Source organism: Variovorax paradoxus, from assembly GCF_000834655.1.
In the GTDB taxonomy this organism is placed as follows: Bacteria; Pseudomonadota; Gammaproteobacteria; order Burkholderiales; family Burkholderiaceae_C; genus Variovorax; species Variovorax paradoxus_F.
Genome location: NZ_JXQQ01000017.1, coordinates 1 through 55603, shown reverse-complemented (window position 1 = coordinate 55603; position 55603 = coordinate 1). Strand labels below are relative to the sequence as shown.

General features: G+C 67.2%; 49 protein-coding genes. 18 read left to right on the top strand and 31 right to left on the bottom strand.

Features of this window, described 5'->3' with window-relative positions; genetic code table 11:
* Positions 1-13 precede the first annotated feature (13 nt).
* The 3 genes from ruvC to RT97_RS08565 all read right to left on the bottom strand — a co-directional run bounded on the left by ruvC (position 14) and on the right by RT97_RS08565 (position 2584).
* Positions 14-562 (bottom strand): crossover junction endodeoxyribonuclease RuvC, encoded by a 549-nt coding sequence (gene ruvC / locus RT97_RS08575; RefSeq protein WP_042578363.1) that lies wholly within the window; start codon positions 560-562, stop codon positions 14-16.
* 164 nt (positions 563-726) lie between these two features.
* Positions 727-1716 carry a phosphatidate cytidylyltransferase gene (locus RT97_RS08570; RefSeq protein ID WP_042578362.1) on the bottom strand — a complete coding sequence of 330 codons (990 nt, stop codon included), beginning with the start codon at positions 1714-1716 and terminating at the stop codon, positions 727-729.
* Positions 1717-1720: 4 nt separating this feature from the next.
* Positions 1721-2584, bottom strand: a complete 864-nt coding sequence (locus RT97_RS08565) for a lysophospholipid acyltransferase family protein (RefSeq protein WP_042578361.1) — start codon at positions 2582-2584, stop codon at positions 1721-1723.
* 9 nt (positions 2585-2593) lie between these two features.
* Between RT97_RS08565 and RT97_RS08560 the strand changes: the two genes are divergently transcribed.
* Positions 2594-3037 (top strand): DUF2809 domain-containing protein, encoded by a 444-nt coding sequence (locus RT97_RS08560; RefSeq protein ID WP_042578396.1) that lies wholly within the window; start codon positions 2594-2596, stop codon positions 3035-3037.
* Here the strand turns inward: RT97_RS08560 and RT97_RS08555 are convergent.
* From RT97_RS08555 to RT97_RS08535, 5 genes are all read right to left on the bottom strand, one after another.
* Positions 2982-3725 (bottom strand): transglycosylase domain-containing protein, encoded by a 744-nt coding sequence (locus RT97_RS08555; RefSeq protein ID WP_042578360.1) that lies wholly within the window; start codon positions 3723-3725, stop codon positions 2982-2984. The genes RT97_RS08560 and RT97_RS08555 overlap by 56 nt on opposite strands.
* A gap of 4 nt (positions 3726-3729) precedes the next feature.
* On the bottom strand, positions 3730-4587 hold the full coding sequence (aroE, locus tag RT97_RS08550) for a shikimate dehydrogenase (protein ID WP_042578359.1): 858 nt from the start codon (positions 4585-4587) through the stop codon (positions 3730-3732).
* Between the two features lie 23 nt (positions 4588-4610).
* A complete protein-coding gene (locus tag RT97_RS08545; RefSeq protein ID WP_042578358.1) occupies positions 4611-5462 on the bottom strand; it encodes an energy transducer TonB in 852 nt (283 codons plus the stop codon).
* Positions 5463-5511: 49 nt separating this feature from the next.
* The gene (locus RT97_RS08540; protein WP_042578357.1) at positions 5512-7572 is read right to left on the bottom strand and encodes a ribonuclease catalytic domain-containing protein; all 2061 of its coding nucleotides are present in this window, start codon (positions 7570-7572) and stop codon (positions 5512-5514) included.
* Between the two features lie 124 nt (positions 7573-7696).
* Positions 7697-8290: a YqiA/YcfP family alpha/beta fold hydrolase gene (locus tag RT97_RS08535; protein WP_042578356.1), complete on the bottom strand. Its 594-nt coding sequence runs from the start codon at positions 8288-8290 to the stop codon at positions 7697-7699.
* Positions 8291-8656: 366 nt separating this feature from the next.
* On the opposite strand from RT97_RS08535, the gene RT97_RS08530 reads away from it, so the two are divergent.
* The 6 genes from RT97_RS08530 (at position 8657) to RT97_RS08505 (ending at position 15954) form a co-directional block, all read left to right on the top strand.
* Positions 8657-9400: a response regulator transcription factor gene (locus tag RT97_RS08530; RefSeq protein WP_042578355.1), complete on the top strand. Its 744-nt coding sequence runs from the start codon at positions 8657-8659 to the stop codon at positions 9398-9400.
* A 6-nt stretch (positions 9401-9406) separates the two neighbouring features.
* A complete protein-coding gene (locus RT97_RS08525) occupies positions 9407-11263 on the top strand; it encodes a sensor histidine kinase (RefSeq protein ID WP_042578354.1) in 1857 nt (618 codons plus the stop codon).
* Between the two features lie 32 nt (positions 11264-11295).
* On the top strand, positions 11296-12450 hold the full coding sequence (gene rodA / locus RT97_RS08520; protein ID WP_042578353.1) for a rod shape-determining protein RodA: 1155 nt from the start codon (positions 11296-11298) through the stop codon (positions 12448-12450).
* 113 nt (positions 12451-12563) lie between these two features.
* Entirely contained in the window at positions 12564-14024 is a 1461-nt protein-coding gene (tldD, locus tag RT97_RS08515) for a metalloprotease TldD (RefSeq protein ID WP_041942779.1), read from the top strand.
* Between the two features lie 46 nt (positions 14025-14070).
* Complete coding sequence (locus tag RT97_RS08510; RefSeq protein WP_042578352.1) at positions 14071-14607, top strand: hypothetical protein; 537 nt, start codon at positions 14071-14073, stop codon at positions 14605-14607.
* Positions 14608-14835: 228 nt separating this feature from the next.
* Positions 14836-15954, top strand: a complete 1119-nt coding sequence (locus tag RT97_RS08505) for a 3-deoxy-7-phosphoheptulonate synthase (RefSeq protein WP_042578351.1) — start codon at positions 14836-14838, stop codon at positions 15952-15954.
* A gap of 16 nt (positions 15955-15970) precedes the next feature.
* Here RT97_RS08505 and RT97_RS08500 read toward each other — a convergent pair whose 3' ends face one another.
* Positions 15971-16480 carry a cupin domain-containing protein gene (locus RT97_RS08500; protein ID WP_042578350.1) on the bottom strand — a complete coding sequence of 170 codons (510 nt, stop codon included), beginning with the start codon at positions 16478-16480 and terminating at the stop codon, positions 15971-15973.
* Positions 16477-17880 (bottom strand): UDP-N-acetylmuramate:L-alanyl-gamma-D-glutamyl-meso-diaminopimelate ligase, encoded by a 1404-nt coding sequence (mpl, locus tag RT97_RS08495; RefSeq protein ID WP_042578349.1) that lies wholly within the window; start codon positions 17878-17880, stop codon positions 16477-16479. The genes RT97_RS08500 and mpl overlap by 4 nt, the downstream gene beginning before the upstream one ends.
* Positions 17881-17991: 111 nt before the next feature.
* On the opposite strand from mpl, the gene RT97_RS08490 reads away from it, so the two are divergent.
* The 7 genes from RT97_RS08490 (at position 17992) to RT97_RS08460 (ending at position 24451) form a co-directional block, all read left to right on the top strand.
* Positions 17992-18588 carry a hypothetical protein gene (locus RT97_RS08490; RefSeq protein ID WP_042578348.1) on the top strand — a complete coding sequence of 199 codons (597 nt, stop codon included), beginning with the start codon at positions 17992-17994 and terminating at the stop codon, positions 18586-18588.
* Positions 18589-19143, top strand: coding sequence for a TlpA family protein disulfide reductase (locus tag RT97_RS08485; RefSeq protein WP_042578347.1), 555 nt, complete (start codon positions 18589-18591; stop codon positions 19141-19143). It begins immediately after the preceding gene.
* Positions 19144-19243: 100 nt separating this feature from the next.
* Positions 19244-19705: an acetyl-CoA carboxylase biotin carboxyl carrier protein gene (gene accB, locus RT97_RS08480; RefSeq protein ID WP_042578346.1), complete on the top strand. Its 462-nt coding sequence runs from the start codon at positions 19244-19246 to the stop codon at positions 19703-19705.
* Between the two features lie 2 nt (positions 19706-19707).
* A complete protein-coding gene (accC, locus tag RT97_RS08475) occupies positions 19708-21057 on the top strand; it encodes an acetyl-CoA carboxylase biotin carboxylase subunit (protein ID WP_042578345.1) in 1350 nt (449 codons plus the stop codon).
* Between the two features lie 16 nt (positions 21058-21073).
* A complete protein-coding gene (gene prmA, locus RT97_RS08470) occupies positions 21074-21964 on the top strand; it encodes a 50S ribosomal protein L11 methyltransferase (protein ID WP_042578344.1) in 891 nt (296 codons plus the stop codon).
* A gap of 82 nt (positions 21965-22046) precedes the next feature.
* The gene (locus RT97_RS08465; protein WP_042578343.1) at positions 22047-23486 is read left to right on the top strand and encodes a zinc-ribbon and DUF3426 domain-containing protein; all 1440 of its coding nucleotides are present in this window, start codon (positions 22047-22049) and stop codon (positions 23484-23486) included.
* A gap of 62 nt (positions 23487-23548) precedes the next feature.
* Positions 23549-24451 carry a carbohydrate kinase family protein gene (locus RT97_RS08460; RefSeq protein ID WP_042578342.1) on the top strand — a complete coding sequence of 301 codons (903 nt, stop codon included), beginning with the start codon at positions 23549-23551 and terminating at the stop codon, positions 24449-24451.
* A gap of 81 nt (positions 24452-24532) precedes the next feature.
* Here the strand turns inward: RT97_RS08460 and RT97_RS08455 are convergent, their stop codons facing one another.
* From RT97_RS08455 to RT97_RS08420, 8 genes are all read right to left on the bottom strand, one after another.
* Positions 24533-25063: a histone H1-like DNA-binding protein gene (locus RT97_RS08455; RefSeq protein ID WP_042578341.1), complete on the bottom strand. Its 531-nt coding sequence runs from the start codon at positions 25061-25063 to the stop codon at positions 24533-24535.
* A 196-nt stretch (positions 25064-25259) separates the two neighbouring features.
* A complete protein-coding gene (locus RT97_RS08450; protein WP_042578340.1) occupies positions 25260-26498 on the bottom strand; it encodes a ribonucleotide-diphosphate reductase subunit beta in 1239 nt (412 codons plus the stop codon).
* A gap of 212 nt (positions 26499-26710) precedes the next feature.
* On the bottom strand, positions 26711-29626 hold the full coding sequence (locus RT97_RS08445; RefSeq protein WP_042578339.1) for a ribonucleoside-diphosphate reductase subunit alpha: 2916 nt from the start codon (positions 29624-29626) through the stop codon (positions 26711-26713).
* Positions 29627-29976: 350 nt separating this feature from the next.
* On the bottom strand, positions 29977-30600 hold the full coding sequence (ampD, locus tag RT97_RS08440) for a 1,6-anhydro-N-acetylmuramyl-L-alanine amidase AmpD (protein ID WP_042578338.1): 624 nt from the start codon (positions 30598-30600) through the stop codon (positions 29977-29979).
* A complete protein-coding gene (locus tag RT97_RS08435; protein WP_042578337.1) occupies positions 30587-32158 on the bottom strand; it encodes a sigma-54-dependent transcriptional regulator in 1572 nt (523 codons plus the stop codon). Before RT97_RS08435 ends, ampD begins: the two co-directional genes overlap by 14 nt.
* Before the next feature lie 4 nt (positions 32159-32162).
* Positions 32163-33860: a two-component system sensor histidine kinase NtrB gene (locus RT97_RS08430; protein WP_042578336.1), complete on the bottom strand. Its 1698-nt coding sequence runs from the start codon at positions 33858-33860 to the stop codon at positions 32163-32165.
* Positions 33861-33876: 16 nt separating this feature from the next.
* Complete coding sequence (locus tag RT97_RS08425; protein WP_042578335.1) at positions 33877-34149, bottom strand: PP0621 family protein; 273 nt, start codon at positions 34147-34149, stop codon at positions 33877-33879.
* A complete protein-coding gene (locus tag RT97_RS08420; RefSeq protein ID WP_042578334.1) occupies positions 34146-34961 on the bottom strand; it encodes a cytochrome C assembly family protein in 816 nt (271 codons plus the stop codon). The genes RT97_RS08425 and RT97_RS08420 overlap by 4 nt, the downstream gene beginning before the upstream one ends.
* Before the next feature lie 185 nt (positions 34962-35146).
* Between RT97_RS08420 and ffh the strand changes: the two genes are divergently transcribed.
* Complete coding sequence (ffh, locus tag RT97_RS08415) at positions 35147-36544, top strand: signal recognition particle protein (RefSeq protein WP_042578395.1); 1398 nt, start codon at positions 35147-35149, stop codon at positions 36542-36544.
* Between the two features lie 66 nt (positions 36545-36610).
* Here ffh and RT97_RS08410 read toward each other — a convergent pair whose 3' ends face one another.
* The 7 genes from RT97_RS08410 to RT97_RS08380 all read right to left on the bottom strand — a co-directional run bounded on the left by RT97_RS08410 (position 36611) and on the right by RT97_RS08380 (position 44843).
* Complete coding sequence (locus tag RT97_RS08410) at positions 36611-36907, bottom strand: AAA family ATPase (RefSeq protein ID WP_042578333.1); 297 nt, start codon at positions 36905-36907, stop codon at positions 36611-36613.
* Positions 36908-36967: 60 nt separating this feature from the next.
* Positions 36968-38992, bottom strand: coding sequence for a glucans biosynthesis glucosyltransferase MdoH (gene mdoH / locus RT97_RS08405; RefSeq protein ID WP_042578332.1), 2025 nt, complete (start codon positions 38990-38992; stop codon positions 36968-36970).
* A gap of 402 nt (positions 38993-39394) precedes the next feature.
* The gene (locus RT97_RS08400) at positions 39395-40783 is read right to left on the bottom strand and encodes a sigma 54-interacting transcriptional regulator (protein WP_042578331.1); all 1389 of its coding nucleotides are present in this window, start codon (positions 40781-40783) and stop codon (positions 39395-39397) included.
* Positions 40780-41448: a hypothetical protein gene (locus RT97_RS08395; protein ID WP_042578330.1), complete on the bottom strand. Its 669-nt coding sequence runs from the start codon at positions 41446-41448 to the stop codon at positions 40780-40782. Before RT97_RS08395 ends, RT97_RS08400 begins: the two co-directional genes overlap by 4 nt.
* A 61-nt stretch (positions 41449-41509) precedes the next feature.
* Positions 41510-42937 carry a sensor histidine kinase gene (locus RT97_RS08390; protein WP_042578329.1) on the bottom strand — a complete coding sequence of 476 codons (1428 nt, stop codon included), beginning with the start codon at positions 42935-42937 and terminating at the stop codon, positions 41510-41512.
* Positions 42937-44304 carry a tRNA (N6-isopentenyl adenosine(37)-C2)-methylthiotransferase MiaB gene (miaB, locus tag RT97_RS08385; RefSeq protein WP_042578328.1) on the bottom strand — a complete coding sequence of 456 codons (1368 nt, stop codon included), beginning with the start codon at positions 44302-44304 and terminating at the stop codon, positions 42937-42939. The genes RT97_RS08390 and miaB overlap by 1 nt, the downstream gene beginning before the upstream one ends.
* A gap of 83 nt (positions 44305-44387) precedes the next feature.
* Entirely contained in the window at positions 44388-44843 is a 456-nt protein-coding gene (locus tag RT97_RS08380) for a hypothetical protein (RefSeq protein WP_042578327.1), read from the bottom strand.
* Positions 44844-45098: 255 nt separating this feature from the next.
* Between RT97_RS08380 and RT97_RS08375 the strand changes: the two genes are divergently transcribed.
* Complete coding sequence (locus RT97_RS08375) at positions 45099-46274, top strand: efflux RND transporter periplasmic adaptor subunit (protein ID WP_042578394.1); 1176 nt, start codon at positions 45099-45101, stop codon at positions 46272-46274.
* Between the two features lie 61 nt (positions 46275-46335).
* Positions 46336-49500: an efflux RND transporter permease subunit gene (locus RT97_RS08370; RefSeq protein WP_042578326.1), complete on the top strand. Its 3165-nt coding sequence runs from the start codon at positions 46336-46338 to the stop codon at positions 49498-49500.
* Positions 49501-49743: 243 nt separating this feature from the next.
* On the opposite strand, the gene RT97_RS08365 is transcribed toward RT97_RS08370, so the two are convergent.
* Genes RT97_RS08365 through RT97_RS08340 form a run of 6 tightly spaced genes read right to left on the bottom strand, consistent with a single transcriptional unit; the run spans position 49744 to position 54028 of the window.
* The gene (locus RT97_RS08365) at positions 49744-50430 is read right to left on the bottom strand and encodes a Crp/Fnr family transcriptional regulator (RefSeq protein ID WP_042578325.1); all 687 of its coding nucleotides are present in this window, start codon (positions 50428-50430) and stop codon (positions 49744-49746) included.
* 53 nt (positions 50431-50483) lie between these two features.
* Complete coding sequence (locus tag RT97_RS08360; protein WP_042578324.1) at positions 50484-51128, bottom strand: histidine phosphatase family protein; 645 nt, start codon at positions 51126-51128, stop codon at positions 50484-50486.
* 43 nt (positions 51129-51171) lie between these two features.
* Positions 51172-51810 carry a DUF4136 domain-containing protein gene (locus tag RT97_RS08355; RefSeq protein ID WP_042578323.1) on the bottom strand — a complete coding sequence of 213 codons (639 nt, stop codon included), beginning with the start codon at positions 51808-51810 and terminating at the stop codon, positions 51172-51174.
* A gap of 46 nt (positions 51811-51856) precedes the next feature.
* On the bottom strand, positions 51857-52798 hold the full coding sequence (gene ttcA / locus RT97_RS08350; RefSeq protein ID WP_042578322.1) for a tRNA 2-thiocytidine(32) synthetase TtcA: 942 nt from the start codon (positions 52796-52798) through the stop codon (positions 51857-51859).
* Between the two features lie 52 nt (positions 52799-52850).
* Positions 52851-53243 carry a dihydroneopterin aldolase gene (locus tag RT97_RS08345; RefSeq protein WP_042578393.1) on the bottom strand — a complete coding sequence of 131 codons (393 nt, stop codon included), beginning with the start codon at positions 53241-53243 and terminating at the stop codon, positions 52851-52853.
* Positions 53244-53251: 8 nt separating this feature from the next.
* Positions 53252-54028, bottom strand: coding sequence for an SDR family oxidoreductase (locus tag RT97_RS08340; protein ID WP_042578321.1), 777 nt, complete (start codon positions 54026-54028; stop codon positions 53252-53254).
* Between the two features lie 35 nt (positions 54029-54063).
* Here RT97_RS08340 and RT97_RS08335 point away from each other — a divergent pair, with 35 nt between their 5' ends.
* Entirely contained in the window at positions 54064-55176 is a 1113-nt protein-coding gene (locus tag RT97_RS08335; protein ID WP_042578320.1) for a class I SAM-dependent methyltransferase, read from the top strand.
* Positions 55177-55603: the final 427 nt, after the last annotated feature.

Sequence of the window (55603 nt, the reverse complement as noted above, 5' to 3'; positions counted from 1 at the left end):
CTCGTCGTCCCGGTCAGCGCGAACGCCCTTGCCGGTAGGTGCCGGCATGCGTCTTCGACAACTCCGCCGCCTGGGCCAGCCGTGCCATCGACCGCCCCACCTGCGCATGCGTGATTGCGATGCCCAGTGCGTCGGCCGCATCGGCGCCGGGTAGGCCTGGCAGGTCGAGCAGGCGCTTGACCATCTCCTGCACCTGCGCCTTGGCCGCCTGGCCGTGGCCCGCCACCGCCTTCTTCATCTGCAGCGCGGTGTATTCGGCGACCGTGAGGTTGCTGTTCACCAGCGAGGTCACGCAAGCGCCGCGCGCCTGTCCCAGCAGCAGCGTCGACTGCGGGTTGACGTTGACGAAGATGATTTCCACCGCCGACGCATCGGGCTGGTAGCGCGCGGCGATTTCCGCGATGCCGTCGAACAGCACCTTCAGGCGCGCCGGCAGGTTCCCGCTGCCCAGGTGCCGCGTGCTGATGGTGCCGCTGGCCACGTAGCGCAGTGCATGGCCGTCCGCGTCCACCACGCCGAAGCCGGTGGTCAGGAGGCCAGGGTCGATGCCGAGGATGCGCATGTCAGTTGCTCCACGGCTTCGCGCGCGGCTTGTGGCGCATGAAACCGGCGCTGCCAAGGCAAGGGACACCGCGGAACGGGCTTGGCCCGGCCGCTGGTGCCGCCCCCTGGAAGGGGGTTGGCGCAGCGACACGAAGTGCGCGAAGACTGGGGGTGAGTTTCATCCTAGGCGTTGAAGTACCAGCGGATCGAGTGAAAAAAGATCGGCGCCGCGAAGCACAGCGCATCGACGCGGTCCAGGAGGCCGTTCGCGCCGGTCACGCCCACGCCCTTCTTGCCCCAGTTCGGAATGCCACGGTCGCGCTTGAGCGCCTTCATCACCAGGTGCCCCATCGAGCCCGCGATGCAGGCGATGACCGACACCGCCAGCGCCTGGCCGAACTTGAACGGCGTGATGAACGAGAACAGCGCGCCCACCAGGCTCGCCACCACGATGCCGATGCCCCAGCTGGTCCAGTTGAAGCTGCGGCTCACGTTGGGCGCGAACGGCGCGCGCTGCGTGCGGCGCGAGATGACGTGCTGCACCAGCACCGAGGTCTGCACCACGAACACCAGGAAGAACACGAGGAACGCGCTCTTGCCCTCGTAGCCGGGGAAGCTCAGGAGCAGCAGCGCAGGCACATGGCTCATGCCGTAGACGCAGACCATGATGCCCCACTGCAGCTTGGCGTTGCGTTCGAGGAAGTGGCTCGGGTCGTTGGCCAGCGCGCTCGCCACCGGGATCGCGAGGAACACGTAGACCGGGATGAACACGGTGAAGAGATCGAAGCGCGCGGTCGCCACGAGCCAGAACTGGATCGGCAGCACCACGAAGAACGCGAGGATCAGGCTGCGGTGGTCGCCGCGCCGCGTGGGCGAGAGCGTAATGAACTCGCGCAGCGCGAAGAACGAGATCAGCGCGAAGAGCACCGTCGCCACCGTTTCGCCGAGCGCCCAGCCGATCCAGAAGACCACCACCATGAACCAGGTGGTGCCCAGCAGCGCGCGAAAGTGCGCGAGCTCGGCCTGCCAGGTGGCGTCGTGCACCGGGTTGCGCTTTTCCCTGAAGCTCAGGAAGAAGGCCGTGGTGCTGATGACGACCAGCACGCCGAAGATGATGAGAAAGAGCGCCGCGACCTGCTGGGTCGGGGTGAGGCTGCGCAGGAACTGGTTCATGTCGTCAGACGTCGCGCAATGCGATCACCGCGGCGCGCGCGCGATCGAGGAAGGGGCGGCGCTCTTCGCCGTCCTCGACGCGAAGCGGCGCGCCGAAGGTGACGGAGCAAAGAATGGGCACCGGCACGATCTCGCCCTTGGGCATGACGCGCTGCACGTTGTCGATCCAGGCCGGCACGAGCACCACGTCGGGGAACATCGTCGCGAGCGTGTAGAGGCCGGACTTGAACTTCTGCGGCTCGCCCGTGTGGCCGCGCGTGCCCTCGGGAAAGATGATGATCGAGTCGCCGCTTCGGAGCGCCTCGACGAGTGGCGCGAGCGGGTCGGACACGGGTGCCGCGGGTTCGGCCGGTGGTGCCGGTTCCGCAACGGATGGCGGCGGCGCGATAGGTGCGGGCGGCGGTGGTGGCGGTGGCGGAAGGTCGAGTTCTCCCTGCAGTTCGTTCACGGCTTCGGCGATGGGCGGCGTGGCCGGCAGCAGCGGTTCCATCGACGGCTCGATGCGTTCGGCGGGCGATGCCACGGCCGCAGGTTGGGGCGCCGGCTCGGCCTGCACCGACTCGGGTGCAACTGCTGCAGCAGGCGCCGCGGCCGCACGCTCCACGTACACCGCATTGAACACCTCCGTCGTGATCCAGCGCTTGACCGGCGTGTTGGCCCAGTAGTCGCGCGCAGCGATCGGCCGCGTGATGCTGCGCAGTTCCTCGGGCAGGGCCGCCCAGATCATCACGAGGTCGGCGTGGCTCTGGTGGTTGGCGAAATAGATGCGCTGCTCGGCTTTCGGTGGGCAGCCGTACCAGCGCGCCTGCGCGCCCGTGAGCAACCGGACGATTCCCAACAACAACCAACCTGTGAGCTTTGCCAGCATATGGGCGCGATGATACGGGCCATGCGATGGCGTTTCGATCCTCTTTCACTCGTGTGGGCGGTGGCCCTGTTCATTGTTCTTGCGCTGCTGGCCACCGTCGGCGCGCGATGGGGATGGCTGCGGAGTTTCTTCGGCGATGTGCTGGCGGTGGTGTGGGTCTACTTCGTCTTCAAAACCTTCATCGCCGCGCGCGTCCTGCCGCTCGCACTGGCCGCGCTCGGCGTGGGCTGTGCGGTGGAACTGGGCCAGTTCCTCGCGTCGGCCTGGCATCTGCACATTCCGAACCGGGCCCTGCGCATCGTGCTCGGCAGCACCGCCGATTGGTGGGACGTGGTGGCCTACACGATCGGCTTCGCGGCCGTGCTGGCCCTCGAAGCGCTGCGTGCGAAGTTCGGGATCAGGGCAGCTCGGCCGACGCCATCCGCGCCACGACCGTCGACGCCCGTCCGCTGAGGTACGGCGAGCCGGGCCGGCGCTCGAAGAACTTCGGGCTCGGCAGCATCACCGCGAGCCGTGCGGCCTCGTTGGCGCCCAGGCGCGAGGCGGGCTTCTTGAAGTAATACTGCGACGCGGCCTCGGCGCCGAACACGCCTTCGCCCCATTCGACGTTGTTCAGGTAGATCTCCAGGATGCGGCGCTTGTCGAGAAACACCTCGAGCAGCGTCGCGAGCACCAGCTCCTGGCCTTTGCGCAGCATCGTGCGCTCGCCCGAGAGCAGCAGGTTCTTCGCCAGCTGCTGTGTGATGGTGGAGCCGCCGCGCAGGCGCACGGGCTGCATCGGCTTGCCGCGTGCCGCGGCGCGGGCGGCGCGCTTGGCTGCGAGCTCCTCGGCCTTCGCGTTGCGCTGGCGCGCGCGTTCGATGGCCTCCCACTCCACGCCGTTGTGATCGACGAAGCCGGCGTCTTCGCTCGCGATCACCGCGCGCTTGAGCGTGTCGTTGATCTGCGCATACGGCACCCACTCCTGGCGCCAGCCGCCCTCGCTGCCCTTCTGGCGCGCGACCTGCCAGGCCGCGGAGCGCTGGAACGCGGTGCTCTGCGGATCGATCACCGCCATGGCCGCGATGCGCACCACGAAAAACAACTCGAGCGCGATGCCCGCTACCGCAAGGCAGGCGATGAGGCGCAGCACGGCCTTCATGGGTTCAGTGGCCGGCGGCGAGCGACGCGCGCAGCTCGGCCAGCACCTGTGCCGACGGCGGGCGCTCGCCGCGCCAGATCTCGAACGATTCGGCCGCCTGCTCGACGAGCATGCCGAGCCCGTCTCGCGGCACCGCGCCATGCGCCTCGGCCCATGCCATGAAGCCCGCGGCCGCGGGGCCGTACATCATGTCGACCGCGAGCGCGCCGGGGCGCAGCACGTTGGCGCTCACCGGCACCGCGTCGCCGACGAGGCTGGAGGCGGTGGCGTTGACCACCACGTCGAAGGCGCCCGGCACTTCGTCGAGCGCCCAGGCTTCGAGCGTGGCGCCGTGGCCGAGCGCGAGCGCCGCATGGCGCTGGACCACCGCGATCGCCTTGTCGACGGTGCGGTTGGCCACCACGATGCGCGAGGCGCCTGCGTCGAGCAGCGGGCCCAGCACGCCGGCGGCGGCACCGCCGGCGCCGATCAGCAGCAGCGCCTTGCCCGCGAGCGGCACGCCCGCGTTGCGGACGATGTCGTTGACCAGGCCGATGCCGTCGGTGTTGTCCGCGTGGATGCTGCCGTCGGCCTCGAAGCGCAGCGTGTTGACCGCCTGCGCAAGCGTGGCGCGCGCGCTCGTGTGCTCGGCCAACGCGGCGGCCTCGAACTTGAAGGGCACGGTGATGTTGCAGCCGCGCGCGCTGTCGCCGCGTTCGGCGGCTTCCCGGCGGAAAGCGGCAATGCCTTCGGCGAAGGCGCCCAGCGGAATCAGCCGGCGGCCATAGTCCATCTGCTGGCCGCAGAGTTCGGCAAAGCGGGCATGGATGCGCGGCGAGCGGCTGTGCTCGACGGGGTTGCCCATGACGCAGTACAGATCCATGGCGGCGGTCTCGCTGTTCTTCTTTACTGGGAGATTTCCATCGTGCCGTCGCGCGCGAAGCGGAACGTGCCCTGGATCACCATCTGGTCGGCCTGTTCCTGGCGCATCGCGCTCGTGAACTTGCCGAAGTTGCCGGTGCTGACGACGATGGCCTGTGCCCGGCGGTCGAGCGCGATGTTGCCCGAGCTCTGGTCGACCACGGTGGCCAGCACGTTGCCGTCGAAGTTGACGGTCATCGTCATCTTGAGCTCGCCGTACAGCTTCTTGCCAGCCAGCTCGGGGAAGTTTTCCGCGGCGCGCGCCTCGACGCGGCGCAGCATGGTGTCGACGTACACCGCGAAGGCGGCTTCGCGCGTGGACGGGCTGATGTAGCGCTTCTTGGGGCGCGAGTTTTCCTCGTTCACGCGGCGCTCGATCTGGGCCAGCAACTCGACCATCTGGCGGCGCTTTTCTTCCTGCGCGGCAGCTTCGGTCGGGTCGCCCGCGGTACGCGGATCGCGCACCGGCATGGCGGCGATGTCGCGCCGAAGCTGCGTGATCATCTGCATCTGCTCGGCCTGCAGGGCGTCGACCTGCTTGCGCGCGTCCTCGAACGAATCGCCCACGGCGGTGAAGCTCGACGGCGGCAGCGGGCTGGTCGCGCGCCCCTTGTCGAGGTCGCCGCCGCCCGCGAGCGAGGTCTGCGCCATCAGCTTGGCATTCGCGTCGGGGCGCTCCTTGGTCTTGCTGTTGACCAGGATCACCTCCAGCGGCGTGTCGGTGAACGCGCGGTTGAACGACTCGGGATCGACGAAGCGCACCGCCAGCAGCGCGGCATGCGCAATGACCGACACGCCCAGGGCAATCTGCAGCGTGCTGAGGTCCTTGAAGTTCATTCTCGAAACTCCTCCAGGGGCTGCATTTCTCCGGACGTTCCGCCGAAGTTCATGCAGGTGTGTTTTCCGGCGCGGCCTCGCTGTCGCTCAGATCGACGGCAATGGCGATCGGGCCGGCGACTTCTTCTTCATCCTCGCCGCTCTCGTCCTCGGCCGAGGCATCGGTCTTCGGCGCATCGAGGCGTTCGAGCACGGTGCCGCTCACATCGAGCGCGATCTCGTCGATCTCGCCGAGCTTCACGCGCAGGCGCGCACCGCGCTCCTGCTGGCCGGCGACCGGAAACACCAGCGGCAGCGCATCGGCACGCACCAGCGCGCCGTTGGGGATGTCCTTGATGACCGTCGCTTCGAGCTCGGTGATGCCGTTCTGCTGCAGGTACTTGAGCGTCCAGAAGCGTTCCATGCCGCCCTGGTAGCCGTTGTACGTGGCATAGGCGGCGTCGAAGCCCGAGAGGATCGAGAACAGGTCGGCGTCCTTCGGCTTGAAGGGCGCAGCCAGCGCGGCGGTCTTGCCGTGGCGGGCGGCCGCGATGATCTGCCACTGGTTCACCAGGTCGGTGTAGCGGCGCAGCGGCGAGGTGCTCCACGCGTAGCTCTTCACGCCCAGGCCTGCATGCGGCAACGCGCGCGTGCCCATGCGCACCTTGATGCCGGGTGCCAGGCTCGCCTGGCTGCGGTAGAGCCCGGGCACGCCGAGCTCGCCCAGCCAGCCGCCCCAGCTGCTGTTGGCCAGGATCATCGCTTCCGAGACGATCAGGTCGAGCGGTGCGCCGCGCTGGCGCGTCGTGATCTGCACCTGCTCGTTGCCGGTGGGCTCGTTGCCGTCGTTGCCGACGAGGCGGAAGTTGTAGTCGGGCCGGTTGAAGTTCTCGGGCTTGCCGCGCACCACCTCGCGCTGCGCCTTCAATTGCTTGGCGAGGCGGAACAGGAAGGAGAGCGGGGCGCGAAGTTTCGCGGCGGCCTCGGGCGTGTTTTCGCTCGTGACCGCGGCGTCTTCAAGCCAGGGTTGCGTGACGACGCTGTCGAGCTGGTCGTGGCGCAGGTTGGCGACGATCGGCACGCGTTCGAGCCTGGTCTCGGTGCCTTGCAACTCCAGCGTGGCTTCGTCGAAGCGTGCATAGAGCGACACAGCCGGGCGGTCGGCGCCTTCGAGCAGCGTGTAGGTGTCGACCACGTCGTCGGGCAGCATCGTGATCTTGTAGCCCGGCATGTAGACCGTCGACATGCGTGCGCGCGCGACGTTGTCGATGGCGCTGCCGGGCGTGAGCGCCAGGGCAGGCGCCGCAATGTGGATGCCGACCGTGACGGTGCCGCTGCCAAGACCTTGCACCGACAACGCATCGTCGATTTCGGTGGTCTGCGAATCGTCGATCGAGAAGGCCTCGACGCCGGTGGCGACGGGCAGCTCGTCCACGATGGCCGGCGCCGCGAGCGCGGGAAAGCCGGTGCCCTTGGGGAAGTTCTCGAACAGGAAGCGGCGCCAGTGGAACTGGTAGGGCGAGTCGATCGCGCCGGCACGCTCCAACAGGTCGAGCGGCGGGCGCTGCGTGGCGCGCGCGGCGTCGACCACGGCCTTGTATTCGGGGGCGTTCTTGTCGGGCTTGAACAGGATCTTGTAGAGCTGCTCGCGGATCGGCGGCGGGCACACGCCCTCGGCCAGTTGTCCGGCCCACTCGACGATCTGCGCCTGGATGACTTTCTTCTTCTCGATGGCGGCGAGCGCCTGCTGCACGATCTCGGCCGGCGCCTTCTTGAAGCGCCCCTTGCCCGCGCGGCGGAAGTAGTGCGGCGCCTCGAAGAGCGCGAACAGCGCGGCGGCCTGCTGCGCCAGCGAGGGCTTGTCGCTGAAATAGTCGGCAGCCAGGTCGGCGAAGCCGAATTCGCCTTCGGCCGCGAATTCCCAGGCCAGATCGAGGTCCATCGCGGCGGCGAGCGTGCGCGCCTCGGCGATCAACTCGGCCGGGGACGGTTTCTCGAAACGCAGAACGATGTTGGCGCCCTTGACCTTGACGCGCTTGCCGGTCTCGAGCTCGACCTGCGCCGAGGCTTCGGCCTCCGACAGGACGCGGCCACCGAGGTACTTGCCGGCTTCTTCAAACAATACAAACATCCGGCGATTGTCCCACGCGAGGAATGGGCTCTCCCCCAGGCTTGCCCACTTCGTGTGGCCGCCAACCCCTTCCAGGGGCAACACCTGCGGCACGGCAGAGCCGGTTGCGTGGTGCTCCTGGAGTTCAGACAGGGTTGATGAACGCCATCACGTCATCGAGGTGCGCGGACTCGAAATCCGACAGCGCATGGTCGCCGCCTTCCAGCAGCTTGACGTTGCTGTCCGGGTAGCGGGCCGACATCTCGTGCCAGTCGAGCGCTTCGTCGCCCTTGGCGATGATGGCGAAGACGCGCTCGGGCCGCGTGAGCGAGCCGACTTCCATGGCGCGCAGTTCGTGGATGTATTCGGGCCGGAAATAGAAATGCTCGGCCGGGTCGTGCCAGACGGTCTGGTCGCCGATGTAGCGCGTGAGGTCGCGCGCCGGATGCACGGCCGGGTTGAGCAGCACCGCGCGGCAGCGCGTCATGCCGGCGACGTAGGTGGCATAGAAGCCGCCCAGCGACGAGCCGATCACCGCCATCGACTTGCGCGGCCATTGCGCAATGCCTTTCATCACCATGTCGATGGCGTCGTGCGGCGAAGGCGGCAACTGCGGGCACCACCACTGCAGGTTCGGATGTGCGTGTGCCACGCGCTGCGCCACGAGCCGCGCCTTCGTCGAACGGGGCGAGGAACGGAAGCCGTGCAGGTACAGCAGATGGGTGGTTTGCGGGTCCATGGGGGGAAGGGAGGGAAGGTGCGAACGCCGCACCTCGCTGGCGGAAGCGCGGTGATTTTGCATGAGGTCCGTGCCCGCAAAACGGCTCGCGGCATTCAAAAACCCTGCCGCGATGGGTTCTTCGGGAAGGCGATGACTCATAACGACTTACACCGCGTGAACACCTCGCCGGCCCCGGCCCTGCGTCGGCCGTCTGGCTGGAATCCGAAAGTATTCATGGGCTGCTCCTCGTTGCCGCCGTCGCGCGCGCGGCGGTGAACCAGCTGCAAACAAAATTGAAAACGCCCGATTCTCGGGAGGCGATTCCTGCCGCACATCCCATGAAAGGGGTATGCATGTACGCCATTCGGCGGGCCCTCGAGGCTTATGCTCGTGCCCATGAACACAGAGGCACTGGATGACGGGACGCTGCGCCGATGGGGCGTGCTCGTGGTCGAGGACGACAGTCGCGCGCGCGCTTTCTTCGAGGCGAGCGTGCAGCGCAGCCCGCGTCTTTTCTGGCTCGGCAGTGCGGGCACTGTGCAAGAGGCGCTGGGCTGGCTCGCGCGCACGACGACGATTCCCGATGTCCTGCTGGTGGACCTCGGCATGCCCGACGGCACGGGCCTGGACGTGATCCGCGACGCCGTTGCGCGCTTTCCGGGCTGCGAGCCGCTGGTGGTGTCGGTCTTCGGCGACGAGGAGAACGTGCTCGCCAGCATCGAGGCCGGCGCCGTGGGCTACATCCACAAGGACGCCGCGCCCGAGGACATCGCGCAGACCATCGTGGAAATGAAGGCCGGCGCATCGCCGATCTCGCCCATGATCGCGCGCCGCGTGCTGGCCAAGTACCGCAGCCTGCAATCGGCCAGCATCCCCGGCCCGGGCCTGGCCGCACCCGAGGCGGCCTTCGAAGACAGCGAGCGCGGCCTGCTCTCGGCGCGCGAGCACGAGGTGCTGACGCTGATCGCGCGCGGTTTCTCGTATGCGGAAATCGCGCGGCTCAAGGGCCTGAGCGTGCACACGGTGCAGACGCACATCAAGAACCTCTACGGCAAGCTCGCGGTGCATTCCAAGAGCGAGGCGGTCTTCGAGGCCACGCGCCTGGGCCTGCTGCCTCACCCGGGCTGAGGACGGATGCTGGCGAGGCTGGCATCGCTGCTCTCGCTGTGGCTGGCCATGCTGGCGGCGGGCGCTGCGGGCACGGGGGCTGCGGCGGCAGAGACGCTCCAGGCCGCCGATGGCTCGATCGAACTGCGCCGGGGCACGATCACGACGTCGGTCGACGGCATCACGCGCACCGGGCCGGTCGAACTCTCCTACCACTGGGACCGCCAGCACCGGGGCCAGCCCGGCCTTGCGAGCTTCGACCTGCCGCTCACCCTTGCAGCTGCGCCGGAAACGCCCTGGGGCATCTTCATTCCCCGCGTCGGCAATGTCTTCGAGGTGCAGCTGAACGGGGCGCTGCTGCAGGTCTACGGCGACATGAGCGTGGGCAACGAGGCCGACTACGCCAAGGCGCCGATCTACGTGCCCGTGCCCGGTCGCCTGCTGCAAGCCGGCGAGAACCACCTGCAGATCCGCTTGCGCGCCGACAGCGCCCGGCGCGCCGGGCTCTCGCGCGTGGTCGTCGGCCCCGCGACGCCGGTGCGCACCGAATTCTTCGAGAGCGCCTATGCGTGGCGCTTTACCGGCTCGGTGCTGCTCACGGCCTTCAGCCTGATCGTCGGCAGCATCGCGCTGGCCCTCTGGCTCACGCAGGTCGACACCGGCGCCGTGGGCCGCCACCGGCGTGACGGCATCTATCTGTGGGCGGCGCTCGCCGAGTTCTGCTGGGCAGTCCGGGTGGCCGACGGCGTGATTGCCGAGCCGCCGCTGCCCTGGGTTCCTTGGGGCGTGCTAATGGCCGCCTGCTACGCGGGCTGGGCGGCCTCGGCCATGATGTTCTGCTACCACCTCGCGGGCTGGGCCCGCAATCCCCGGCTGCAGTGGCTGCGCTGGCCGCTCGCCGCCGTCGTCGCCGGAACGGTGGTGGCGAGCACGCTGGCGCTGCAGCGCGAGCAACCGGTGTGGCTCACCGGCTGGCTCGCCATCGAGATCGTGATCATCGGCGTCTTCGTGAGCGGCTTCGTGGTGTCCACGGTGCGCCATCCGAGCACCGAGCGGATGCTGGTGGCCCTCGCGGCGCTCGTGACGGTGGCCTTCGGCGTGCGCGACTGGCTGGTGATCCGCCTGAGCGACGCCTACGGCGAGACCACCTGGGTGCGCTATTCGTCGATCTTCTTCGGCATCGCGCTGCTGCTGATCGTGCTGCGGCGCTTTCACGCCGTGAGCACGCAGGCGCGCGGATGGGTCGCGGCGCTGGCCGACCGGGTGGCGCAGCGCGAGCGCGAACTGGCGTCGACCTATGCCGAGCTCGAACAGGTGGCGCGCGACCAGGCCCGCACCCACGAGCGCGAGCGCATCCTGCGCGACATGCACGACGGCGTGGGTTCGCACATCAGCTCGGCGATCCGGCAGCTGCAGTCGGGCCAGACCAGCTCCGAGGAACTGCTGCGCACGCTGCGCGACTCGCTCGACCAGCTCAAGCTCTCGATCGACTCGATCCACCTGCCGCCGGGCGACGTCGGCGCGCTGCTGGCAGCGCTGCGCTACCGGCTGGAACCCCGGCTGGCGGCGGCGGGCATCGAATTCGAATGGGCCGTGGACGAGGTCGCGCCGGTGCAACTGCTCGACGCGCATGCCATGCGGCAACTGCAGTTCCTGCTGTTCGAGGCCATCTCCAACGTGCTGCAGCATGCGCAGGCGAGCGTGCTGCGGATCGAGGCTGACATGCAGGGCGACACGGTGCGGCTCCGGGTCATCGACAACGGCCGGGGCTTCGACGCCTCGCAGGTGCCCAGGGCCCTGTGGGAGCGCGCCGGGGCCATCGGCGCGCGGCTGTCGGTCGAAAGCCGACCGGGGCGCACGGTCGTTCAACTGGCTTTTGGCTGAAACGGGTTTCGGGGCGCGGATAATCCGCCCCCATGTCCGCCGTGTTCAATCAGCCCTCCCTGGCGCGCCGAATCGCGCCCATCTTCCAGGGCTTCGACGGCTTTCTGGCCTTCGCCGTGCTGCTCCTGGCCTTCGCCGGGTTGCTGACCATGTATTCCTCCGGGTACGACCACGGCTCGCGCTTCGTCGACCATGGCCGCAACATGCTCCTGGCCGGCTTCATCATGTTCGTGGTGGCGCAGGTGCCGCCGCAGCGGCTGATGATGTTCGCGGTGCCGCTCTACGCGGCCGGGGTGGCGCTGCTGATCGCGGTGGCGCTCTTCGGCATCACCAAGAAGGGCGCCCAGCGCTGGATCAACATCGGCGTGGTGATCCAGCCCAGCGAAATTCTCAAGATCGCCATGCCGCTGATGCTGGCCTGGTGGTTCCAGCGGCGCGAAGGCCAGTTGCGGCCGCTCGATTTCGTGGTGGCCACGGTGCTGCTGGCGGTGCCGGTCGGGCTCATCATGAAGCAGCCTGACCTGGGCACCTCCCTGCTGGTGCTGGCCGCGGGCATGGCGGTGATCTTCTTTGCCGGCCTCCCCTGGAAGCTGATCGTGCCGCCGGTGGTGATCGGCGCCATCGCCGTGACGCTGATCGTGAGCTTCGAGTCGAGGTTGTGCACCGACGGCGTCGACTGGCGGGTGCTGCACGACTACCAGAAGCAGCGCGTGTGCACGCTGCTCGACCCGAGCAAGGACCCGTTGGGCAAGGGTTTCCACATCATCCAGGGGATGATCGCCATCGGCTCGGGCGGCGTCGGCGGCAAGGGCTTCATGCAGGGCACCCAGACGCACCTCGAATTCATTCCCGAGCGCACCACCGACTTCATCTTCGCCGCCTATTCCGAGGAATTCGGGCTGGTGGGCAACCTGGCGCTGATCTCGGCCTTCATCCTGCTGATCTTCCGCGGGCTGGCCATCGCGACCAGCGCGGCGACCCTGTTCTCGCGGCTCCTGGCAGGGGCGGTCACGATGATTTTCTTCACCTATGCCTTCGTCAACATGGGCATGGTGAGCGGGATCCTGCCGGTGGTGGGGGTGCCGCTGCCCTTCATCAGCTACGGCGGGACGGCGATGGTGACGCTGGGGCTGGGCCTGGGCATCCTGATGTCGATCGCCCGGGCCCGGAAGCTCGCGCAGAACTGAGTCCGGAAACACCGGGGAGCCGGCTCTGCCGGGCCTCGGGTGTTGCCCCCGGCCGGGGGAAGGCGAAAGCGACGCGAAGTGCGCGCCAGCCTGGGGGCGAGCAATAATCGACCATGATCTCCCGCGAACCCACCATCGAGCGCCTCGCCACAGCCCAACAACTCCTGCTCACGCCATTCGGCCTGGACGAATCGCACCTGAGCAAGGCCCTGGCCGAGATCACCTCTCACAAGGTGGACGACGCCGACCTCTATTTCCAGTACACGCGCAGCGAAGGCTGGAGCCTCGAAGAGGGCATCGTCAAGACCGGCAGCTTCAGCATCGACCAAGGCGTCGGCGTGCGCGCGGTCAGCGGCGAGAAAACCGCCTTCGCCTATTCGGACGATATTTCCGAGGCGTCGCTCCTCGATGCGGCCCGCACCGTCCGCTCGATCTCCTCCGCCGGCCGCACCGGCCGCGTGAAGACGCCGACCCGCAAGATCGCCTCGAGCCGCTCGCTCTACAACGGCGTCGATCCCATTTCCACGCTCGACAGCACGGCCAAGGTCAAGCTGCTCGAAAAGACCGAGAAGCTGGCGCGTTCGCGCGACCCGCGCGTGGCCCAGGTCATGGCGGGCCTGGCGAGCGAATACGACGTGGTGCTCGTGGCGCGCGCAGACGGCACGCTGGCCGCCGACGTGCGTCCGCTGGTGCGCCTGTCGGTCACCGTGATCGCCGAACAGAACGGCCGGCGCGAAGTCGGCTCCGGCGGCGGCGGCGGGCGCTTTGGCCTGGCCTATTTCGACGACGAGAAGATCGCCGAATACGTCGACCAGGCCGTGAAGGCCGCGCTGACCAACCTGGACGCCCGGCCGGCACCGGCCGGCGAGATGACAGTGGTGCTCGGCTCCGGCTGGCCCGGCATCCTGCTGCACGAGGCGATCGGCCACGGGCTGGAAGGCGACTTCAACCGCAAGGGTTCGAGCGCGTTCTCGGGCCGCATCGGCCAGCGCGTGGCGGCCAAGGGCGTCACGGTGCTCGACGACGGCACGATCGCCGACCGCCGCGGCTCGCTCAACGTCGACGATGAGGGCAACGCCAGCCAGCGCAACGTGCTGATCGAGGACGGCATCCTCAAGGGCTACATCCAGGACTCGATGAATGCCCGCCTCATGAAGGTCAAGCCCACCGGCAACGGCCGCCGCGAGAGCTATGCCCACGTGCCGATGCCGCGCATGACCAACACCTACATGCTGGGCGGCGACAAGGACCCGCAAGAAATCGTGGCCAGCATCAAGAAGGGCCTCTACGCCACCAACTTCGGCGGCGGGCAGGTCGACATCACGAGCGGCAAGTTCGTGTTCTCGGCCAGCGAGGCCTTCTGGGTCGAGAACGGCAAGATCCAGTACCCGGTCAAGGGCGCGACCATCGTGGGCAACGGCCCCGACGCGCTCACCCGCGTGACCATGATCGGCAACGACATGGCGCTCGATTCGGGCGTGGGCACCTGCGGCAAGGAAGGCCAGAGCGTGCCCGTGGGCGTCGGCCAGCCGACCCTTCGGATCGATGGGTTGACCGTGGGCGGAACGGCCTGAAGGCTTGTTAAGCTGCGCTCCTTCACAAACAAGGAAGGAGCATTCGATGAGGAACAACAAGATCAATTCGTCTGCGGCCCTGTGGGCTGCGGCTGCCGTGGTCGTGCTTGCGAGCGCCGGTTGCGCATCGCGCGGCGGAGCCGGCGCCAGCCAGCCTGCGGCGGCACCGGCCCCCGCACCCGCGGCTTCGGCGCGCAGCGGTTCCGGCGCCGGCATGGACGGCCGGGGCAACGTGACCGATTCCTCCAAGGTCGAAGCCGGCAGCGGCCGCACGGTCAAGGGCCTGAACGGCTACGAAGGCGAAATCACCGGCAACCCCGCGCGCAACAGCAAGTTCACCCGCCTGCAGATCGGCATGAGCGCCAAGCAAGTCACCGACATCGCCGGCGCGCCGACCGACCAGGGTGCCTACGTGACGGGCAAGGCCTTCATTCCGTTCTATTTCGGCAGCGATCGCCATCGTTTCGAGATGACCTACAAGGGCCAGGGGCGGCTGATCTTCGCGGGCGGCGGCATGGGTGAATACACCAGCGGCAACCTGATCTGGATCATTCACAACCCCAACGAATCGGGCTACCGGTAAACCACGCCCCGGACCCGGCCGCTTGACCGGGTCTTTATTTTCCGTGCTACATTCCGCCCCTATGTCCGCCCTCCGCGCTTACTTTTTTGCCTACTTTTGGTTCCCGGTTTTCGGCGGACGAGAGGCGAGCGCGTAAAGCAAACGAACACCCTCCAAAACCGCCGGCGCCCCAAGCCCCGGCGGTTTTTTTATGCCCTGACGATATTCACTCCAACAAGGAACAGCACCATGAGCACGAACACTGCCCCGGCCAGCGACAGCTGGTATGCGAGCGTCGAAAAAACCAGCAAGACCGACGACGAACGCATCAAGGACATCAACGTGCTGCCCCCTCCTGAACATCTGATCCGCTTCTTCCCGATCCGCGGCACGCCGGTCGAAACGCTCATCGAGGGCACCCGCCGCAGCATCCACAACATCATGGCCGGCAAGGACGACCGGCTGCTGGTGATCATGGGCCCCTGCTCGATCCACGACCCCGCCGCGGCGCTCGAATACGCCCGCCGCCTGAAGGTCGAGCGCGAAAAATACGCCGGCACCCTCGAGATCGTGATGCGCGTGTACTTCGAGAAGCCGCGCACCACTGTCGGCTGGAAGGGCCTGATCAACGACCCGTACCTGGACGAGAGCTTCCGCATCGACGAGGGCCTGCGCATCGCGCGCCAGTTGCTGATCGACATCAACCGCATCGGCCTGCCGGCGGGCAGCGAGTTCCTGGATGTGATCTCGCCCCAGTACATCGGCGACCTGATCGCCTGGGGCGCCATCGGCGCGCGCACCACCGAAAGCCAGGTGCACCGCGAGCTGGCCTCGGGCCTGTCGGCCCCCATCGGCTTCAAGAACGGCACCGACGGCAACATCCGCATCGCCACCGACGCCATCCAGGCAGCGGCGCGCGGCCATCACTTCCTCTCGGTGCACAAGAACGGCCAGGTCGCGATCGTGCAGACCAACGGCAACCGCGACTGCCACGTGATCCTGCGCGGCGGCAAGGCGCCGAACTACGACGCCGCCAGCGTCGAAGCCGCCTGCAAGGACCTCGAAGCCGCGAAGCTCCCGCCCACGCTGATGGTCGACTGCAGCCACGCCAACAGTTCCAAGCAGCACCAGAAGCAGATCGATGTGGCCAAGGACATCGCGGGTCAGATCGCCAGCGGCTCGAACCGCGTGTTCGGCGTGATGGTCGAGAGCCACCTGCAGGCGGGCGCCCAGAAGTTCACGCCGGGCAAGGATCAGATCTCGGGCCTCGAATACGGCAAGAGCATCACCGATGCATGCATCGGCTGGGACGATTCGGTGCAGGTGCTCGAGACGCTGTCGCAGGCCGTCAAGGCCCGCCGCGGTTGAAGGAAAGGCCGGGCGGCTAGAGCATCCCGGCCAGGTCGGGCCAGTGGTGCCGCATCGACGCCGCCTCGTCGCTGTCCGGCGGCACCATCGAGAAGTCGGCGAAGTCGAAGCCCGGGCCGACCATGCAGGCGACCAGGGTGTAGTCGCCTGAAGAATGGCCCTGGATCGGCCGGGCCGCCTGCCATTGGCCGGCCGGCACCACGTGCTGGGGGCGCGTGCCGTGCACGTCGACGGGACCCAGCCGCACATGGGCCGGCGCCGTGCGCATCGCGGCATCGCAGGTCCAGAGCGCCAGCGGCACGCCTTCAAGGTGTACCCAGACTTCGTCGGACAACACCCGGTGCCAGCGCGAATGCTGGTGCGCCTCCAGCAGGAAATAGATGCTGGTGAGCGCGCTGCGCGGCGCGCGGCCATCGGCCGGCATGACACTGGCCGACGAACGGAACACCTCGCTGTACCAGCCGCCCTCGGGGTGGGGCTGCAGCTTCAGGTTGTCGATCAGTTCCCGGGCGCGCATGGCGGTCATGATGCCGTCGCGGCGCGCAGGGCCGCAATCAATTTGTCGTGCACGCCGCCGAAGCCGCCGTTGCTCATGCAGACGATGTGATCGCCCGGCCGCGCGGCCGCGACGATCTGCGCGACCAGCGGCTCGACGGCTGCGGCGACCTGCGCGCGGTTGCCCATCGGCGCGAGGGCTGCCGCGGCATCCCAGTCGAGTCCGGCCGTGTGGCAGAACGAAAGATCGGCCGCCTCCAGGCTCCACGGCAACTGCGCGGCCATGACGCCCAGCTTCATCGTGTTGCTGCGCGGCTCGAAGGCGGCGAGGATGCGCTCGCTCTTCCTGCCGGCGTCGTCCAGCTTCTTGCGCAGGCCATCGAGCGTGGTGCGGATGGCGGTGGGGTGGTGCGCGAAGTCGTCGTAGACCGTGATCGCGCCGCCGTTGCGTTCGACCGTGCCGCGCAACTCCATGCGCCGGCGCACGTTGCGAAAGCTGCCGAGCGCGCGCGCCGCATCGGCCGGCGCCACGCCCACGTGGTCGGCGGCGGCGATGGCGGCCAGCGCATTCATCTGGTTGTGCAGGCCGGAGAGCTCCCACTCGACCCGGCCCACGACCTCGCCCTGCCGCAGCACATCGAAGGCGTCGTGCGACCCGCGGGCCTGCCATTCACCGCCCGTGCCGAAACGCGCGAGCCCGCTCCAGCAACCCTGGGCCAGCACGCGCTGCAGGCTCTTTTCGGTGGCATTGACCACCAGCCGCCCGGTGCCGGGCACGGTGCGCACGAGGTGATGGAACTGGCGCTCGATGCCGGCCAGGTCGTCGAAGATGTCCGCGTGGTCGAACTCCAGGTTGTTGAGCACGGCGGTGCGCGGCCGGTAGTGAACGAACTTGCTGCGCTTGTCGAAGAAGGCGGTGTCGTACTCGTCGGCTTCGATGACGAAGGCCGCGCCGTCGCCCAATCGGGCCGACACGCCGAAATCCAGCGGCACGCCGCCCACCAGGAAGCCCGGCGCCTTGCCGCCCTTTTCGAGCGCCCAGGCCAGCATCGATGTGGTGGTCGTCTTGCCGTGCGTGCCGGCCACGGCCAACACATGGCGGCCCAGCAGCACGTGCTCGGCCAGCCATTGCGGGCCGCTGGTGTAGGGCTTGCCGGCGTCGAGGATGGCTTCCATCAGCGGGAACTTGGGGTTGCCGTCGGGCAGTCGCGCCCGCGAAACCACGTTGCCGACCACGAACATGTCGGGCGCGAGGGCGAGCTGGTCGGCGCCGAAGCCTTCGATCAGGTCGATGCCGAGGGAGCGCAGCTGGTCGCTCATCGGGGGGTACACGCCGGCATCGCAGCCCGTGACCCGGTGGCCCGCTTCGCGCGCCAGGGCGGCCACTCCGCCCATGAACGTGCCGCAGATACCCAGAATATGAATGTGCATCGGGCGATTCTAGGGAGGCGGAAAGCGGGGCTTCGCAGGCGAGTCCGCGCTTCGCCCCGAGCTTCATGTTGATTTCGTGTGCGTGACGCCTACTGCGGGCAAAATGCCCCGATGGACACGTCCAAGCGTGAAATCGCCGCCACCGCAGCCCGCCTTGTCGTCGAGGAAGGGCTGGAATACGGTCCCGCCAAACGACGGGCCGTGCGTGACCTGGGCCTGTCGGCGCGCACTTCGCTGCCGAACAACGACGAAGTCGAGGCCGAGGTGCGCGACTACATCGCGCTTTTCTGCGCCGACACCCAGCCGCAGGAACTGCATGCCTTGCGGTTGTTGGCGCTGGAATGGATGGAGCGCATGGCAGCTTTCCGCCCGCATATCGGCGGCGCCGTGTGGCACGGGACCGCCACCCGGCTGTCGGACATTTACATACAGATGTTCTGCGATGATTCCAAGTCCGCCGAGATCGCCCTGATCGACCACCACGTGGATTACGAACCGCGCATGGTCACCGGTTTTCATGGCGAACAGGTCGAGGCCTTGAGCGTGCATGCGCCGAGCCGGGCCCTCGGCGAGGAAATCGGCGTGCACTTGCTGGTCTACGACCTGGACGACCTGCGCGGGGCCCTGAAGCCCGACGCCCAGGGCCGCACGCCGCGCGGCGACCTGCCTGCATTGCGCCGACTGATTGAAAGAGAAAAGGACAAGTGAATGACTTCTTCGCCGACACGACGCGGCATGCTCTATGGCGGCGTGGCGGCGGTGGCCGCCGCTGCCGGAGTGGGTGGCGCCTGGTGGCGGGAACGCAGCGCCGGCAGCAATGCGGGGGGTGGCGAGCAGCTGGACGCGGCCTTCTGGGCCCAGAAATTCGAACGGCCGGAGGGTGGTGAGCTTGCACTTTCGAGCTTGCGCGGCAAGCCGCTGCTGCTGAACTTCTGGGCTACCTGGTGCCCGCCCTGCGTCGAAGAAATGCCGATGATCGACGCCTTCTTCCGTCAAAACGGCGGCAATGGATGGCAAGTGGTGGGATTGGCCATCGATCAGCCCAGCGCGGTGCGCAAGTTCCTCCAGCGTACCCCGGTTACGTACCCCACCGGTCTGGCCGGCCTGCAAGGCACCGAACTGGTCAAGAACCTCGGCAATACCGGCGGTGGCTTGCCGTTCACATTGGTCCTCAACGGTAACGGTTCGGTTGCAGCTCGTAAAATGGGCAAGCTCGAATCCGCCGATCTGGAGACATGGCGGCGTGAACTTGTTCATGGTTAGAATCGGCCGCCCAAGCTGGCGTTAGCCACCAAACGCTGAAAATCGCCGATTTTCAGCTCAGTTATATCCGAATGACCGGCAAAGCCGGCACTGGAGTCCCATGGATCTGCGCAAACTCAAGACACTGATCGATCTGGTGTCCGAATCGAATATTTCCGAATTGGAAATCACCGAAACCGAAGGCAAGGTTCGCATCGTCAAGGGCGGCGGCGCCGCCCCGGTGCAGTATGTGCAAACCCTGGCAGCGCCCCCCGCTGCCGCCCCGGCTGCAGGTGCGCCTGCAGCCCCGGCCGCCACAAGCGCCCCCGCGGCCGAAGCCGCTCCGGCCGGCCACGCAGTCAAGTCGCCCATGGTGGGCACGTTCTACCGTTCGTCCAGCCCGGGTGCACCTGCCTTTGTCGAAGTCGGCAGCAAGGTGAACGAGGGCGACACGATCTGCATCATCGAGGCGATGAAGATCCTCAACGAAATCGAAGCTGACAAGTCCGGCACGATCACCCAGATCCTCGGCGAAAACGGGCAAGCGGTCGAATACGGCCAGCCGTTGTTCATCATCGAGTGACCATGTTCAAGAAGATCCTGGTTGCAAACCGGGGGGAGATTGCCCTCCGGATTCAGCGCGCCTGCAGCGAGATGGGCATCAAGGCCGTCATGGTCTATTCCGAAGCCGATCGCGACGCCAAGTACGTCAAGCTGGCGCAGGAAGCCGTGTGCATCGGGCCCGCCCCGTCGGCGCTGAGCTATCTCAACATGCCGGCGATCATTTCGGCGGCCGAAGTGACGGACGCCGAAGCCATCCACCCCGGCTACGGATTCCTGAGCGAAAACGCCAACTTCGCCGAGCGCGTGGAGCAGAGCGGTTTCCAGTTCATCGGCCCGACGCCCGAGAACATCCGCACGATGGGCGACAAGGTCTCGGCCAAGCAGGCCATGATCAAGGCCGGCGTGCCTTGCGTGCCCGGCTCCGAGGGCGAGCTCTCGGACGACGCCGCCACCAACAAGCGCATCGCCCGTGCGATCGGCTACCCGGTCATCATCAAGGCGGCAGGCGGTGGCGGTGGCCGCGGCATGCGCGTGGTGCACACCGAGGCGGCGCTGGTCAACGCGATCCAGATGACCAAGGCGGAGGCCGGTGCGGCCTTCAGCAATCCGGCCGTGTACATGGAGAAGTTTCTCCAGAACCCGCGCCACATCGAGATCCAGATCCTCGCCGACAAGCACAAGAACGCGGTCTACCTGGGCGAGCGCGACTGCTCCATGCAGCGGCGCCACCAGAAAGTGATCGAGGAATCGCCGGCCCCCGGCATTCCGCGCAAGCTGATCGAGAAGATCGGCGAGCGCTGCGCTGCCGCCTGCAAGAAGATCGGCTACCGCGGCGCCGGCACCTTCGAGTTCCTCTATGAGAACGGCGAGTTCTACTTCATCGAGATGAACACGCGCGTGCAGGTGGAGCATCCGGTGACCGAGTTCACGACCGGCATCGACATCGTGAAGACGCAGATCATGGTGGCCGCCGGCGAGAAGCTGCCGTTCACCCAGCGCCAGATCGAGATGCGCGGCCACGCCATCGAGGTGCGCATCAACGCCGAAGACGCCTGGAAGTTCACGCCGTCGCCGGGTCGGATCACGATGTGGCACCCGCCGGGCGGCCCCGGTGTGCGCGTCGATTCGCATGCCTACACCAACTACTTCGTGCCCCCGAACTACGACTCGATGATCGGCAAGATCATCGTGTACGGCGACACGCGCGAACAGGCCATGGCGCGCATGCGCACGGCGCTGAACGAGACCGTGATCGAAGGCATCCAGACCAACATCCCGCTGCACCGCGAGCTGATGGTCGACGCCAAGTTCATGAGCGGCGGCACGAACATCCACTACCTCGAAGAGTGGCTGGCAGCGCACAAGCGCTGATCCACGGGACGACGCCATGTTCGAACTTCGCCTGATGGCCCCGGAAGACCGGGTCGAAATGCTCAGCGACGCGCTCGACGCACTCGATGCGCTGAGCGTCTCGGTCGAGGATGCCGACGCGCAGACCGATGCCGAGCAGGCGCTGTTCGGCGAGCCTGGCATGCCGCCTCCCAAGGAGGGCTGGCAGCGCTCGCGCGTGATCGCGCTGTTTTCCGACGAGGCGCTCGCGAACGAAGCCGCATCGCTGCTCGCGCTGCAGGACTTCTTCGACGGCTGCGCGGTGCTCGGCGTCGCGCCGGTGCCCGAGCAGGACTGGGTGCGCCTTACGCAATCGCAGTTCGCGCCGGTGGAGATCACGCCGGAGTTCTGGATCGTGCCGACCTGGCACGAGCCGCCCGCCGAGGCCAGGCAAGTGATCCGGCTCGACCCGGGCCTGGCCTTCGGCACCGGCACGCATCCGACCACGCGCATGTGCCTGCGCTGGATCGCAAGGCAGGGCGAGGGCGCTTTCGGCAAGCAGCGCGTGCTCGACTACGGCTGCGGCTCCGGCATCCTGGCGATCGGCGCGGCGAAGTTCGGCGCACTCGACATCGATGCCGTCGATATCGACGAGGCCGCTGTCTCTTCGACCCGTCTCAATGCCGAAGCCAACGGCGTCCGCCTCAACGCGGGCCTGCCGGATGTGGCCAAGGGCGCCTACGACACCGTGCTCGCCAACATCCTGGCCACGCCGCTCAAGTTGCTCGCACCGCTGCTGCGCAGCCACGTGGCGCCGGGCGGATCACTGGTGATGGCCGGCATCCTCGAGCGCCAGGCCGACGAGCTGAAAGAGGCCTACGCGCCATATGCAGCCCTCGAGGTCAGCGACAGCGAGGACGGCTGGATCCTCATGACGGCACGCTGCTGAGCAGCGCGGCCTTGTTTTCGCGCTGCCGCGCACCGTTCGCGCCATTCGTACGGCGGGGGCCCAACCCTACAATCGCCCGGTCATGAGCCTTGTCACGCGTTGCCCCGCCTGCACCACCACCTTCAAGGTGGTGCGCGATCAGCTTCGCATCTCCGACGGTTGGGTGCGTTGCGGTCGCTGCAGCAACGTGTTCGACGCGACGCTCGATCTGCACGAATCGTCCGATGGGGCGCCCGCCGGGACGCCCGCACCGTCGCCAACGGCGGCGTATTCACCCGCGCTGGTCGAACCGTCCTCCGAGAGCCGGGTTGACGCGCCGTCTGCGCCGCCCGCGGCGTCGAAGCCGTCCCAGTCCTCCGAAGATGCGGACTTCTTCGATGACGAGCCTGAAGAGCGCGACCAGCCCGAGGCAGCGCATCCGCCGCCAGCATCGGAAGAGCCCGGGGCTGTGGACATCGCAGCAGCGCCGCCGCCTGAGCCGACGCCACCGCAATCCCCACCGCCGCCACCCGCGCCATCTCCGCCGGCCCCGGCGCTCGAGTTGCCCGCGCACGGCATCATCGCGGACGAGCCGTGGTCCGACCTGGATGTCAGCGAGCCTGCGTGGCGGCCGCCCGCGAGCTCCCTGCCGCCGTTCCCGAACATCGATCTGAATCTCGCGGCGCCGCCTCCATCGCCGCCTCCGCCAGCACCCCCGTTGCCGGTGCCGCGTGCCAAGGGGCATGGGCTGGTCGAGCCGACCCTCGATGACGACGCCGAGGAGAACGAGGACAAGCAAGACAGCGAGAAGAACCACGACCAGGTGCAGATGCAGAAGGCGCTGCGCCGGGCGCGCATCAAGTCGGCCAAGATCGCGAGCGCCAACAAGTCGCGCGAGGCCAGGGCCGCCGCCAAGGCCGCGTCGTCCTCGATGGTCCGGGAGGCGAGCGAGCCGGAGAGCGCCGCATCGCTGCCGCCGATGTTCGCCGAGCGCGAGGAAGAGCACGCTTTCTCCGACGACGAGGAACACGATGCCCACGCTCCCGGCTTCTGGCAGCGCAAGGGCGTTCGGCGCTTGCTGGTGCTGCTGGCGGTGCTGGCTGTTCTTCTGCTCATCGTGCAGATCGTTCGCCACGAGCGCGACGGCATCGTCGCGCGCCAGCCGGGCCTGCGGCCTGCGCTGGCTGCGCTGTGCCAGCACACCGGTTGCGAACTCTCGGCGCTGCGCCAGATCGGCGACATCATGATCGAGGGCGCCGCCTTCGCGCGCGAGAAGAGCGGCGGCAACGACTACCGCCTCAGCTTCACCTTGCGCAACGGCGCCACCGTGCCGCTCGCGATGCCGGCTGTGGAGCTGTCGCTGCTCGACACGCAGGAGCGCGCGGTGGTGCGGCGCGTGCTGACGCCCGCGGACTACGGCGCGCCGTCGGTGCTCGCGCCGCGCGCCGATCGAGCGGCTTCGTTGCCGCTGACGCTGTCGCCGAACGAAGCCGCTGCGCTGCCGCCCATCGCGGGCTACCGCGTGGAAGCCTTCTATCCCTAGCGGGACGCCTGTGCGCAAGCGTCCTTCTTCCATTCATCTTCATTCAACGAAACGGCCCACCCATGGCAGCAGTGATTTGCGGTTCCCTCGCGTTCGACACCATCATGACTTTCGAGGGACGGTTCGCCGATCAGATCCTTCCGGACCAGCTGCACATCCTGAACGTGTCGTTCCTGGTGCCGGGCCTTCGCCGTGACTTCGGCGGCTGCGCCGGCAACATCGCCTACAGCCTCAACGCGCTCGGTGGCACGGCACTCCCGATGGCCACGCTCGGCAGCGACGGCGCCGACTACCTGGAGCGCATGCGCTCGCTGGGCATCGACACCGAATTCGTGCGCCAGCTCGACGACACCTTCACCGCGCAGGCGATGATCATGAACGACGTCGACAACAACCAGATCACCGCGTTCCACCCCGGTGCGATGCAGCAGGCGCACATCACCACGGTGGCCGCGCGTGACGACTTCAAGGTCGGCATCATCGCGCCCGATGGTCGCGAGGCGATGCTGCAGCACGCGGAGCAATTCGCGGCCGCCGGCATTCCGTTCGTGTTCGATCCGGGCCAGGGCCTGCCGATGTTCGACGGCGACGCACTCAAGCACTTCGTCGATCTCGCAAGCTGGGTCGTGGTCAACGACTACGAAGGAAAGATGCTGTCGCAGCGCACCGGCTGGAGCCTTGCCGAGATCTCCACACGCGTTCGCGGCCTGGTGGTCACGCTGGCGGCTGAGGGCTGCGAAGTCTGGATCGACGGCGAGCGCGAACACGTGCCGGGCGTGACGCCCACTGCCGTGGTCGAGCCCACGGGGTGTGGCGATGCATGGCGCGGCGCGCTGTTGTTCGGTCTGGAAAAGGAATGGCCGCTCGCGAAATGCGCGGCGTTGGGCAACCGCGTCGGCGCGCTCAAGATCGCGCAGCGCGGACCGCAGAACTACCAGGTCGACCGCAAGGCACTGGGCTTGTAGGAAGCCGCTTTTCCGAGCGCCCATAAAAAAACCCGACACCGTGAGGTGCCGGGTTTTTTGCCGTCAAGGCGCTGAGATTACTCAGGGCTTGCTGGCCGTAGGAAACGGCCAGGCTGCCTGGGGATTCAGCGTCGTTTGCGCGGCAGGGGCAGGCGCTACAGCGGCCTTGGCGGGTGCCTTGGCAGCCTTCTTCGCAGCAGGCTTCTTGGCAGCAGCGGCAGGCTTGGCAGCGGGCTTTTTCGCGGCTTTCTTGGCCGCAGCCTTTTTCGCAGGAGCCTTCTTGGCGGCGGCCTTCTTTGCAGGGGCCTTCTTGGCAGCTGCCTTCTTGGCAGGAGCCTTCTTCGCCGCGGCCTTCTTCGCCGGCGCCTTCTTGGCAGCGGCCTTCTTCGCCGGAGCCTTCTTCGCAGCAGCCTTCTTGGCCGGTGCTGCCTTCTTCGCTGCTACCTTCTTGGCAGGAGCCTTCTTGGCGGCGACCTTCTTGGCAGCAACCTTCTTGGCCGGTGCCTTCTTCGCTGCTACCTTCTTTGCCGGAGCCTTCTTGGCCGCGACCTTCTTTGCCGGAGCCTTCTTTGCAGCGGCTTTCTTAGCCGGCGCTTTCTTTGCAGTTGCCATTTCTATTTCTCCTTGATCAAGTTGAAAAAATCAACCTATTGAAGCACTCCACGCACGTTGGGAGCGTGAAGCGATTCATGGCGTTGGAATCTGAGCCCCAGCACCATGAACACCTGAGCCCTCGTCCATGCCGCGCTCTTCGGCGCGATCGGTGGCAAGGGCAATTCTTGAATTCATTAATTCTTATCGGAAAGATTCAATCCCAGGAGAGCGCACCACCCGACTGGTACTCGATCACGCGGGTTTCGAAAAAGTTGCGCTCTTTCTTCAGGTCAATCATTTCGCTCATCCAGGGGAACGGGTTTTCTTCGTTCGGGAAGAGCGTTTCGAGGCCGATCTGCTGTGCGCGCCGGTTGGCGATGTACCGCAGGTAGCCCTTGAACATGGAGGCGTTCATGCCGAGCACGCCACGCGGCATGGTGTCTTCGGCGTATTTGTATTCGAGCTCGACGGCCTTCATGAAGAGGTCCTTGATCTCGGCCTTGAACTCGGGGGTCCAGAGGCCGGGATTCTCGAGCTTGAGCTGGTTGATCAGGTCGATGCCGAAATTGCAGTGCATCGACTCGTCGCGCAGGATGTACTGGTACTGCTCGGCAGCGCCGGTCATCTTGTTCTGGCGGCCGAGCGCAAGGATCTGCGTGAAGCCGACGTAGAAGAAGAGGCCTTCCATCAGGCAGGCGAACACGATGAGCGACTTGAGCAGCGTCTGGTCGGTCTCGTGCGTGCCGGTCTTGAAGTGCGGATCGCTGATGGCCTCGATGAACGGGAGCAGGAACTGGTCCTTCTCGCGGATCGACTGCACTTCGTTGTAAGCGTTGAAGATCTCGCTCTCGTCCAGGCCGAGCGACTCGACGATGTACTGGTACGCGTGCGTGTGGATCGCTTCCTCGAAGGCCTGACGCAGCAGAAACTGGCGGCATTCGGGGGCCGTGATGTGGCGGTAAGTGCCCAGCACGATGTTGTTGGCGGCCAGCGAGTCGGCGGTCACGAAGAAGCCGAGGTTGCGCTTGACGATGCGGCGTTCGTCCTCGGTCAGGCCGTTCGGGTCTTTCCACAACGCGATGTCGCGCGTCATGTTCACTTCCTGCGGCATCCAGTGGTTGGCGCAGGTGGCGAGGTATTTTTCCCACGCCCACTTGTACTTGAACGGCACCAGCTGATTGACGTCGGTCTGGCCGTTGATGATTCGCTTGTCGGAAGCCTTGACGCGTTGCGCCACGACGGGAACCGAAGCGGGAGCAACCTGACGCAGCGGTGCGGCGGCGCCGTCATCGAGCGTGCGCGAGGCAGACGATGCGGGTTGTGCAATCGACGAAGTCGGAGCGTCCACCGAACGGCCTGCGGGCAAGCCGCTGGTCGATGCGTTGTGGTGCTGCAATCCTTGTTGCATATCCTTTGGTAAGGAGGGCTTGACTTCTTCGTCCCAGGTCAACATAGAAAAATCCAATGCTCAAATTATCGGAGTAACGATGTGAGTTGCAAAGTGCTCGTTCACATCGCGCTCCATTTATGTGGTTGTTATGTTGCTCGCATGCATCGCGCGATGTCAGTCAATGCCTTCATTGCTTGAACGTCGCGCGACTTTCGCATGCACCTCACTGACTCAACTGACTCAACTGACTTACCGTCGTCGCGAGCATCGGCGCGTCACTGGCACGCTTCGCAGGTCGGATCGTCGACACCGCAGAAGGCGATGTCGGTGGCGGGCATCGCGCTCATCTGTGCCTTCGCTGCAGCAGCGGCGGCTTCGAGTGCGCTCATGCCCGAGGGTGCTTCGTTGCCCGACGACACCGCGTTGAGACGACCCGATTGCACCGTCGATTTTTCTGCGTGCGTCGCGCTCTGCGTGCGCAGGTAGTAGGTCGTCTTCAGGCCGCGCAGCCATGCGAGCTTGTAGGTGTCGTCGAGCTTCTTGCCCGATGCGCCGGCCATGTAGATGTTGAGCGATTGCGCCTGGTCGATCCACTTCTGGCGACGCGAGGCGGCTTCGACGAGCCACGTGGTTTCCACTTCGAACGCGGTGGCGTAGAGCGCCTTCACGTCCTGCGGCACGCGGTCGATCGGACGCAGCGAGCCGTCGAAGTGCTTCAGGTCCATCACCATCACGTCGTCCCACAGGCCCAGGCGCTTCAGGTCGCGCACCAGGTAGTGGTTGATCACGGTGAATTCGCCCGACAGGTTCGACTTGACCGAGAGGTTGCCGAAGCACGGCTCGATCGATGCGTCCACGCCGATGATGTTCGAGATGGTCGCGGTCGGTGCGATGGCCACGCAGTTCGAATTGCGCATGCCGTCGGCCTTGATCTTCTGGCGCAGCGCGTCCCAGTCGAGCGTGGCCGAGCGGTCCACTTCGACGTAGCCGCCGCGTGCCTGCTCCAGCAGGTCGAGCGTGTCGATCGGAAGGATGCCCTTGTCCCACAGCGAGCCCTTGTAGCTCGAGTACTTGCCGCGTTCCTTGGCCAGCTCGGTCGATGCCCAGTAGGCGTGGTAGCAGATGGCTTCCATCGACTCGTCGGCGAATTGCACGGCTTCCTGCGAGGCGTAGGGAATGCGCAGCTCGTACAGCGCGTCCTGGAAGCCCATGAGGCCCAGACCCACCGGACGGTGGCGCAGGTTAGAGTCGCGCGCCTTCTTCACGGCGTAGTAGTTGATGTCGATCACGTTGTCGAGCATGCGCATCGCGGTCGAGATCGTCCGCTTGAGCTTTTCCTGGTCGACCTTGCCGTCCTTCAGATGCTGCAGCAGGTTCACCGAACCCAGGTTGCAGACGGCTGTTTCGGTGTCGCTGGTGTTCAGCGTGATTTCGGTGCAGAGGTTCGACGAGTGCACGACACCTGCGTGCTGCTGCGGCGAGCGCACGTTGCAGGCGTCCTTGAACGTGATCCAGGGATGGCCGGTCTCGAACAGCATCGTGAGCATCTTGCGCCACAGGTCCGACGCCTGGACGGTGCGGCTGGGCTTGATCTCGCCCCGCGCGGCCTTCTCTTCGTAGGCGACGTAGGCGCGCTCGAAGTCGGCGCCGAACAGGTCGTGCAGGTCAGGCACGTTGGAGGGCGAGAACAGCGTCCAGGTGCCCTTTTCCATCACGCGGCGCATGAAGAGATCGGGGATCCAGTTGGCCGTGTTCATGTCGTGCGTGCGGCGGCGGTCGTCGCCGGTGTTCTTGCGCAGTTCCAGGAACTCCTCGATATCGAGGTGCCACGATTCGAGGTACGTGCAGACCGCGCCCTTGCGCTTGCCGCCCTGGTTCACCGCCACGGCGGTGTCGTTCACCACCTTCAGGAACGGCACCACGCCCTGCGATTCGCCGTTCGTGCCCTTGATGTGGCTGCCGAGCGCGCGCACGCGGGTCCAGTCGTTGCCCAGGCCGCCCGCGAACTTCGAGAGCAGCGCGTTTTCCTTGATCGACTCGTAGATGCCGTCCAGGTCGTCGGGCACGGTGGTCAGGTAGCAGCTGGACAGCTGCGAGCGCAGCGTGCCGGCGTTGAAGAGCGTCGGCGTGCTCGACATGAAGTCGAACGACGACAGCACTTCGTAGAACTCGATGGCGCGCGCTTCGCGGTCGATTTCGCCGAGCGACAGGCCCATGGCCACGCGCATGAAGAATGCCTGCGGCAGTTCGATGCGGGTCTTGCGCACGTGCAGGAAGTAGCGGTCGTACAGCGTCTGCAGGCCCAGGTAGTCGAACTGGTTGTCGCGTTCGGCCTTCAGCGCCGCGCCCAGGCGGGGCAGGTCGTACTGCAGCAGCTTCTCGTCGAGCAGGTCGTTCTCCACGCCCTTCTTGATGAACTGCGGGAAGTAGTCGGCATAGGCGGTGGCACGGTCCACCGGCATCACTTCGCGGCCGATGATTTCCTTGAAGATCGTGTGCAGCAGGAGGCGCGCGGTGGCGAAGGTGTAGTCGGGGTCTTTCTCGATCAGCGTGCGGGCCGCCAGGATCGAGGCCTTGTAGACCTCGTCGAGCGGCACGCCGTCGTACAGGTTGCGCATCGTCTCGGCGACGATCGGCTGGGCGGTGATGCTGTCGCCGAGGTTTTCACAGGCCGATTCGATCAGGCCCTTGAGCTGGTTCAGGTCGAGCGCGACGCGTTCGCCGTTGTCCAGCACATGCAGCGTCGGCGTGGCCGGCGTTTCCTGCTCGACCTGCTTGGAACGCTCCTGCGTGCGGCGTTCGCGGTACAGCACGTAGGCGCGTGCGATCTCGTGGTGGCCGCCGCGCATCAGGCCGAGTTCGACCTGGTCCTGCACGTCTTCGATATGGAAGGTGCCGCCGCCCGGACGCGAACGCACCATGGCGCGGATCACGCCTTGCGTGAGCACGTCGACCGTCTCGCGCACGCTGGCCGAAGCCGCGCCCTGGGTGCCGTGCACGGCCAGGAAGGCCTTCATCATCGCGATGGCGATCTTGTTCGGCTCGAAGGGAACGACCGCGCCGTTGCGGCGGATGATCTGGTAGTGCGCAAGGTTCTGGCCGGTCGGGGAGCCGGCCGTGTCTCGCTGCTGTTGAGGGGGCGTGGAGGGAACGGCACGCGGGGTCGATGGGGTGTTCAGGGCAGTTTGCATTCGCTTCCTCTCGGTTGGCAATTCTTGTTGGGTGGCGACGCCTTGGCTGGGCGCCGCGCCGGTGCAGTTGACCGGACGGAGGACACTATATCTAGGGTGCCAGGGGTCTACAAGCCACTACAGGTAGTGTTTTGTGAGTGGTTCACCTACCGCGGGTATCTCTCTAGACATAGGCCATGGCTGGCGATCCCGCGTGAATACTGGCCTATGGTCGCGCAACCCGCATGGGACGTGGCTTGCAAGCCGATTTGAGCCTGCAAGGCGCATGGTTGCTAAGGTTCACATTCGCATTGTCGAAAGCGATGCGGCCGGCAGGCAGGGCATCGCGGGGCGTCACGCGATTGAAAAAATTAGCGCTCCACCACAGATGGGGGAAACATCTGTGATTTCCACCCCAATTGCGCGTGCAGCAATCGCCAATCGAAGCCCGCGCCGGGGTCTTGTTTCCGGCCTGGCGCGATGTGTTCGTGACCCGCGATGTGCGCGATGGCGTAGTGCTGCGCGATCGCGGGGCAGAGGCTGGCGAGCGTCTCGTACTGCGCGGCTTCGAACGTGTGGCCTTCGAGGCCCTCGAGCTCGATGCCGATCGAGTCGTCGTTGCAGTTGGCGCGGCCGCGCCACGACGACACGCCCGCATGCCAGGCGCGGTGGTCGCAACTCACGAACTGCCAGAGCTCGCCGTTGCGACGCACGTAGAAATGCGAGGACACCTCGATGCCGCGAATCGACTGGAAGTAGGGATGCGCGTCCCAGTCGAGCCGGTTGGTGAAGAGCCGCTGCACCGCATCGCCGCCATATTCGCCGGGCGGCAGGCTGATCGAATGCAGCACGATCAGGTCGGTCTGCGCGCCGGCGGGACGCGGGCCGAAGTTCGGCGAGGGCAGGGCTTTCGCGAAGCGGTACCAGCCGGCCCGCCAGAGCCCGTCGTCTGCGGGCGGCGTGTTCTGCGTGGAGGTTTCTTCAGTCGTCGACATGGCTGCTGGCGCCATCGTCGCCGTTGGGCGTGGTGATGCCCAGCCGCGCGATGCGGTAGCGGATCTGGCGCAGGCTCATGCCCAGGCGCGCGGCGGCGGCGGTGCGGTTGAAGCCGCTCTCGTGCAGGGCACGCACGAGGATCTCGCGCTCCTGCTGGTCGAGATAGGCCTGCAGGTCGGAGGGAAGTGGCGGCGGCGCGGGCTTGATTTCTGCCACCGGTGCCGGTGCGGGCGCGGCAACGACAGGGGCGTCGTTGCGAGGCGCGGGTTGCGAGGGCGCGACCGACGCCACATCGGCCGCCGCCATCGTCGTCGCGACATTGCCGCCCATCAGGTCCAGGTGCAGCTCGTCGCCGTCGTTGAGCGCGACCGCGCGGTGCAGCAGGTTCTCGAGCTCGCGCACGTTGCCATCGAGCGGGTGCAGCGCAAGGCGGCGCAGCAGCTCGGCCGACAGGTGCGGCACCGGCAGCCCGCCGTCCTGCGCGATGCGCGCGAGCAGCGCGGCGCAGAGCGCGGGCAGGTCTTCGCGGCGATCGCGCAGCGCGGGCACCGCGATCTCGATCACGTTGAGGCGGTAGAAAAGGTCTTGCCGGAAGCGGCCGGCCTGCACCTCCGCATGCAGGTCTTTATGGGTGGCGCTCACGATGCGCACGTCGACCGCTTCTTCCTGCGTCGAGCCGATCGAGCGCACGCTGCGCTCCTGGATCGCGCGCAGGAGCTTCGATTGCATCGCCAGCGGCAGGTCGCCGATTTCGTCGAGGAACAGCGTGCCGCTGCGCGCAGCCTGGAAATAGCCGTCGCGGTCCTGCGAGGAGCCGGTGTACGAGCCCTTCTTCGCGCCGAAGAATTCGGCTTCGAGCAGGTTCTCGGGAATCGCGCCGCAGTTGACCGCGACGAACGGACCGTCGCTGCGCTGGCTGCAGGCATGCACCGCACGCGCCACCAGCTCCTTGCCGGTGCCCGATTCGCCGCGCACCAGCACCGGCGCCATGCCGCGCGCCACCTTGGCGATGCGCGACTTGACTAGGCGCATCGGGTCCGAATCGCCCACCAGGCGATCGAGCGCCGCAACGCCGCTGCTGCCGGTGATCGAGCCGGCCTCGGCGCGCGTGCCGGTGCTGGCAGCGGCGGCCGCCTTCTCCGGCTTGACCTGCACGACAGGCGCTCGCGTGGCCTGCACCGCGGAAGCGACCACGGCACGAAACTGCTTCAGGTCGACCGGCTTGGTGAGGTAGTCGAACGCGCCCGCCTTGAGCGCCTCGACCGCGTTTTCAGCGGAGCCGTAGGCCGTCATCACCACGCAGCGCTCGCTGCGCTGGTTCTTCTGGATGCGGTGGATGATCTCCATGCCCTGCCCGTCGGGCAGCCGCATGTCGGTGATCACCGCATCGAAGCGCCCGGCCTCAAGGTGTTGCCAGGCTTCTGACACGCTGCCCGCGGCCTCGACGTGATAGCCCTCGCGCAGCAGCGTCAGTTCATACAGCGTGCGCAGATCGGGCTCGTCGTCGATGACAAGGATCTGCGCGGGACGCGGGGCGGAAGACAGTGGGGTGCTCACGACGCTATTGTGTCAGCCGGTTCTCGCTGGCGGCAAAGCTGACGAAGAATTCGTTGCCCTCGGGCCCGCCCGCCGCGAGCGCCCGCCTCTCGTAGCCGATGGTGGCGCCATGGCGCCGGCACAACTCGCGGCAAAGGAACAGGCCCAGGCCGCTGGAGCGGCTCTCGGACGAGAAGAAGGGCTCGAACAGATGACGCTGCACCGCCGGCTCCAGCGGTGCGCCGTCGCTCCACACCTGCAGCGCCGGGCGGTTGGTGCCCGCGCGCTGCAGCGTGGTGATGACCTGGATCGCGCCGTCGCCCTTGCCCGCATAGCGCGATGCGTTGTCCAGCAGGTTCACCAGCAGGCGGCGCAGGTGTTCGGCGTCGAAGCGCACGTCGACGCCGGGCGCCTCCAGCGCGATGAGCACGCCCTTGCGCTGCGTCTGGCGCACCCATTCCTCGGCCAGCACCTGCACCGCGGGGTCGAGCACCACCTGTTCGCCGAGCGAAAGCACGCGCTGCTGGCGCGCGCGCGAGACGTCGAGCACGTCGTCCACGATGCGGGCCAGGCGCTGCGCGTTGTGCTGGACCATGTCGGTCAGTTTGCGGTGCGCCGGGTCGGTGAGGTCTTCGCTCAGCAGCGCGCTGGCCTGCGCGATGGCGGCCAGCGGGTTGCGGATTTCATGGGCGACGGCAGCGGACATGCGGCCCATCGCGGCCAGCTTCTCGGTGCGGATGCGGGCCTCGAGTTCGCGCAAATCCTGCAGGAACATCACGCAGAGGCTGTCGGCGCGCTTGTCGCTGGTGGGCGTGAGCCGGGTGCGCACGCGCACTTCGCGCGCCGCGCCGCGGGCCTGCGCGACGGGGATTTCCTCGGCCTGCGGGGCCCGCCGCGCGAAGGTCTGGCGCGAGAGCGCGGCCAGTGCATGCCAGGCGGGCTGCGCATGCAGCGCGAACGGCAGCGAGAGTTTCGCCAGGCCCTGGCCGAGGATCGCGTCGGCTGCCGGGTTGGCCGCGTGCACCATGCCTTCGGCATCGATCACCAGCACGCCTTCGGCGAGCGTCTCGATCACCAGGTCGTTGACCTCCGCCTGCATCTGCGCGCTGCTGCGGTTGCGCTGCGCCACCGCCTCTTCGCGTGCGAGCCGCCGTGCCAGCTCGTGCGCGAGCAGCGCCACCACGAAAAGGCCGGTGCCGGTGAGCGCCGCCTGCACGAAGCGCGCAGAAGAGTCGCCCGGCTGCTGCAGCCAGTGCCATCCGGCATCGGCCAGCAGCAGCAGCGTGACGCTGGCCGTGGTGCCCAGGCTCACGATCACCGTGCCGAGCACCGCGCTCATGAGCACCGGCAGCGCGAAGAGCGGCGTGTAGTTGACGTTGCCGCCCTGCAGCACCTGAAGCGCGGTGAAGGTTGCCAGGTCGATGCCGATGGTCAGCAGCCACAGCGTAGAGAAGCCGCGGATCGGCGGCTCGAAGTGCGCATAGCGCATCTCCAGCCAGGTGGCGACGAGGTAGCCGGCCGAGATCGCGATGGTCACCGCCTGCATCGGTTGTCCGAGCACGTAGGCCACGCCCTGCAGCAGCACCAGCACCAGTGCGACGAAACAGCGCGCGGCCATGAAGCCGCGCCACAGACGCAGCAGCGCTGTGCTCTCGCTGCCGCCTTGCTCGAGCAGGTCCCAGTCGGTGACCGGCTCGCCGCGCGACCAGAGAGGGGTGCTCATGGCGCAGGCTGCGCGTTCAACCGCGCGCCGCGACGGCGGCTTGACGGTGCGCAGCGCTGCAATAGACCGCGTCGTCGGGGCCGGCGATGGCATCGCTCGCGGGCAGGTGCAGGCCGCAATGGGCGCAGCGCACCATGGCCTGCGGCGCGGCGACCGCCGCCGGCGAGGCCGGGCGCTGTTGCGCCTTGGCCATGCGCTCGCGCTGGGCATCGCGCATTTCTTCGCGCCGGTTCTTGCGCCAGAGCCAGATGGCGATCCAGAGCACGGCGAGGACGAGGAGGTATTTCATACGGGAGGACGCGCCAGCACCACTTCGAGCACGAAGCGGGAACCCACATAGGCCAGCAACAACAGGGCGGAGCCGGCGTACAGCACGCGGCGGGCCGTGCGGCCGCGCCAGCCGAAGCGCGCGCGGCCGATCAGGAGAACCGCGAAGGTGACCCAGGCGAGCACGGAGAACGTCGTCTTGTGGTCCCACTTCCATGCGCGGCCCGCGGCGCCGTACAGCTGCTCGGTGAACAAGAGGCCGGCCAGCAGCGTGGCCGAGAGCAGCACGAAGCCCGCGGTCACGAAGCGGAATGTGAGGCGCTCCAGCGTGAGCAGCGGCACGCCGCCTTCGGCGGGCGTGCCGCTCGTGAGGCGAATCTGCTTCTCGGCACGCGTGATCAGCCACGCATGGACCACGGCCGCGCCGAAGAGCCCGTAGGAGGCGATGCCCAGCGCGAGGTGCAACGGCAGCCACGGCGAGGCGGTGACATGCAGCGGCGTGCCGGGGAAAAGAATGGCGAGAAGCACGGCGGCGGCGCCCAGCCATGCCAGCGCCCGTCGCACCTTCAATTGGGGATACATGCGGCTTTCGATCGCATAGACGGTGAGCACCAGCCACGCCGTGACCGAGAGCGCGGGTGCAAAGCCGAAGCGCGGTTCGCTGCCGATCAGTCCGTGCGCCAGCACGGCCGCATGCAAGAGCCACGCGATCCCGAGGGCCCACTGGACGGTTTGACGGCTGAGCCGGGCACCCGCAGCGGCGGCAAATCCGTAGGCCGCCGCGGTGGCGATGCCCAGCGCCACGCCGAGTGGGGAGGGGATCGCTAAAATCATCGGCGGAGTTTATCTCCCCCAGGCTTGCGCACTTCGTGTCGCAGCGCCAACCCCCTCACCGGGGGCAACACCAGAGGCCCGGCAAAGCCGGTTCCTCGGTGTTTCCCGAAGGGGCAGTAGGCAGCCGATCTCAGGTTCACGACTTTCCAATGACCCGCCGCGGCGGGCAGCAAGGCTTCCTCTCCATGGCCACCGCCCTTACAGAAAAGTTCTCCCGCCTCGTCAAGACGATGAGCGGACAGGCCCGCATCACCGAAAGCAACGTGCAGGACATGCTGCGCGAGGTGCGCATGGCGCTGCTGGAGGCCGACGTGGCGCTGCCCGTGGTGCGCGATTTCGTCGCCCGCGTGAAGGAGAAGTCGCTCGGCCAGGAAGTGCTGGGCTCGCTCAAGCCGGGCCAGGCGCTGGTCGGCATCGTGAACCGCGAGCTTGCAGCCACCATGGGCGAGGGCGTCTCCGACATCAACCTCGCAGCGCAGCCGCCCGCGGTGATCCTGATGGCCGGCCTGCAGGGCGCCGGCAAGACCACCACCACCGCCAAGCTGGCCAAGCACCTGATCGAGAAGCGCAAGAAGAAGGTGCTCACGGTGTCGGGCGACGTGTACCGCCCGGCCGCCATCGAGCAGCTCAAGACCGTCACGAAGCAGGCCGGCGCCGAATGGTTCCCGAGCACGCCCGACCAGAAGCCGCTGGACATCGCGCGCGCCGCGCTCGATCACGCCAAGCGCCACTACTTCGATGTGCTGCTGGTCGACACGGCCGGCCGCCTCGCGATCGACGAAGTGCTGATGACCGAAATCAAGCAGCTGCACGCGGCGCTCGATCCGGTCGAGACCCTGTTCGTGGTCGATGCCATGCAGGGCCAGGATGCGATCAACACCGCCAAGGCCTTCAAGGAAGCGCTGCCCCTCACCGGCATCATCCTGACCAAGACCGACGGCGATTCGCGCGGCGGCGCGGCGCTGTCGGTGCGGCAGGTCACGGGCGTGCCGATCAAGTTCGCCGGCACGAGCGAGAAGATCGACGGCCTGGAGGTGTTCGATGCCGAGCGCCATGCGGGCCGCATCCTGGGCATGGGCGACATCGTCGCGCTGGTCGAGCAGGTCACGGCCGGCGTCGACGTGGCGGCGGCGCAAAAGCTCGCGGCCAAGGTCAAGAGCGGCGCGGGCTTCGATTTGAACGACTTCCTCGGCCAGCTGCAGCAGATGAAGCAGATGGGCGGGCTCTCCAGCCTCATGGATAAGCTGCCCACGCAGATGGCCGCCAAGGCCACCGAGGCCGACATGACGCGCGCCGAGCGCGACATCCGCCGCAAGGAAGGGATCATCCAGAGCATGACGCCGCTGGAGCGCCGCAAGCCCGAGCTGCTGAAGGCCACGCGCAAGCGCCGCATCGCGGCCGGCGCGGGCGTGCAGGTTCAGGAAGTGAACCGCCTGCTCAACGAGTTCGAGCAGATGCAGGGAATGATGAAGAAGATGAAGGGCGGCGGCCTCATGAAGATGATGAAGAAGATGGGCGGCATGAAGGGCATGGGCGGCATGGGCGGCATGGGTGGCCCGGGCGGTCCCAAGCTGCCGTTCTGAGCGCACACATATATATAGACAGAGATAGAAGCCCGCCGGGGGATGCCCCGGCGGGCTTCGTCGTTTTCAGGTCCGCACGTTGTAGATCGTTTCGTGCGCCTCGATCGGCGCAGGTAGCTTCCAGCGGTGCAGCGTCCGCTCGATGCCCGCGTTCGACAGCGTGGTGTCCCGCTCGCGGTTGCGGCGCATCAACTCGGCGTGCGGCACCTCCAGGTACACCGGCTCGATCTGCGCGTGATAAACCCAGAGCAGGTCCAGCGTCTTGGTGCGCATCTGCTGGCTCAGGCGGGTGGCGCTCCAGACGAAGCCTTCGTGCTTGCGCAGCGGCGCCTTCGACTGGTCGACCGCGTGGTGCGCAGCCATGCACCATGAAAAAAGCCGGCCCCGAGGCCGGCTTTTTAGAGGTGCTGTGTCTTCAGCGCATCAGGCTGCAGCCAACGCGGCAGGACGTGCCAGGCGAAGCGCATGCATCCACGCGCGGCGCAGCACGGCGGGCGAACGCGATTCCTCAGGAATCAGCAGGAAGCCGCGGTCGCGCAGTGTGGTGCCCAGCGCGATCTGGCTGGTGAGCACGGTCAGCGGAATCGCCAGTAGCAGCGGCAGGCCGACAGGCATGAGCCAGATCAGAGCGCTCGGGTCGATCATCGCGACGCCGACGGCCAGCATGCCGATCACCAGCGTCATGGGCGCCAGTTGCGTGGCAGCGATCTTCCAGGGCACGGCGTTGGCTTCACGCGGGGGCGACTTCCAGTCGAGCTTGATGCCGGTGAGGGCAACCAGCACGAACAGCGAGTGGGCCAGCATGCGGACCGGCGCCTGCACGATGGCCAGGGCGCTTTCCATCACCGAGCTCTTCACCAGGCCCCAGGTACCGCCGTATTGGCGTTGCTCACCGCGCATCAGCACGGCAGCGATGCCCAGCACGCGCGGCAGGAACAACAGGCACAGGGTCCAGATCCAGAGGCCGGCCAGTTCGGCGGGCAGCACGCTCCAGCTCGACACGAGGCTGGAACCGCTGAGCCACAGGGCAGTGCCCAGCGTCAGGAACGCGAGCCACAGCGGAGCGGAAACATAGGCCATGGTGCCGGTAACGAACATGGCGCGGTGCACGGAATGGATTCCGGGCTCGGCCATCAGGCGGGCGTTCTGCAGGTTGCCCTGGCACCAGCGGCGATCGCGTTGCAGTTCGGCCAGGAGGTCCGGCGGTTGCTGCTCGTAGCTGCCGACCAGGTCGGACACCAGCCACACGTTGTAGCCGGCACGGCGCATCAGCGCTGCTTCGACGAAGTCGTGCGACATGATGCCGCCCGACATGCCGCCGGTGCCCTTGATCGGGGCCAGCGCGCAATGCTTCATGAAGGGCTCGACGCGGATGATCGCGTTGTGTCCCCAGTAGTGCGATTCGCCCAGTTGCCAGAACTGCATGCCCAGCGTGAACAGGCGGCCCGTCACGCGGGAAGCGAATTGTTGTGCGCGAGCGTGCAGCGTGACGTGGCCGATGGCCTGCGTCGCGGTCTGGATGATGCCGGCGGTGGGGTTGGCTTCCATCAGCTTGACCATCGAGGTCAGGCAGTCGCCGCTCATCACGGAGTCGGCGTCGAGCACGACCATGTAGCGGTAGTCCTTGCCCCAGCGGCGGCAGAAGTCGGCCACGTTGCCGGCCTTGCGGTGCGTGCGGCGGGTGCGCAGGCGGTAGTACACCTCGACCTGCGGCTGGTTCGGGCTGTCGGCCAGGGCGGCGCGCAGATCTTCCCAGGCGGCGCGCTCGGCGGCTGCGGTCTCGGGGTTGTAGCTGTCGGACAGCACGAACACGTCGAACTGCTTCGCATGGCCGGTGGAGGCAACCGATTCGCAGGTGGCGCGCAGGCCGGCGAACACCGTGGCAACGTCTTCGTTGCAGATCGGCATGATGATCGCGGTGCGTGCCTCGGGGTTCATCGGATGGTTGGCGACCTGCTTGGCCGACAGCGCATGCTTGTCACCGCGAACCGAAACATAGAAGCCCATGAGGGCGGTGACGAAACCGGTCACGACCCAGCCCGAGAGCAGGCCGTACAGGCCGATCTGGCCGTATTCGAGCCAGACGTTGTCGTAGTCGGGTTGCACGCCGGCGAACAGCGTCGAGGCGATCACGGTGCTCAGCACGGTGAGCAGCATGAACGCGTTGCGGCGGCGGGCCGCGGCGCGCTGCCACGGCTGCTTGACCTGCTGGGCCGATTCGGTGGATTCGGCGTCGGAACCTTCGGCCGCACGGCCAGCGCCGAGCTTGACCAGCAGGGCGGTGCCGATGCTGTTCCAGAAACCGCGCCAGGGGCGGGGCGTCATCGAACCGCGGTTGACGGGCGGTGCGGTGACCGAGTTGGGATGGCGTTCTTCGCGCACCGGGCTGCGGTGCGAGAAATCGGCTTCGGTCAGCACGTTCAGTTGGGAGAAGTCAGTGGGCTTCATGTGATTTACCAACGTTGCTTGTCGAGGGAAGGGGTGTCGCCAATGGCAGGAAAGCGCTTGACGACGCAATCCGGCTCGGCGCCGCCTGCGCTGGCGAGCGCGGCGGACGAATGACCCGCGGCACGGGGCCGCGAGAGGGAAAACTGCTTTTGACGCAGGCCGTCGCGCTGCTGGCGCAGTGCGAAAGATGGGCTGGTAAGTGCTGTCATGCCAGTACAGGGGCAAACCCTGTGCCAGCCTGGAAAAACGCTTTCAGATCAACGACTTGGAGCGATCTGGATGCGTTTTTCGGTGGGGAGGCCTGCCGGAAGCCTTCGAAACCCCTGTTTTTGTCGCCGAATCCCGACAAGCCCGGAAGGCCAGCAGAGAATGGCCTTTTAAATCAACGACTTAGGTGCGTCGCTACTCGGCGACAGGGTCCGAGCCCGGAGCGACAGCGTCGGCCTTGAAGTGGCCCGGCGTGAGTTCGTGCTTCTGCAGCAGGCGGTAGAACTCGGTGCGGTTGCGATCGGCAAGACGGGCCGCGTCGGCCACGTTGCCGTCGGTCAGCTTGAGCAGGCCGACGAGGTAGTCGCGTTCGAAGCGCTGCTTGGCGTCGGCATAGGTCTGGACCTCGACCGTCGGCACCCGCAGCGCGCGCTGAACCAGCGCCAGCGGAATCAGCGGCGAGCTCGACAGTGCGCACACCTGCTCGACCACGTTGAAAAGCTGGCGCACGTTGCCGGGCCACGCGGCCGTGGTCAGCGCCTTCAGCGCCTCGGGGGCGAAACCGGAGAGCCGCTTGCCGTATTTCGTCGACAGTCGCTGCAGGAAGTGGTTGGCCAGGAGCGGGATGTCTTCGCGCCGCGCCGACAGCGGCGGCAGCGTGAGCGTCACCACGTTCAGGCGGTAATAGAGGTCTTCGCGGAACTGGCCCGCCTCCATCGCGGCGTCCAGGTCGCGGTGGGTGGCCGAGACGATGCGCACGTCGACCTCGATCGACTGGCTCGCGCCCAGCGGCCGCACGGCGCGCTCCTGCAGCACGCGCAGCAGCTTCACCTGCAGGGCGGGCGGCATGTCCCCGATTTCGTCGAGCAGCAGCGTGCCGCCGTCGGCCTGCTGGAACAGGCCCTTGTGGTTCGCGTGGGCGTCGGTGAAGGCGCCCTTCATGTGGCCGAACAGCTCCGATTCGAGCAGCGCCTCGGGAATCGCCCCGCAATTGACCGCCACGAAGGGCTTGTCGGCGCGCGCGCTGGCCTTGTGGATGGCGCGTGCGAGCAGTTCCTTGCCCGCGCCCGAGTCGCCGCGCAGCAGCACCGAGGCGTCCGACTTGGCGACCATGCGCGCCTCGGCCAGCAGTTCGGCCATGCGGTTGCTGCGGCTCACGATTTCGGCGCGCCAGCTTTCGTCGCCGCCCTTGGCCGGCGTGCTGGCGGGAGCGCCGAGCGCCAGCGCCTGCCCGATCTTGTCGAGCAGTTCGCGGGCGTCGTAGGGCTTGGTGAGGTAGGTGAACACGCCGCGCGCAGTGGCCTCGACCGCGTCGGGAATCGTGCCGTGGGCGGTGAGCAGGATCACGGGCAGCGAAGGATGGCGCTTCCTGATCTCGTCGAAGAGGGCGAGTCCGTCACGGCCCGGCAGGCGCACGTCGCTCAGCACCAGCTGCGGATGTTCGATCTCCAACTGCGTGAGCGCGGTTTCTGCCGAGGTCACGGCCGTGACCTGGTAGCCCGCCGACACCAGCCGCATCGAGATCAGCCGAAGCATGTCCGGGTCGTCGTCGACCACGAGGAGGCGGGCGCCGGTGGTGCTCATGGGCTTGTCTTGGTTCCGTTGGGTGCCTGTGCAGGCGCGCCAGCCGGCGCCGGCGTGCTGGCGGGCCGCGCGAAGCTGCGTTCGATGGCGCGCAGCGCTTCGATGCGGTCGTTGAGCTGGTCGATGCGGCGCTGGCTGTCGCGCAGTTGCTGCACCTGCTTGTCGCGGTCGTCCTCGACGCGGCGCTGCTCCGCATAGCGTGCGGCGAGGGCGCGCGCGAGCGGCTGCAGCGGCTGTGCCTCGGCCGAGGGATTGGCGATCACGCGCTGCAGCAGGCCCAGCGCGCGTGCCAGGTCGGCCGGCACGCGGGTCTGCGACAGCAGGATCGCCAGCTGCATCTGCGCGGTGGGCGAATCGCCGGGGTCGCCGATGCGCGCGATCTCGCCGCTCAGCTCGCCGCCGCCGAGCGGACGCACCTTGTCGGCATACGACAGCATCGCGGCCTGCGGGCCCTGGGTCATCAGCGTGAAGAGCGACGCCGGCTGGGTGGCGGGCGCGCGGGGCTCGGCCTCGACCGGCATCACGCGCGGCACCACGACGGGCGGGGGCAGCGCATCGGCCTCGGCGGGCGGCTTGGGCTGCGTGGCGCAGGCGGCAAGCAACAGGGCGAAAGGCACGGCCAACGCCCCGGCGAGGGTGGAACTGCGGACGAACGAAAAGGACATGGGTCGAAAAAGGGACGAAGGCGCGAAGCGGTGATTCAGAGGGGACGTGCCGCGGGCAAGGTCAGGCCGTGCGCGGCAACTCGATGCGAAAACGTGCACCGGGCCCGCCAGGCTGCAGCGTGATGCGGCCCCCGTGGGCTGCAATGTACTCCTGCACGATGGAAAGTCCGATGCCGGTGCCTTTCACCGTGTGCTCGGGTTGGCGTTCGCCGCGGAAGAAGGGCTCGAAGATCCGGTCGCGATCGCCCTCGGCAATGCCCGGCCCGGCGTCGTTCACGTCGATGTACACCGCTTCCGGCGTGCCGGACACCGCGAGCGTGATGACACCGCCCGTTACCGAAAAGCGGATGGCGTTGGATAACAGGTTGGCGATCGCCGTGCCGAGCTTGGTGCGGTCGACGGTGAGCGCGAGCGGCTCGCCCTCGGCGCGCACCCGCAGCCCGTGGGCCTGCCATTGCAGCCGCTGGGCCTCGATCTGCTCTTCGATGAGTGGCAGCAGTTCGGTGCGTTCGCGGCGCAGTTCGCGCGCCTCGAAGGCGGCGGCGTTGAAGCGCAGCAGCGCTTCGATCTGGTTCTGCAGCGAGACGGTGTTCTGGTTCAGGATCTGCGCCACTTCCAGCTGCGCCGGGCTCAGCGGACCCGTCACGCCGTCTTCCAGCAGCGAGACGCCTTCGCGCAGCGCGGCCAGCGGCGTCTTCAGTTCGTGCGACACGTGGCGCAGAAAGCGCGCCTTGTCGGCGTCCAGCTCGGTCAGGCGCAGCCGCAGCCATTCGAGCTGCTGCGACACGCGCCGCACGTCGGCCGGGCCGCGGATGTCGATGGGTACGTCCAGCCGGTTCTGGCCGAGGCCGACGATGGCGTGCTCCATGCGCTTGAACGGGCGCGCGAGCCAGATGCCGAAGGCCAGCGCCAGCACCACGGCCAGCACGCTGGCGGCCACCACTTCGCGCATCAGCCGGCGGCGCGCGTTCTCGATGCGCTTGGCGAGCGCGTCGTTCTGCATCTCGATGAGGAACTGGGCCTGCTGGGCGAGGTTGGTGTTGAGCGTGTCGAGCTCGCGGAACTGCATGGCCATCGTGCTTTCGCGCGTGAGGGCGCTGTCGGCGCTGCCGCTCATGAGGCCCTCGATCACGCCCAGCTGCGCGCGCCACGGCTCGATGCTGGCGGGCAGGAGGCCGTTTCGCTCGAGCCTCTCGAGCACCTGGTGCGACTCGCGCGCGGCTTCGTCGAAGCGGCGGCGCAGCACCGCGTCGTTGAGCACCAGCGACTGGCGGCCGGCGCGCTCCATGGCCGCGCTGCGTTCGGCCAGCGACTGGGACGCGCCCGAGAGGCGCAGCGCGCGCGCGGCGGCATCGCGGCTCTGGGTCATGAGCGCGTCGTACTGGAACACCGAGCGCAGCGCCACGCCCACCAGCAGCGCGGTGATCAGCAGGAAGGCAAAGAGCAGGAGCTGCTGGAACGAGCCCCGGATCGACGGTCGCTTCGCCATCAGTGGGCGAGCGCCACGGCGGACTGCGGCAACACCGGCGACGATTCGCGCGTCACCACTTCGCCGCGCAGCGTGTAGGCCAGCGAGCGCGTGATGCGCAGGTCGGTCATCTGGCCGACCAGGCGGGCGTCACCTTCGAAGTTGACGACGCGGTTGCAGGCGGTGCGGCCCATCAGCTCGTTGGCGTCCTTGCGGGAAGCGCCCTCGACCAGCACGCGCTGCGTGCTGCCCACGAGCGCATCGCCGAAGCGGCGCACGTTGCCGTCGATCACGCGCTGCAGCGTCTGCAGGCGCGCGAGCTTCACCTCGTGCGGCGTGTCGTCCTTCAGCGCGGCGGCCGGCGTGCCGGGGCGCGGACTGAAGATGAAGCTGAAGCTGTTGTCGAACTGGCAGTCGTCGATGAGCTTCATCATCCTGGCGAAGTCTTCGTCGGTCTCGCCGGGGAAGCCAACGATGAAGTCGCTGGAGAGGGCCAGGTCGGGGCGGATGGCGCGCAGCTTGCGAACCGTGCTCTTGTATTCCATGGCGGTGTAGCCGCGCTTCATGGCCATCAGGATGCGGTCGCTGCCGTGCTGCACCGGCAGGTGCAGGTGGCTCACCAGCTGCGGCACCTTGGCGTAGGCCTCGATGAGCCGCGGCGTGAACTCGTTCGGGTGGCTGGTGGTGTAGCGGATGCGCTCGATGCCGGGGATCTCGGCGACGTATTCGATGAGCAGCGCGAAGTCGGCGATTTCGGCGGTGTCGCCCATGCGGCCGCGGTAGGCGTTCACGTTCTGGCCGAGCAGCGTGATCTCGCGCACGCCCTGGTCGGCGAGGCCCGCGATTTCCACCAGCACGTCGTCCAGCGGGCGGTTCACTTCCTCGCCGCGGGTGTAGGGCACCACGCAATAGCTGCAGTACTTGGAGCAGCCTTCCATGATCGACACGAAGGCGGTCGCGCCTTCCACGCGCGCGGGCGGCAGGTGGTCGAACTTCTCGATCTCGGGGAAGCTGATGTCCACCTGCGGGCGGTCCAGGCGCACGCGGTCGTTGAGCATCTCGGGCAGGCGGTGCAGCGTCTGCGGGCCGAACACGATGTCGACATACGGCGCGCGCGCAATGATGGCCGCGCCCTCCTGGCTGGCCACGCAGCCGCCCACGCCGATCTTCACACCCTTGGCCTTCAGGTGCTTCACGCGGCCGAGGTCGGAGAACACCTTCTCTTGCGCCTTCTCGCGCACCGAGCAGGTGTTGAACAGGATGAGGTCGGCCTCGTCCACGTCCTGCGTCGGCTCGTAGCCCTGTGCGGCGTTCAGCACGTCGGCCATCTTGTCCGAGTCGTACTCGTTCATCTGGCAGCCGAAGGTCTTGATGAATACTTTTTTCATGGGAATGCTCTCTGAGGCCCTCCGGAGGTGGAGGGCGCCGCGGCGGGCGCGGAAGGCCTGCGCCGCTTTCTTTCTTGCAGCGGTTACTGCGTATTGAGGGTGTCGTTCGAGGTGAACGGCCAGATGTTCAGGAACGGCTTGTTCAGCGACTCGCGGCTGGCCACGGCTTCCTCGGGGGTGAGGATCCAGATCTCGCGCAGCAGGCCGGCGGCATCGCGCGTGTAGTTCACGAGGTACTTCTGGCCAATGATCGCGCCGGGCATCACCAGCATGTTCTGCGGGCTGCGGATGCGGGCCCCGGCGCCCAGGCGGTCGGCGTTGCCGTCCAGCTCGACGTCGGGCGCATTGGTCACCATGAACTTGCCGCGCAGCGTGCCGATGGGAAAGGTGCGCCCGCCGTTGAGCGACTCGTTCTGGGTCTGGGGGCGAGGAACCTCGTCCTGGGCGCTGGCTTGCAGGGAGAAAAGTCCGGCGCTTGCGGCGAGGGCGCAAAACGCGGTGAAAGTGAGGGCATTCGTGGTTTTCTTGCAGCGGTTCATGGGGTATATCCAGAGGCTGTGGAGCGGGGATTTTAACGAGGGGTGAAACCCCCTTCGTGCCGGCCACAGCAGGTTGAGCGCGGGCTTGTCGGTTGACCTGCTTTACATTTCTTTACGGGAACCATGAACCCCGTGAGTCGGGCGCTGATTCAATAGCCAGTGTCAGCCCAAAGTGCACAAGAACCCATGAAGAAAAATGCTGCCATTGCCCTTGCGGGTGTGTTGATCGTAGCCGTCGCGGGCGGGTGGTGGAGCATGTCCGGAGACAAGCTCGGGACAAAGAATGCAAAGACGGCGGCTGCCACCGGGAACGGCGCCCCGGCCGGCGGCGGCGCACCCGCCCTGGTCACCCTGGCCACCGCCGAGAAGCAGGACGTGCCGGTCACGGTCCAGGTCAACGGCAGCGTGGTCTCCCTGAACAGCGTCGACCTGCGCCCCCAGGTCACCAACACCGTCAGCACCGTGCATGTGAAGGAAGGCCAGTTCGTCAAGGCGGGCCAGTTGCTCTTCTCGCTGGACGACCGCAACGACCAGGCCAACCTCGCCCGCGCCCGCGCCCAGCAGCAGAAGGACGAGGCCACCATGGCCGACCTGGAGCGCCAGTACAAGCGCAGCCAAGACCTGGTGGCGCAGAACTTCATCGCCAAGAGCGCGGCCGACGCCACGCTTTCCCAGCTCGAGGCGCAGCGCGCCGCCGTCGCCGCCGACCGCGCCGCCGTGCAGTCGGCGCAGGTGGCGCTGGGCTATGCCACGCTGCGCGCGCCGATCGCCGGGCGCATCGGCGCCGTCAACATCTACCCGGGCACGCTGGTGCAGCCGACGCTGTCGCTGGTGACCGTCACGCAGTTGGACCCGATCGCGGTGAGCTTCCCCGTGCCCGAGGGCAACCTGCAGGACTTGCTGGAAGCTGCGCGGAGCCGCGCGCCCGTCGAGGCGCTGGTCACCGGGCGCAAGACCCCCCTCATCGGCTCGCTCGATTTCGTCGACAACACGGTCGATCCGCAGATCGGCACCGTTCGCGCCAAGGCCGTGTTCGCCAATGCCGACCAGGGCCTCTGGCCGGGCCAGTTCGTCGGCACGCGCATCACCGTGCGCACGCTCAGCGGTGCCACGGTCGTGCCCGCCGCGGCGCTGATGATGCTGTCCGACGGCACCTCGCTCTACGTGGTCGACCAGGCCAAGACCGCCACCCGCCGCAAGGTGAAGACGCTGCACACCTTCGGCACCAAGGTGGCCGTGAGCGGCATCGAGCCCGGCGAGCAGGTCGTGATCGAGGGCAGCCAGAACGTGCGCCCGGGCGGCAAGGTCCGCGTCGATGCGAAGACGGGCGGGCCGGGCGCCGCCCCGAACGGCACCACGGGCGTGACCCCGGGTAGCGCCGCTTCGTCCGAAGGCACGGACGTCAAGCCGCCGCAGCGGGAACGCGCATGAGCGCCGCGCCGGGCCGCCCCAAGCAAGCTCGCACCGCAGCGCGAAGCGCGGAGGTCCTCCGATGAACATCTCGGAGCTCTGCATCCGTCGTCCTGCGATGACGGTGCTGCTGTCTGCCGCGGTGGTGGTGGTCGGCATCTTTGCGTACTTCAGCATCCCGGTGGCGGCGCTGCCCAGCTACAACACGCCGGTCATCAACGTCAACGCGCAGTTGCCGGGCGCGAGTCCCGACACCATGGCGAGTTCGGTTGCGCTGCCGCTCGAAAAGCAGTTCTCCACCATCCCGGGCCTGCAGACCATCAGCTCGGTCAACACGCAGGGCGTGACCTCGCTCACGCTCGAATTCGTCAGCAGCCGCGACATCGACGCCGCCGCCGTCGACGTGCAGGCCGCGCTCCTGCGCGCCCAGCGCCAGCTGCCGCAGGAGCTGACGCAGCTCCCCTCGTACCGCAAGGTGAACCCGGCCGATGCGCCGGTGCTGTTCATCGCGCTGATCTCGCCGTCGATGAATCCGGCCGAGCTCAACGACTACGCCGAGAACCTCATCTCCCCCACGCTCTCGACCATCGACGGCGTGGCGCAGGTGGGCGTGTATGGCCGCAAGGCCTTTGCGGTCCGCATCAAGGCGAATGCCGACCTGCTCAATGCGCGCAACATCACGCTCGACGAACTGGCCAAGGCGGTGAATTCGGCCAACGCCAACACGCCCGTCGGCGTGCTCGACGGCCCGCGCCAGACGCTCACCATCCAGGCCAATCGCCAACTCGTGAAGGCAGCAGATTTCGCCAAGCTGATCGTCGGCCAGCGCAACGGCGCGCCGGTGCGGCTGGACGAAGTGGCGACCATCGAAGACAGCTTCGAATCGGTCAAGACCGCCAGCAGCTTCAACGGCCAGGACTCCATTTCGCTCGCCGTGCAGCGCCAGCCCAATGCCAACACCGTGCAGGTGGTGGACGCCGTGCGCGCGCTCATCCCGCGCTTCAAGGCGGAGCTGCCGCAGTCGGTCGAGATCCAGATGGTGAACGACCGCTCGCTCTCCATCCGCGAGGCGGTGCACGACGTGCAGCTCACGCTCCTGGGCACCATCGCGCTGGTGGTGCTGGTGATCTTCCTGTTCCTGCACCGGCTGGTGGCCACGCTGATCCCGGCGGCGACCATTCCGATCTCGCTGATCGGCGCGGTGGCGCTGCTCTACGCCTTCGGCTATAGCCTGGACAACGTCTCGCTGCTGGGCATCACGCTGGCCGTGGGGCTGGTGGTGGACGACGCGATCGTGGTGCTCGAAAACATCATGCGCTACGTCGAAAAGGGCATGGAGCCCTTCGCGGCGGCGCTGCGCGGCGCGCGCGAGGTGGGCTTCACCATCGTGTCGATTTCCATCTCGCTGGTGGCCGTGTTCATCCCGATCTTCTTCATGCCGGGGGTCATCGGACTCCTGTTCCACGAGTTCGCCGTGGTGGTGGCGCTGGCGGTGCTGGTGTCGGCCATCGTGTCGCTCACGCTGGTGCCGATGCTCGCGAGCCGGCTTCTGAAGCATGTGCCGCGCGAAGAGGGTGCGCTCGACCATGAAGAAGAGCACCCCGAGCCCGGCACCGCCATCGGCCGCGCCTTCGAGCGCGGCTACCGCTGGGTGCACAGCAACTACATGCGCACGCTCGACTGGACGCTCGAGCACCGCTGGGTGATGCTCACGGCCGCGGGCCTGACCTTCGTCGTCACGGCCTGGCTCTTCGTCACCATTCCCAAGGGCTTCTTCCCCGAGGAAGACATCGGCCAGATACAGATCACCACCGAGGCGGCCGAGGACATCTCCTTCACCGCGATGAAGGTGCTGCAGGACCGCGTGGCCGCAACGCTCAAGGACGACCCGAGCGTCGATTACGTGAGCTCGTTCGTCGGCGTGGGCGGCCCGACCGCCACGCAGAATTCGGGCCGCCTCTTCGCCGTGCTCAAGCCGCGCAGCGAGCGCCCGCAGATGGCCAAGGTGCTCGAGTCGTTGCGCCAGCGCTTCCGCGAGATCCCGGGCATTGCCGTCTACATGCAGCCGGTGCAGAACCTGCGCCTGGGCGGGCGCCAGAGCAAGGCGCGCTTCCAGTACACGCTGCAGAGCGTGAATGCCGGCGAGATGGTGCCCTGGGCCACGCGGCTCATGGAACGCATGCGAGCCGACCCCGCCTTCCGCGACGTGACCAGCGACTCGCAGAACCGGGGCCTGCAGGCCACGCTGGAGATCGACCGCGACAAGGCCGGCGTGCTCGGCGTGGCGGTGGGAGACCTGCGCACCGCGCTCTACAACGCCTACGGCGACCGGCAGATCGGCAGCATCTACGCGGCGAGCAACACCTACCAGGTGATCCTTTCGGCCGCCGACAACGACCGCCAGTTCGAGGACGACGTCTCGCGCCTGTCGGTGCGCAGCACCACGGGCAAGCTGGTGCCGCTGTCGGCCTTCTCGACCATCAACCGCACCGTGGGGCCGACCTCGGTCAACCACCAGGGCCAGCTGCAGGCGGTGACGGTGTCGTTCAACCTCGCGCCCGACGTGCCGCTGGGCAACGCGACCGCCAAGATCGACCAGTTCAAGAACGAGCTGAAGATGCCGCAATCGATCATCACCACCTACGGCGGCGATGCGGCGGTGTTCCAGAGCTCGCAGTCGAGCCAGGCCGTGCTGCTGGTGCTTGCGGTGCTGGTCATCTACGTGCTGCTGGGCGTGCTGTACGAGAGTTACATCCACCCGCTGACCATTCTTGCGGGCCTGCCCTCGGCGGCCGTGGGGGCGCTGCTGTCGCTCAAGATCTTCGGCTTCGACCTCACGCTGATCGCGACCATCGGCATCCTGCTCCTGATCGGCATCGTGAAGAAGAACGCGATCATGATGATCGACTTCGCCCTCGATGCGCAGCGCACCGAAGGCCTGAAGCCGGTCGATGCGATCCGCGAAGCCTGCCGGCTGCGCTTCCGCCCGATTCTCATGACCACGCTGGCCGCGCTGATGGGCGCATTGCCGCTCGCACTGGGCCTGGGCGCCGGCGCCGAATTGCGCCAGCCGCTGGGTGTGGCGGTGGTGGGCGGGCTGATCTTCTCTCAGGTGATCACGCTGTACATCACGCCCGCGATCTACCTGGCGCTCGACCGCTACAGCGGCACCGGGCCAATGGTCGACCTCCCCGGCGAAGCGAAGGCCGAAGCCGGTGCCGGAGGGCACGCGGCCTCGCACGCCTGACGGAAATTCAAAAGATGCCGGATGGTCATGAAAGTGAGCCATCCGGCCACGAAGGACTTCTGCAGTCCTGCGAAACGCCACACCCAGGCCATCGCCCATCGAAGGCGCTCCGGCCTCTTTTTTCAACGGCTCCCGTTCCCTCCGCCATCGCTCTTCTCTTGTGTGTGACGGGATGGATGATCGCGATGGTGTGAAGGTGTCGACGGTATCCAGCGATACAGGAAGCGGTCTATTTCTCCGGGGTCACGCATCGCGGAAATGGCGCAATGCCGGCGCATCCGGAATGGTGACCTGCCGGGCCCGCGTCTCGATGAGCCCGAGCCCTGCCAGCGAATTCAACGTGCGGGTGACGGTGACGCGGCTCAATGCCGTCATGGCGCCAATCTGCTCGTGCGTCAGATCGACGGTGAGTTTTTTCGATGCCTGCGTCGATGCCAGGCGTGCCACGCGCAGCAGCAGATCGATGACCCGCTCCTTGGGCGCCGCCGAGGCCACCCCGGCAAGTTTGGCGACGATCATGTGGTTCTTGAATCCGAGCAGCTGGATCAGGGAGGTCGCAAGCTCGGGAAGCTCCGAGAATTGCTGCGCGACATCCGCCGGTCGGTAGCGGCTGAGAAGGGCCGGCGCGACCGCCCGGGTCGTCGTCGGCCGGGGACTGTCGGCAAACGCCGGGCCTTCGCCAAAAATCGCCCCCGGCCCGAAGATCTCGAGCAGGAACTCCGCGCCGTTGCTCCGATGGATCGTGGAATGAACGAACCCGGACCGCAGCAGATAGAAGTAATCGTGCCGCTCCCCTTCGCGCGCGATGGTGTCGCCGGCTTCCAGGGTGACGAAGCTTCCCAGCTGCGTGGCGTCGATCCACGGCGCGGACAGCGTCTGGGATGCATCCCAGCTGGCGTATGCCGAGGGGGTGGGACTGGTTCTTTTCATGGGAGCGTCTTTCCCGGGGCGGAGAAAGGCAGGCGGCCCATCGTGCCGTCGCGCTAGGTCGTGGCCTCGTCGAGCGGCATGTCCGCCGCCAGGTGGGCGACGTCGCTCCAGCCCACGAGGCTGAAGCCCTCGGGCGTCCACAGCATGCGGTTGATGGCCGCATTGCCCAACTGCCACGTGCGCGGCGCCTGCAGCTCCTGGCGGGTGGCGGCGCGATAGAGCACGTCCATCACGCCGCCGTGCGCCACCAGCGTGACCAGTTGGCCCGGATGGCGCGCCGCCAGCTCGGCCGCCACGCGCGTGACGCGGTCGCGAAAGGTCAGCAGGCTCTCGCCGCCGACGGGTTCGAATTCGGGATCGCGCTCGCGCCAGCGCTTGGCGTCCTCGGGAAGCGTCGATTCGATCTCCGCGAAGCTCATGCCCTCCAGGTGACCGAAGGCGCGTTCGCGCAGGCGGGGCTCGGGCTGCACGGCGAGCCCGTGCGGCCTGGCGATTTCCTCGGCGGTCTGCCAGGCACGCGAGAGATCGCTCGCATAGATGACGCCGATGTCCTCGTCCGCCAGGGCCTGGCCCGCCCGCTGCGCTTGCCACAGGCCGGTGGCGTTGAGTCCGATATCGATCTGCCCCTGGATGCGGGTGTCGACGTTCCAGGCGGTCTCGCCGTGGCGAACGGCGATCAGGCGGGTGGCTTCTTGCATCCGCCCGATTCTAGAAGTGCGCTGTTTCGCGGCCGGTCGCGCTTCATTGCGCTGCCGGCTTGTTCGCCGTGGCCAAGTCGATGTTCACCCGGCGTTCGCCCTGCGGCGGATTCGGAAAGCCCTGCAGCGCGGCCTGGAACATGACCGGCAGGATGGCCGCGCTCGCGTTGTACGGGCCGTCGTTGCGGGCCCGGGTTTCGTAGACCACCCGGTTGGAGCCGGCTTCGCGCAGCACGATGCTCACTTCGCGCTCGTACCAGGGGTTGGCAGCCGGCGGAAAGAACGCCGGGCCGCCGTACCAGCCGCCATACCCGCGGCGGCCGTAGTAACCGTAACCGCCGCCGTAGCCATAACCCCAGGGGCCGTCGAAGAGCCACGGATCGGCCCAGGGCGAAAGCCCGGTGGTCACGCGGGCGCCGATCTGCGCGCTGTACTGCGGCCTGGCGTCGTCGCGGCGCAAGCCCACTTTCTCTAGCGCCGCGGCCGCCATCGCTTCGAGCGAGTCCTGGCGGGCGGTGTCGGCCTGCTGCGAAGGCAGGCGCTCGAAGCGGTAGGTGGCGCCGGGCGGCACGTTGCCGATCGACGAAAAACTCTTCACGTCGCTGTCGACCACCCAGGAGGTGGCGCAGCCGCTGAGGGTTGCTGCTGCTACCAAAAGCAGAGCGAGAGAAGCACGTTTCATAAAGGGTCTCCGGGCAGCGATGCCCCAAATTCCCCTGGGTAGCCGATCAGCCCTGGACGATGCGAAGGGCTGCAGGTGCCTGGGAGAGCAAGTCGTAGGAGGGCGTGTCGAAGGCCTTGTCGCCTTCGTCGTCGGCCACGCCCGTCGCCTTCAGACCCTTGAAGTCGTGCCGCGTTCCGTCGAGCAGGTGCGACGGCACCACGTTCTGCAGCGCGGTGAACATGTTCTCCACGCGGCCGGGGTGCTTCCTGTCCCACTCGCGCAGCATCTCGCCGACCTGCTTGCGCTGCAGGTTCTCCTGGCTGCCGCACAGGGTGCACGGAATGATCGGGAACTCGCGGTGCTGCGCCCAGCGGACCAGGTCTTTCTCGGCCACGTAGGCGAGCGGGCGGATCACGATGTGCTTGCCGTCGTCGCTCACCAGCTTGGGCGGCATGCTCTTCAGCTTGCCGGCGAAGAACATGTTGAGGAAGAAGGTCTGCAGCATGTCGTCGCGGTGGTGGCCCAGCGCCACCTTGGTGGCGCCCAGCTCGTCCGCCACGCGGTACAGGATGCCGCGGCGCAGGCGGCTGCACAGGCCGCAGGTCGTCTTGCCCTCGGGAATGACGCGCTTGACGATGCTGTAGGTGTCCTGGTTCTCGATGTGGAAGGCCACGCCGAGTTCGCTCAAATACTTGGGCAGCACCTCTTCGGGAAAGCCGGGCTGCTTCTGGTCGAGGTTGACCGCGACGATGTCGAAGTGGATCGGTGCGCGCGCCTTGAGCTTGAGCAGGATGTCCAGCATCGCGTAGCTGTCCTTCCCGCCCGAGACGCACACCATGACCTTGTCGCCCTCTTCGATCATGTTGTAGTCGACGATGGCACGGCCGACCTCGCGGCACAGGCGCTTTTCGAGCTTGTGCGTCTCGCGTTCGATCTTCAGCGAGTTGGTGGGCGCGGCGACGGTTGCGGCGTCGGAAGGCGCCTCGTCGATCCAGACGGCGTTCATTGGTGGGCTACTTCAGGCAAAGCGGGGGAAAGGACCCCGATTTTGCCTTGGTTCACCATTCCCCGGCTTCCATGCGGATCGCCACTTCGCAGTCGTCGAAGATTTCGAGCTTGGCGATCTTCACCCGCACGCCCCGCACGCCGGGCAGTTGCAGCAGGCGGTGCACCACCTTGCCGATGAGGCTTTCCAGCAGGTTGACGTGCTGAGCGGTGCACTCGTCGATGATGATCAGGCGCACCTTGCGGTAGTCGAGCACGTGGAAGATGTCGTCGTCCTGTGGCAGCAGCGGCTGCGGGCCCAGGCTGAGCTCGGCGTCGACCAGGATGGGCTGCGGTGCCGTTTTCTCGTGATCGAGGATGCCCAGATTGGCGTCGAAACGCAGGCCCTGGAGGGTGAGCGTCTGGCGGCCTTGGATCGGCGAAGGCGAAGGCGTGGAAATGGACATCGTCGTGCTCACATGAGCGAGAAATCGCGCTCGAATTTCATCAGGTGCTGGCCGCCATCGACCAGCAGCGTGGTGCCGGTGATCGAGCCGTTCTCCAGCGCGAATTTCACCGTGGCGACCACGTCGGCCGGCGTGGAAGAGCGACCCAGCGGCGAGAGCTTGTGCAACTGCGCGAACTTGTCGTCGTCCAGCATGTGGCTCGGCAGCGTGAGGCCGGGCGCCACGCCCACCACGCGCACGCGCGGCGCCAGGGCCAGCGCGAGCATCGGCGTGGCGGCTTCGAGTGCGGCCTTGGAGAGCGTGTAGCTCAGGAAATCGGGATTCGGGTTCCACAGCTTCTGGTCGAGCAGGTGGACGACCGCGCCCTGCGCATCGCGCCGTGCCAGGTGATCGTGCAGCGCCTGCGCAAGAAGGATGGCCGCGCCCGTGTTGCTGCGTGCATGGCGTTCCATGAGCGCGTAGCTGAAGCTGGCGGTGTCGTCGTGTTCGAAGAGGGCCGCGCTGTGGACCACGGCATCGACGGTGCGAAAGCGCGCGGCGACGCGTGGCAGCAGCGCGCGCGTGGCGTGCTCGTCTTCGAGGTCGGCTTCGAAGAGCGCCGAGTCGCCCGAGAGCGCGGCGCAATCGGCGACGGTCTGCTCGGCCTCGGCGCGCGAGTTGCGGTAGTGCACCGCCACCTGCCAGCCGCCTGCAGCGAGTGCCAATGCGATCTCACGGCCCAGCCGTCGGCCTGCACCCGTGACGAGGACGGTGCGGCGGATGGGGGAGAGGGAGGCAGTGCTCATGCGACGGGAGGGAGGGACAGAGGGAGAATGGGGGGGTGACGACCAAGACCCCGAACAGTTTACCCACCGCCCTGGACCACCTGATCGCCCGCTCCGTCGAGCGCGCGGGCGGCTGGATCGGCTTCGATCGCTTCATGGCACTCGCCCTGTATGCGCCGGGCCTGGGCTACTACGCCAACACCTCGGCCAAGTTCGGCCACATGCCCTCCTCGGGCAGCGACTTCGTGACCGCGCCGGAGCTCACGCCGATGTTCGGCCAGACGCTGGCCGCGCAGGTGGCCCAGGCGCTGGAGAAGACCGGCACCGACACCGTCTGGGAATTCGGCGCCGGCTCCGGCGCGCTCGCGGTGCAACTTCTGCACGCGCTCGACGACATGGGTCGCAGCGACGTGCGCTACCGCATCGTCGACCTCTCGGGCACCTTGCGCGAGCGCCAGCAGCAGGCGCTGGTGCGTTATGCGGACCGCGTCGAATGGCTCGGCGAACTGCCCGAGAAGATGCAGGGGGTGGTCGTCGGCAACGAGGTGCTCGATGCGATGCCCGTGCAGTTATTGGCGCGCGTGAAAGGCCAGTGGTTCGAGCGCGGCGTGGTGCGCAACGCGACCGGCGACGGCTGGACCTGGGCCGATCGACCGACCGACTTGCGCCCGCCGGTCGACGTGCCCGGCGCGCACGATTACCTCACCGAGATTCATCCGCAGGCGCAGGCTTTCATCGCCACGCTGGCGGACCGGCTGGAGAAGGGCGCGGCCTTTCTCATCGACTACGGTTTTCCCGAGAGCGAGTATTACCACCCGCAGCGGCACATGGGGACGGTGATGTGCCACCGGGCGCACCAGGCGGACGGGGATCCGCTGGCCGATGTGGGCTACAAGGACATCACGGCGCATGTCGATTTCACCGGGATTGCGCTGGCGGGGCAGGATGCGGGGCTCGAGGTGCTGGGGTATACGAGCCAGGCGCGGTTTCTGCTGAATTGCGGGTTGGTTTCCCGGATGGAGCAGGGCTCGGTTGCCGAGCGGGCGATGGCTGCCAGGCTCATTCATGAGCATGAGATGGGGGAGCTTTTCAAGGTGATTGGGTTTGCGGTCGGCGAACCTTGGGATGCGATGGGGTTTGCTGAGGGGGATCGCAGCCATACGCTGTGAGGTTTGCTGCTTCGGTTGCGTTCCGAGGCCGGGTCTCGGCCCGGCGGCCGACCTACTTTTCTTTGCTTCGCCAAAAAAAACGTAGGCAAAAGAAAGGCGACCCCGCTGTCTGCGACTCTCCGCTTCGCTGCGGGCAACCTGCGGTGCTCGCGTTTCGCGGGGTCTCGCAGAACTCGCTTCGCTCAGACAGCTGCGAGCCCTGATCCGCGAAACGCTGCGCTCCTCGGCGCAGCCATAGGGGATTAGGAAACCTACAGGCCATTGTTGCGCTCGGCTCGGAGCTCGGGCCTTTGCTTCGCTCGGCCACTGTGCCCCCACCCCGACCCTCCCCCGGAAGGGGAGGGAGAAAAGCAGGACATGCGACACGGGCCTGATGCATTGCTCCTTCCCCTCCCGGGGGAAGGCTGGGATGGGGGCACGACGGCGC

What these genes read in the sequence shown, in the direction of transcription:
- ruvC (WP_042578363.1), bottom strand. Translation starts at nt 562, where the DNA reads ATGCGCATCCTCGGCATCGACCCTGGCCTCCTGACCACCGGCTTCGGC.
- RT97_RS08570 (WP_042578362.1), bottom strand. Translation starts at nt 1,716, where the DNA reads ATGAACCAGTTCCTGCGCAGCCTCACCCCGACCCAGCAGGTCGCGGCG.
- RT97_RS08565 (WP_042578361.1), bottom strand. Translation starts at nt 2,584, where the DNA reads ATGCTGGCAAAGCTCACAGGTTGGTTGTTGTTGGGAATCGTCCGGTTG.
- RT97_RS08560 (WP_042578396.1), top strand. Translation starts at nt 2,594, where the DNA reads ATGATACGGGCCATGCGATGGCGTTTCGATCCTCTTTCACTCGTGTGG.
- RT97_RS08555 (WP_042578360.1), bottom strand. Translation starts at nt 3,725, where the DNA reads ATGAAGGCCGTGCTGCGCCTCATCGCCTGCCTTGCGGTAGCGGGCATC.
- aroE (WP_042578359.1), bottom strand. Translation starts at nt 4,587, where the DNA reads ATGGATCTGTACTGCGTCATGGGCAACCCCGTCGAGCACAGCCGCTCG.
- RT97_RS08545 (WP_042578358.1), bottom strand. Translation starts at nt 5,462, where the DNA reads ATGAACTTCAAGGACCTCAGCACGCTGCAGATTGCCCTGGGCGTGTCG.
- RT97_RS08540 (WP_042578357.1), bottom strand. Translation starts at nt 7,572, where the DNA reads ATGTTTGTATTGTTTGAAGAAGCCGGCAAGTACCTCGGTGGCCGCGTC.
- RT97_RS08535 (WP_042578356.1), bottom strand. Translation starts at nt 8,290, where the DNA reads ATGGACCCGCAAACCACCCATCTGCTGTACCTGCACGGCTTCCGTTCC.
- RT97_RS08530 (WP_042578355.1), top strand. Translation starts at nt 8,657, where the DNA reads ATGCTCGTGCCCATGAACACAGAGGCACTGGATGACGGGACGCTGCGC.
- RT97_RS08525 (WP_042578354.1), top strand. Translation starts at nt 9,407, where the DNA reads ATGCTGGCGAGGCTGGCATCGCTGCTCTCGCTGTGGCTGGCCATGCTG.
- rodA (WP_042578353.1), top strand. Translation starts at nt 11,296, where the DNA reads ATGTCCGCCGTGTTCAATCAGCCCTCCCTGGCGCGCCGAATCGCGCCC.
- tldD (WP_041942779.1), top strand. Translation starts at nt 12,564, where the DNA reads ATGATCTCCCGCGAACCCACCATCGAGCGCCTCGCCACAGCCCAACAA.
- RT97_RS08510 (WP_042578352.1), top strand. Translation starts at nt 14,071, where the DNA reads ATGAGGAACAACAAGATCAATTCGTCTGCGGCCCTGTGGGCTGCGGCT.
- RT97_RS08505 (WP_042578351.1), top strand. Translation starts at nt 14,836, where the DNA reads ATGAGCACGAACACTGCCCCGGCCAGCGACAGCTGGTATGCGAGCGTC.
- RT97_RS08500 (WP_042578350.1), bottom strand. Translation starts at nt 16,480, where the DNA reads ATGACCGCCATGCGCGCCCGGGAACTGATCGACAACCTGAAGCTGCAG.
- mpl (WP_042578349.1), bottom strand. Translation starts at nt 17,880, where the DNA reads ATGCACATTCATATTCTGGGTATCTGCGGCACGTTCATGGGCGGAGTG.
- RT97_RS08490 (WP_042578348.1), top strand. Translation starts at nt 17,992, where the DNA reads ATGGACACGTCCAAGCGTGAAATCGCCGCCACCGCAGCCCGCCTTGTC.
- RT97_RS08485 (WP_042578347.1), top strand. Translation starts at nt 18,589, where the DNA reads ATGACTTCTTCGCCGACACGACGCGGCATGCTCTATGGCGGCGTGGCG.
- accB (WP_042578346.1), top strand. Translation starts at nt 19,244, where the DNA reads ATGGATCTGCGCAAACTCAAGACACTGATCGATCTGGTGTCCGAATCG.
- accC (WP_042578345.1), top strand. Translation starts at nt 19,708, where the DNA reads ATGTTCAAGAAGATCCTGGTTGCAAACCGGGGGGAGATTGCCCTCCGG.
- prmA (WP_042578344.1), top strand. Translation starts at nt 21,074, where the DNA reads ATGTTCGAACTTCGCCTGATGGCCCCGGAAGACCGGGTCGAAATGCTC.
- RT97_RS08465 (WP_042578343.1), top strand. Translation starts at nt 22,047, where the DNA reads ATGAGCCTTGTCACGCGTTGCCCCGCCTGCACCACCACCTTCAAGGTG.
- RT97_RS08460 (WP_042578342.1), top strand. Translation starts at nt 23,549, where the DNA reads ATGGCAGCAGTGATTTGCGGTTCCCTCGCGTTCGACACCATCATGACT.
- RT97_RS08455 (WP_042578341.1), bottom strand. Translation starts at nt 25,063, where the DNA reads ATGGCAACTGCAAAGAAAGCGCCGGCTAAGAAAGCCGCTGCAAAGAAG.
- RT97_RS08450 (WP_042578340.1), bottom strand. Translation starts at nt 26,498, where the DNA reads ATGTTGACCTGGGACGAAGAAGTCAAGCCCTCCTTACCAAAGGATATG.
- RT97_RS08445 (WP_042578339.1), bottom strand. Translation starts at nt 29,626, where the DNA reads ATGCAAACTGCCCTGAACACCCCATCGACCCCGCGTGCCGTTCCCTCC.
- ampD (WP_042578338.1), bottom strand. Translation starts at nt 30,600, where the DNA reads ATGTCGACGACTGAAGAAACCTCCACGCAGAACACGCCGCCCGCAGAC.
- RT97_RS08430 (WP_042578336.1), bottom strand. Translation starts at nt 33,860, where the DNA reads ATGAGCACCCCTCTCTGGTCGCGCGGCGAGCCGGTCACCGACTGGGAC.
- RT97_RS08425 (WP_042578335.1), bottom strand. Translation starts at nt 34,149, where the DNA reads ATGAAATACCTCCTCGTCCTCGCCGTGCTCTGGATCGCCATCTGGCTC.
- RT97_RS08420 (WP_042578334.1), bottom strand. Translation starts at nt 34,961, where the DNA reads ATGATTTTAGCGATCCCCTCCCCACTCGGCGTGGCGCTGGGCATCGCC.
- ffh (WP_042578395.1), top strand. Translation starts at nt 35,147, where the DNA reads ATGGCCACCGCCCTTACAGAAAAGTTCTCCCGCCTCGTCAAGACGATG.
- RT97_RS08410 (WP_042578333.1), bottom strand. Translation starts at nt 36,907, where the DNA reads ATGGCTGCGCACCACGCGGTCGACCAGTCGAAGGCGCCGCTGCGCAAG.
- mdoH (WP_042578332.1), bottom strand. Translation starts at nt 38,992, where the DNA reads ATGAAGCCCACTGACTTCTCCCAACTGAACGTGCTGACCGAAGCCGAT.
- RT97_RS08400 (WP_042578331.1), bottom strand. Translation starts at nt 40,783, where the DNA reads ATGAGCACCACCGGCGCCCGCCTCCTCGTGGTCGACGACGACCCGGAC.
- RT97_RS08395 (WP_042578330.1), bottom strand. Translation starts at nt 41,448, where the DNA reads ATGTCCTTTTCGTTCGTCCGCAGTTCCACCCTCGCCGGGGCGTTGGCC.
- RT97_RS08390 (WP_042578329.1), bottom strand. Translation starts at nt 42,937, where the DNA reads ATGGCGAAGCGACCGTCGATCCGGGGCTCGTTCCAGCAGCTCCTGCTC.
- miaB (WP_042578328.1), bottom strand. Translation starts at nt 44,304, where the DNA reads ATGAAAAAAGTATTCATCAAGACCTTCGGCTGCCAGATGAACGAGTAC.
- RT97_RS08380 (WP_042578327.1), bottom strand. Translation starts at nt 44,843, where the DNA reads ATGAACCGCTGCAAGAAAACCACGAATGCCCTCACTTTCACCGCGTTT.
- RT97_RS08375 (WP_042578394.1), top strand. Translation starts at nt 45,099, where the DNA reads ATGTCCGGAGACAAGCTCGGGACAAAGAATGCAAAGACGGCGGCTGCC.
- RT97_RS08370 (WP_042578326.1), top strand. Translation starts at nt 46,336, where the DNA reads ATGAACATCTCGGAGCTCTGCATCCGTCGTCCTGCGATGACGGTGCTG.
- RT97_RS08365 (WP_042578325.1), bottom strand. Translation starts at nt 50,430, where the DNA reads ATGAAAAGAACCAGTCCCACCCCCTCGGCATACGCCAGCTGGGATGCA.
- RT97_RS08360 (WP_042578324.1), bottom strand. Translation starts at nt 51,128, where the DNA reads ATGCAAGAAGCCACCCGCCTGATCGCCGTTCGCCACGGCGAGACCGCC.
- RT97_RS08355 (WP_042578323.1), bottom strand. Translation starts at nt 51,810, where the DNA reads ATGAAACGTGCTTCTCTCGCTCTGCTTTTGGTAGCAGCAGCAACCCTC.
- ttcA (WP_042578322.1), bottom strand. Translation starts at nt 52,798, where the DNA reads ATGAACGCCGTCTGGATCGACGAGGCGCCTTCCGACGCCGCAACCGTC.
- RT97_RS08345 (WP_042578393.1), bottom strand. Translation starts at nt 53,243, where the DNA reads ATGTCCATTTCCACGCCTTCGCCTTCGCCGATCCAAGGCCGCCAGACG.
- RT97_RS08340 (WP_042578321.1), bottom strand. Translation starts at nt 54,028, where the DNA reads ATGAGCACTGCCTCCCTCTCCCCCATCCGCCGCACCGTCCTCGTCACG.